Genomic DNA, 57,671 nt, shown 5'->3' on the forward strand with positions numbered 1-57,671 from the left:
CAAAGATAATGCGTTGCTCATGACGGAAGGTAATGATAAGCTTCTGGAGTTGGCGATAAACAATATCTTGGAAAATGCAGTCAAGTATTCCGATAACAAGCCTATTAAAGTGACTTTGAGCGAATGCGACGGACGGTTGATCGTGTCCGTTTTAGATCAAGGGATTGGTATTCCGCAGGATGATCTACACCATATAAAAGATAATTTTTTCAGGGCTCAAAATACGAAAGGGATTCAGGGTAAAGGCATCGGTTTATCCATGGCGAATATCATTTTTTCGCTGCATAACATACAATTACAGATCCACTCAGGGAAGGACGGTACACGCGTCGATTTGTTATTCTAATCAAATTTTAATCTATCTTAGAAATCCCCTTAATCTACTGCGCTTAGTTTTGTCGCAAAAGATGAATATAAGGTGAGAAGAATTTATTTAACAGCCATGTTGTTATTCTTTATTAGCTTTTTACAAGCGCAAGAATATACAATTTCAGATCTAGAAGCTAATTTTTTAGCGAACAATTATGCGCTTATTGCACAGAAATTCAATATCCAACGTGCGGATGCCGAGATGGTGCAGGAGCGCGTATGGCCCAATCCGACGTTCAGTATTAGCGAGGTAAATATTTGGAAAAATAATACCGCGGAGGTGCTCCCTCATCTGTTCGGAAATTATGGTAAACATCAACAGATTGCCTTCGAACTAGAACAAATGATCGAAACGGCCGGAAAGCGAAAGAAAAGGGTCGCGCTCCGGAAGTTGGAAAAGGAAAGTGAAATTTTAGATTATGAGGATCTCATCCGGGAGCTCAAGAAAGATCTACGGCAAACATTCAATACGCTGGGGCAACAGGAACGCGAATCGCAGCAGCTACAAGGGATATACGAAGGTTTTCAACGTTTGTATCAGCAATACAGTAACCAAGCCACAAGTAATAATGTTTCGAAGGCAGATGTGTACCGTATACAAGCTGAGTTGATAGCGCTTCAAAAGGAAGTTATTGCCCTCGATGCGGAAAAGAGAGAATCGTTACAGAAACTTATTGTATTGACTCAGATACCAGATTTAACAATTTCAAAATTGGTATTGCCGACTGTTACCGTGGGATTATCATTACGCGTTTCGACACAGACAAACCTGACTGATGTTGGTGAAAATACGACCTTAAAAAAACAATCTAATGAGTTGGCGAAAGCGAACCAAGAGTTTGCCATAGAAAAGAGTAATCGCGTGCCGGATCTAACTTTTCAGATGAATTATGATCGGGGCGGAAATATTATGCAGGACTTTATTGGTCTCGGTGTGAGCTTTGATATACCCGTATTTAACCGAAATAAAAGTAAGATAAAGGCCGTATCCTATCAAATAGAACACGAGACGAAAAAGCTCCAATCTATTCAGTTTGATGTAGAGCAATCGGCGTTACGTTTGCATCAACAACTCATCCAGTATGAAGAAGCCCTGGCACGATGGGATGAATACAAGTTCGAAGATTATAAAACCATTGTAGATAGCTACAGGCGTAATCTGCAAGACGGTAAGGTATCCTTGGTTACCTATGTCGACTTTATGCGGTCATTCCGAGAGTCACAACAGGTATACCTAGAACTGGTATCGGACTACATGAATTCGTATGAGGAGTTACAATATATATTAGGAAAAGACTTTCAATAAATGATGAAGAGACACTATACATTATTCGCCTTGGGCGTGGCCATTTTGGCTTCTTGCGGATCAAAAGGAGAAAAGACAGAAGAAAAAGAAATAGCGACACCTACCTTTTGTCTCAGTGCTGAGCTAAAGAAATCTACGACAATATCCGAGATGAACGAAGTTCCTATTACGGAGCAATTAACCTTATCAGGTAAAATTGAATATAATGAGAATGATTTGGTTGCGTACCGGAGTTTGCTAGAGGGCGTGGTAGAGCAAGTACGCTTTGAGCTCGGTGATTTTGTAAACAAAGGACAGGTCTTGGCAACGATTAAGTCACTTGAGATTCAAGATTTGTATCGTCAACAGCAATATCAACAGAATCAAATAAGCTTGCTTCAACAGCAAAAGCTATCAAAAGAATCGCTATTACGTGATGGTTTAATTTCAGCGCCTGAATTATTAGAGACGACACACGAGTTAGAAGGAGCAAAGATTGAACTTAAACGAATTGAAGAATCTTTAACATTGTTTAAGGCGGCAGGTAACGGACTTTTTCACATTGTAGCCCCAAAGAAAGGGTATATTATTCAGAAGTCTATAAGTTCAGGGCAAGCTATTACAAAGGAAGATGATCCATTATTCTCCATTTCTAATTTGAAAGAGGTTTGGGCCATGGTAAATATTTATGCCAGCAACTTACGGTTTGTGCATACAGGGGATCAGGTAAAGATACGAACTATAGCTTATCCAGATCAGCTATACAGCGGGCGGATCGACAAGATATATAATGTGTTTGATGATAATGAGCATGTATTGAAGGCGCGTGTTGTACTTGAAAATCAAAAATTAAATCTCGTACCGGGCCTTAGTGCGGATATTATTATCGATAAAAAGAATAATTTGGGCATGGGCATTCCTATCCCGAGGAAAGCGATAGTTTTTAGTAACAACAAGGAGTATGTCTTAGTTTATACCGACGATTGTCACATTGAAACGAGGCAAATTGCTCCCGTAGCAAGCAATGAGGAATATGTGTTTGTGCGAGAAACGGTGTTGCCGAAAGACAAGATCGTGACGTCAAACGCGCTGTTGATCTATGAACATCTAAATCAATAGGTTATTATGAAGAAATTTGTACAGAATATCGTGACATTCTCGTTGCGTAATACCACTTTCGTTTTATTTGGTGTATTTATATTACTCTTTTCGGGAATATATGCGCTGTTTCATACGCCAATTGAGGCTTTTCCCGATGTTACAAATACCAGAGCGCGTATTATTACCCAATGGTCGGGGCGAAGTGCCGAGGAGATGGAAAAACTGGTTACGCTTCCTATTTCTAAGGAGATGAACAGTATCCCGCGTAAATCAAATATTCGTTCGATTTCGTTGTTCGGTCTTTCTGTCGTGACCGTGCAGTTTGAAGATGGAGTGAATGATTTTTATGCACAGCAATATGTTTCCAATAAACTTGGTGGTGTCGACTTGCCAGAGGGGGCTAATGCAGATATTGAACCACCATCGGGTGCGACGGGCGAGATTTTTCGTTACATCATTAAGAGTGATCTTCCCCTAAAGGAAATCACGGCCATGCAAGATTGGGTGATTGAGCGGGAGTTGTTAGGCGTTCCGGGGGTTGCTGATGTGGTAAGTTTTGGTGGAGAACAAAAGATTTACGAAATACGAATTAACCCAACAGAATTAAAGAATTTTGACCTATCACCGTTGGATGTTTTCGAAGCCGTTTCTAAGTCTAATATTAATGTAGGAGGGGATGTTATTGAGCAAGGTGATCAAGCGTACGTCGTACGGGGGGTCGGACTGCTGGATAAGTTGGAAGATATCGAAAATATAACGGTGGCCCTTAACGGATCGACACCGATCTTAATAAAAAATGTGGCCGAAGTCAAGGTCTCGCACAAGCCGAGACTAGGGCAGGTGAGTTACAACGATATGGATGATGTGTTGGAAGGTATTGTAATTATGTTACGTGGGCAGAATCCGTCCGAAGTGATTGCAAATTTAAAAGCAAAGGTGGAGGAGTTAAACACACGGGTTCTTCCGGACAATGTCAAGATTGAAGCGATTGTGGATCGTACCGAGCTTGTCAACACTACGGTACGAACTGTTTCAAAGAATCTTGTGGAAGGAATTCTTCTGGTTTCCCTGATTGTTTTTATCTTCTTATACAACTGGAAATCAACCTTGATTGTGGCTTCGGTTATTCCACTATCCTTCCTCTTTGCAATTATTATGTTGCGCATTCAGGGATTGCCCGCCAATTTAATTTCTATGGGATCTCTGGATTTTGGCTTATTGCTCGAAGGAACCCTCGTGATTGTCGAGACGGTCTTTGTGGCCATGGCGACATTGTCGCACCGAGTCGGACCTGAACGGTTTGCAAAGATGTCGAAACTGGGAACGATTAAAAAGAGCGCAGGAAGCGTCGCTTCCTATATCTTCTTTGCGCTTCTCATTCTCATTGTTGCTTTATTGCCGATTTTCTCTTTCCAAAAGGTGGAAGGGAAGATGTTTACGCCCTTGGCATTTACATTGGGCTATGCTCTTTTGGGGTCCCTGTTATTAAGTTTGACTTACGTGCCCGCTATGTGTAAATTGCTGTTTACCAAAAATATGGAAGAGCGAGAAAACTTTGTAACACGCTTCTTTAACCGTTCTATTTACGGTTTATATCGTATTTCTTTTCGATTTAAGAGAGCATCGATCACCGTTTTTATCTTGTTGTTTGGGCTCTGTGTATTTAAATTTATGCATTATGGTTCTGAGTTTCTTCCAAAGCTGAATGAAGGTGCTATTTATATACGAGCAACATTGCCCAACAGTATTAGCTTAAAAGAGTCTACGCGATTAGCCAAGGAGATGAAAGGCATCATGGAGAAAGATATGCCTGAAATAGATTTTATCTTCACACAAACAGGAAGACCGAACGATGGAACAGATCCTACAGGTTTCTTTAATATTGAGTTTAATGTTCAACTTAAGGATGAAAAGACTTGGGACCGTAAGATCAGTAAGGATGAGATCATTCAGGAAATGCGGAGCCGATTGAATCATTACCCCGGGATCAATTTTGGATTTAGTCAGCCGATACAAGATAATGTGGAAGAGTATGTCGCTGGGGTAAAGAGCTCTTTAGTTATTAAGATTTTTGGGGATGATTTATTTGACCTTGAAAAGTACGCTAATAAAGTTGCTGCATCGATCAATAAAGTGGAGGGGGTTACAGATATTAACGTGTATAAGAATATTGGTCTTCCAGAACTGCGTATCCAGTTGCATGATAGCAAAATGGCTAAATATGGGGTGAGTACAGCGGATGTTCAAGCCGTAATTGCCATGACTATTGGGGGACAAGCGGCCACTAAGTTTTACGAAGGTGATCGACAGTTTGATGTGGTGCTCCGATTTGAGGAACAATATCGAGATACGCCAGAAAAGATCGGTAATATTTTGATCACAACGAGCAACGGACAAAATATCCCGCTCCAGGAGATCGCAACAATCGGCTATCAGACTGGTCCCGCATTTATCTATAGAGAGGGTAATAGTCGGTATATTGGTATTGGTTTTAGTATTGAGGGGCGAGATTTGGGAAGTACAATCCAAGAAGCTAAGTCAGTCGTTGCGCGTGAAGTAAAACTCCCGCGAGAGAATCATATGGAATGGGCAGGTGAGTTTGAGAGTAAGGAGCGCGCCACAAAACAGCTTGCAATGGTCGTTCCGATATCATTGGTGCTGATTTTACTGTTGTTGTATTTTAATTTTGGAAATCTGAAGGATACTGCAATTTCTTCGTTGACACTTGCTTTTGCCTTTATTGGTGGGTTTATCTCCCTTTGGACCACGGGGACTATTTTTGGCATATCTGCCGGTATTGGTTTTATCATTTTGTTTGGTGTTGCCACGATCGATGGAATTGTGTTGATCGGGGTTATTCGGGATAATCTTAAGGAGCGAATGCGGCTGTTAGATGCTATTGATCTTGGTGTGAAGAGTAGGATACGTCCTGTTGTGATGATTGCATTAATGGGATCCATGGGATTACTGCCTGCGGCTATGTCGACGAGTATGGGGTCTGAAATCCAAAAACCTTTGGCGATTATGATTGTAGGTGGATTAATTATTTGTTTGATTCTTTCTTTTACGGTCGTGCCGATTGTGTTCTACCTGGCAAACCGCAAAAGTCACGATTGATGACATTAGGACGACGGATGAATAATTTGAAAATGAAATTTTTCCTACAATAATGCTTACCTTTGCGCCATGAAGAAAAAGGATAGCAAGATAATGAAAGAGCCTACGTTTGAACGTCCTGTAGAACGTCATTTTTATTATTTGGATCAGAATTTTGCTGTAGGTAGTAAAATTGGTTATGCGATTTCTCTTGTTCTTTTGTTTTTTGGTGTGATGGGGTTGGTCTGGATGATCCCATTTCCACAATTTAATTTCTTAGTTCGTATGAATATGCATACTTTTTTGAACTGGGGTTCGTTCTATATTGCAGTAGTCATCTATCTCTATCTGCGGTTGGCACCCACGTTATCGTATGCGATGTTATTTACGATCGGTATTATGAGTTTTTTTGTGGTGCAATTGGAATATCTGGAACGCGATGGCGGGCCTGCAGTGTGGTTAGTATGTGCTTTGTTGGCATTGATTGGCCTCGGTGGTTTGTTTGCCATCACGCGAAAAGAAAAAAAAACAGTCTACGGACGGGATCTATGGCATTTGATATGTATTGGTCCGATTTGGTTATGGTCAAAAGTGTTTGACAAACTGAAAATTAAGTACTAGAAACCCATTAAAATAAGTATAATTTATCTATCCCTCGGCTTTCCATAGTCGAGGGATTTTTTTTAGTTCAATACCTCAAATAACCACTTAATAGTTCCTGCTTGCTTAGAAATGAATAATATCTGTCTTAAACGGATAATTTCGGTTAAGGGGTGGGGAATATGTGTTAAAACGAATCGTATTTAACTTGCTACTTTTGGTATAGCTAAGTTGTGATAGGTATTATATCCAGAACCCTTACTTACATTTTGACTTATATTTTTAACCTATCTTTGCAACAAGGGTGCGGAGATAGGTTTCTTTATTCATACACGATGTTTAAAATAATTTATAGAGCGATTTCAACGGTTGTGGTGCTAATCGGTGCAACCTGTGCTGTATACGCACAAAAATACCCAATCGATACGTTGCAGTATCAGGGGACCGATAAGAAGGTGGTAAACTTGGTTATTTTGGCGGATGGCTACACGCAACAGGAGATGGGGGCTTTTCATGAAGATGCCAAACGGTTTACAGACTATTTTTTTAAGACGGAGCCTTTTCGTCAGTACACCAATTTCTTTAATGTGTTTGCTATAAATACGCCCTCGAAGGAATCGGGAGCGGCCCACGCTGGAACGGCAGATGATTGTCCAAAGGTTGAACATGGGCACAAAGACTTGCCGGCGCGGTTTAATGATTTTCCGAAACGTATCGCTGTTCCAGAAGCACAGCCGAATACTATTTTTGGTAGCAGCTTTGACAACTATGGCTTGCACCGACTTGTAATTCCGCAGAAAAATGATGTCATAGAAAAGGTCTTAGCGGATAATATACCCAATCATACGCAGGTTGTTATATTGGTTAATTCTCCATTTTATGGAGGCTCTGGTGGGAAGTACGCAACGGCCACAGTGAATGCCTCCAGTAACGACATCGCGGTACACGAGATCGGCCATTCTTTTGCGATTTTAGCTGATGAGTACTGGGCAGGGAATCAATATGCGATAGAAGGACCTAATAGAACACAATCGGCGGACCCGAAGGATGTCCCTTGGAAACATTGGCTGGGAATTAATGGGGTTGGAATCTATGCTTATGGTGGAAATAATTCGCCTGCCAAGTGGTTTCGTCCACATGAGTTTTGTAAAATGCAGTATCTGGTTGCCCCCTTCTGCAGTGTCTGTCAAGAAGTATTTGTAGAAACAATTCATCAAAAAGCCGATCCGATAGCTGGAACGAAGCCTGCTTTAGATACGCAAGTTGATGCTGCTTCAGTGGGGTTGTTTGCCTTAAAATTGTTGAAGCCCTCTCCAAATACGTTACGCGTGAAATGGTTTTTGAACGACATACAGATCGCAAGCGATTTAGATTCTATTTATCTGAACCCCGGTCAGTTTGATGTTGGAAATAATGTGCTACGTGCAGAGGTTCGCGATACGACAACTTTAGTGCGTACACCAAGTAAGCAAATTTATAGCTATGAGGTGAAGTGGAATATTAATGCCAATATGGAATATGCTATGCGTTTACCTGTATCTACCTGGGGGAATACATTGGAGACATGTTATGCTGGTTATCAGGCGCTGAGCATGAAACAGCCAGAAGCCGGAGTGCAGTATAATTGGTACGATAGTGTTGAGGGTAAAACGCCCTTTGCAGTAGGTACGAATCTGGTGAGCCCGAAATTAACGAAATCTACAGTTTATTATGTGGAGAGCGTCTGGGAGGATAAAAAGTCTGGCCGAGTGCCGATTCACCTTGTCGTGCTACCAGAAATCCAAGCGCCTAAGAACTATAAGGTTGAGAAACAAAAGGATGGAAAAACTGTTACTATAACATTGTTGGAAAAGGCGGACACACGGTATAGCTTCTTATGGAAGAAGATGGATGGAACAGTTTTGTATGAATGGGATGAGTTCAGCGGTGAATACGTACGCAGTGGGAAATTTAACAACGTGATGCGGTTAAAGATCGGGGATGGAGAAAAGCACATATCGGTGCAGAAAGTCGATAATGAGATGACCTGTGTGAGTGCACCTTTGATTATTGAAATTAAGTAATATTATAACGTATTTTTCGTTATTTAAGAAGGATTTAATATTTGCTTGGGCAAAATACGTATATTGTTAACTAGTATGTGTTAACATATTTTGCCCGACAAAGTCGAACTTTATATCAAAAAAATATAAGCTATGTTGAAAGGATTTTTTAATGTTCCTGTGCCGACAAACGAACCTGTTTATTCGTATGCACCTGGAACTAAAGAAAGAGAATTGCTACAAGCAGCTATTGCTGAAGCACGAGCGCAAGAGGTGGATGTACCGATGTATATCGGTGGTAAAGAAATCCGCACGGATAAGTTAGGTAAGTTAACGCCTCCACATGACCACAAGCATGTATTGGGCCAATATCACCAAGGCTCGAAAAGCCATGTAACAGACGCAATTAATGCGGCGTTAGCAGCTAAGGCTGATTGGGAAAACCTACCATGGGAGCAACGTGCTGCTATTTTCTTAAAAGCAGCTGAATTAGCTTCCTCGAAATATCGCTATAAATTAAACGCGGCGACTATGTTGGGTCAGTCTAAAAACCCATATCAAGCAGAAATTGACTCGGCATGTGAATTTACTGATTTCTTGCGCTTTAATGTCGCATATATGACAGAGATCTATGCACAACAGCCACCAGCAAATAGTAAAGGTGTGTGGAATAGGGTAGAACAACGTCCGCTAGAAGGATTTGTTTTTGCACTTACGCCATTCAACTTTACGGCCATAGCAGGTAACTTACCTTCTTGTGTTGCTATGATGGGGAATGTTGTTGTTTGGAAACCTTCTAATACGCAGATTTATTCCGCAAATGTATTGATGCAAATCTTTAAAGAAGCAGGTCTTCCGGATGGCGTTATCAACTTGATCTACGTCTCGGGCCCTGATGCAGGTGATGTAATTTTCAAACACCCTGATTTCGCAGGTATTCACTTTACAGGATCTACAGGTGTATTTCAGGATATCTGGAAAACAATCGGACAAAATATTCATCAGTATAAAACATATCCACGTATCGTTGGAGAAACAGGTGGTAAGGACTTTATCCTAGCACACCCTTCAGCAGATATCAATGTGTTGAATACAGCGCTAGTGAGAGGTGCTTTTGAATACCAAGGACAAAAGTGTTCGGCAGCTTCTAGAGCTTATGTACCGGCTTCATTGTGGAATGAGTTGAAAGGATTGATGGAGAAAGATATTAAATCCTTTAAGATCGGTGGTACAGAAGACTTCAGTAATTTTATTAATGCTGTTATCGATGAGAAAGCATTTGATAAAATCACGAGCTACATTGATAAAGCGAAGTCTTCAAAGGATGCTGAAGTGGTTATTGGCGGTGAATATGACAAGTCAACTGGATACTTTATCCATCCCACTGTAATCTTAGCTAAAACCCCTGATTACGAAACATTGTCGGAGGAATTGTTTGGCCCTGTTTTGACAATTTATGTATATGATGACAACAAGTGGGAGGAAACCTTGAAGCTCGTTGATCAAACATCGATCTATGCTTTAACAGGTTCTATTATCTCGCAAGATCGTTATGCAATTGACCAGGCAACACATGCGTTACGCAATGCGGCGGGTAACTTCTACATCAATGATAAGTGTACAGGTGCCGTTGTAGGTCAACAGCCTTTCGGTGGCGCTCGTGGTTCAGGAACTAATGATAAAGCGGGGTCGATGATCAATTTATTACGTTGGGTTTCTCCACGTACGATCAAAGAAACGTTTAATCCTGATACAGATTATAGATATCCTTTCTTAGGTTAATAACCTGTTTAAAGGTTGCTTAGGCACTTTGTATAAAGGGACTAAGCAACCTTTTTTGATAAACCTTTCCTTGCTGTTCTGCACATATTTGGCTAGTATCATTTGTACATGAAAAATCAAGAAACGCGGAAACCGATAGAATTTACGGTCCCTGCACATGGTGATGGCGCTTTTTACACGATGGAAGATATCGGGACTGATTTTTATGGTTATTACCATAGACATCGGGAGTTTCAAGTAAGCTATATTGTAAAAGGTAAAGGGTCGTTGATGCTTGGAAATTTGATTAGACCCTGTGATGAAGACGAACTTTTCCTGATCAAGCCGAATGAGCCTCATCTTTTTTTTAAAGATGAAAGTCTGGCCGATAACAGTACGGTTCATATCGTTCATTTGTTTTTCTCCCTCGAGAAGCTCCGTTCTTTCTTTGATATGACGGAATTACATGCGGTAAAGAATTTATTCTATAATTTGGATACAAGTAAGTCGTTACCTGCCTCTTATGCGCATGCAATCAAAGAGCTTTTTGTGAGTTTAAATGCAGAAGAAGGAGTTTCTAAGCTGTTGAAGGTTATTCAAGTTTTTCGTTTTTTACTGGCTCAAGAGAAGCATTATGTTTCCATTTATTCTGGCCTTAATAAGGTTGATTTTCAAGACTCAGATGGACTTCGCATAAATGCTGTTATTAAGCATGCTTTAGATAATTATAAACGAAATGTAACCGTGGAGGAGGTGTCTTCTTTGATCCATATGACACCCACTGCTTTCTGTAAGTTCTTTAAGAAACATACAAAGAAAACATTCGTTGGATTCTTAAATGAAATTCGGATAGAAAAGGCGTGTCAGGTGTTGGTGAACAAACGGACGGAAAATATCTCAGAGGCTGCTTATCAATGTGGTTTTAATACAGCAGTTCATTTTAATCGCGTTTTTCGAAGCATAATGGGAATATCGCCGAGCCAGTTTATTTTAGCACATACCGTGCACGAATAAAAGTGAAGAAGTTAAGGGGGTAGGAAGTGTAAGCAGGTTTTTTCAACTTGTGCTTTTATTGTAATATGGGACACAAGCTACAAGCTCGCGCCAGCGGAGGCTTGTAGGAAGTGGGGGACTGTAAGGGTAGCCCCTAAGATTACTTAAAACTAGGAACTACCCATTAATATCTATCGCACTACCAACCGTCAGATACAAAATATAGCTGCGCTGAGTCCTCCGAGGTTTGTGTCTCTACAGCAAACTACAAACTACCAGTTACCAACTACTTCTTGTCACTTCCCGAACGTTTCAGGATCATGATTGCTTCGTATTGTTTACCGTCAAAATGTGGCGTATCAATAGTCAGTGCAGTTGGGTAGGGTTTTTGTTTATCGAAGAAATACACCTTTGTCATACTGCCATAATCATTTGTGGGAAACAAATCTGCGCAGGCTTCAAAATCTGCCTGTCCAATATCGCCGACTGCAACAGCATAAATTCGGATAATACCACCCTTGTTTTGTTCATTACGTACAAAAGCGACTTCCTCAAACTTGCCAGGTAGATCTTTGATGGAAGGCTGGTTAAAAGCTTCCCAGATACCATATCCGAGGATGGCTACCAAACCAATAACAATCCACCAATACCGTTTTTTCTTTGTCATCTACGCTGTTATACTAATTCCTAATAGTTTGTAAAACTCTTTTAATATAGCTTGGTGTCCAGGCCATGCCGGCGAGGTTACCAAGTTTCCATCAACGATAGCTTGATCTGCTGGGATATTCTTCCATGTTCCGCCTGCCAGTTCGATATCCGGACCAACGGCTACGTAAGCGGTTAAGGTACGCCCTTCCAATACACGTGCTGTTGTGAGGACTTGTATTCCGTGGCAAATTGCAGCAACGGGTTTATTCGTCTCGAAAAAGTGTTGTGTAAATTCGATTACCTTTTTGTTTAAACGGATATACTCCGCTGAACGGCCGCCTGCAATATATAAACCATCGTAATCCGCGGGATTTACACTATCGAAATCTTTATTGATTCCGAAATTATGTCCACGCAGTTCTTTATACGTTTGGTCTCCTGTAAAATCGTGTACCGCAGTGGGTACGACATCTCCTTTTTTACGATCCGGCGCAATAGCATCGACCTCGATACCTATTGATCCCATTGCTTGGAATGGTACCATCGCTTCGTAATCTTCAACATAGTCACCAACTATTAATAAAACTCTCTTAGCCATAATATATATGTTTTAGTTTATGTTTCTTTTATCTAGAGTATCTATACACAGGCATATACAACCAGCACACAATTGAAATAAATATTGCGCGTGATTGCTGCTCTAACACCGTTACTCAGCAGACTCTGCAGCTAACATCCGTTTTGTTTTTCGAACTTTTGCTTCTAGCTGACTACGGAGGAGCACATCTGTAACACCTTTGCCATCTTCGAAGTTTTTGTTGAATTCAGGTAAGCTAAAGGTTTCCAATACTGTCGCGCCATCATAGGGCATGCGCGCTGTTGCGATATCCAAAACCGATTGTCCGCCGCGCCGACCTTGACTGGTCGCCATGATAAATACTTTTTTGTCTTTATATGGTAATCGATTGGGGATGCGTGAAACCCAGTCGATCAAGTTTTTGTACGCCGCATTATAATTACCGTTATTCTCAGCAAAAGAGATTAAAAGAAAGTCTGCCTCATCAATTTTTGCAGCAAAATCGTAGGCCAGTTGAGGAATACCACTCTCTTTTTCCCGATCTTTCGAGAAAATTGCCATCTCGTAATCGTTAAGATCTAAAATTTCAATCACATCGTCTGGTTCCTTGTAGTATTTACTGACACTTGTTACCAGCCTTTTATTGATAGAGTTCGAGCTGTTGCTCCCTGCAAACGCTAATATTTTCATACGTTAAATTTAGACATTTTTTTTATCTTGTGTGGTCAAAATAAACACACATTATGCCTAATAAAAATCTAAACCTAACCTTTTTTTGTTTGCTAGTCTGCTTATCTGTTTTCTCACAAAAGAAAAACGAACTTGTGTGGCGGACTCCCGAATTTGTGCAAGGACAAACCACCACAGAAGCTACTGCGAAGTATGGCCGTTTACCGGATAATTTACAAGCGGAGGTGCGTCCTCCAGTGTGGTATTTAGGTACGAATAGTGCTGGTTTGCATGTTGACTTTACAACCGATGCTGATTCTATTGTTGTGCGCTACAAGGTAAAGGGAGCACTCAATATGCCACATATGCCGTCCACCGGAGTAAGTGGAGTTGATCTCTATATGTTGGATCGCAAGAAAGGAGGGTGGCTGTGGTCTGCTGGAAACTATTCGTTTAAGGATACAATCAGCTATACTTTTCGAAGCATAGGATCTGATTTAGATCGTCTTTATCAGCTTTATCTACCCCTATACAATACGGTGGAGTGGATGGAGATCGGTGTACCCGAAGGGCGTGTTTTTAAAGAAGTGCAAAGTAATAAAAAGCCCATTATTATATATGGTACATCCATTGCACAAGGCGCTTGTGCTTCTCGCCCGGGTTTAGGGTGGACAAATATTTTAGCACGTAATTTACAGTCTCCCGTGGTTAACCTCGCTTTTTCGGGGAATGGTCGCTTGGAAGATCCTATTTTGGAACTTATAGCAAAGGCAGATCCGAGTATAATTGTATTGGATTGTCTTCCAAATTTAGGTGTTATTCCGGAGCGATCTGAAGCACAGTTAGATAGTTTGGTGTATCATGCCTTCAGCTACCTACGAAAGCATCATCCGCATACACCGATCGTGCTTACGGAGCATAGCTCCGGCTTTAATAGTTCTATATTGAACCATGAGCTTAATGCGAGATTTGAACAAACCAGTCGTGTTGGACAACAGGTTTTTCGTCGCCTGAAGCGAGATGGTTTTAAGAATATTTACTTGCTTAGCAACAGAGAAATTGGTTTGGATATTAATTCTACAGTCGATTATGTGCATCCGAATGATATTGGGATGATGAAGATCGCCGATGCTTACACCAAGCTTCTTCGTAAATTATTGTAGAAAGATCCTATAAAAAAGACCCCTCCAAGAAATAGGAGGGGTCTAGATATAATAGGTGGTTAGTAGTCTATCTTAAAATTAGCGTAAGAACAATAGTTCACGTAATTTCGGTAATGGCCATTTTGCGTCGTCGATAATCTTCTCTAATTTATTAACGTGGTAGCGAATCTCATCAAAATAAGGTTTCACCACTTCATCGTAGCTGATAGAGCGTTCACGAATATCATCAATATTGTTCGCCGTTTTACGCGCTTGTCTCATTGCTTCCGCTTGTTCCAAGATAATGTTCGTATGTTTCGAGATACGTTCGACTAAGTTTAGCTGTGAGCTGTAAGCTTCTTTTGCCAATCCTAAATCTTTCAGACCTTTAACGTTCGAAATTAACTCATTTTGATATACAAAACATGCTGGGGCAATTTGGCTCGTCACAACTTCACCGATAATACGCGCCTCAATTTGTAGTTTTTTATAAAAATTCTCTAATAAAATTTCATGGCGTGCTTCTGATTCACGCTTGTTATAGATACCTAAACGTTCGAAAAGCGCAATTGTTTCATCCTTAACATAAATATCTAATGCTTTTGGCGTTGATTTGATGTTTGAAAGACCACGAGTTTCCGCTTCTTTCGCCCATTCATCGCTGTAACCATTTCCTTCAAAACGAATTGCTTTAGATTCTTTGATGTATTTACGGATAACATTCAATAAAGCAAGATCTTTCTTCGTGCCTTTTTTGATCTGTTTATCTACTTCATTTTTAAACTCAATCAGCTGAGCCGCTACGATTGCATTTAAGATCGTCATTGGTTGTGCTGAGTTTGCAGAAGAACCTACGGCACGGAACTCAAACTTATTGCCTGTGAAAGCAAAAGGAGAAGTGCGGTTACGATCTGTGTTATCTAGTTTTAATTCCGGTATTTTAGGAATACCATGCCAAAGGTTGGCATCATTTTTTACTTTTTTAGCTACGCGAGCAGACTCTACCTCGTCTAAGATTTCATCCAGTTGAGAACCTAAGAAAATAGAGATAATTGCCGGAGGTGCTTCGTTGGCACCAAGACGGTGATCGTTACTATGGCTCGCTATTGACGCGCGTAAAAGATCTGCATATTCAAAAACAGCTTTGATTGTGTTCACAAAGAAGGTTAAGAACATCAAATTGTTTTTAGGCGTTTTTCCTGGAGATAGTAAGTTAACGCCTGTGTTGGTAATTAATGACCAGTTGTTGTGCTTGCCTGATCCATTAACGCCACTATAAGGCTTCTCGTGTAACAATACTTTGAAGTGATGACGGATTGCAATCTGCTCCATTAAGTTCATCAACAATTGATTGTGATCGATGGCTAAGTTCATTTCCTCATACATCGGTGCACATTCAAATTGTGAAGGAGCAACTTCATTGTGACGTGTCTTTAATGGAATACCTAGTTTTAGGGCCTCATTTTCCAAATCAACCATATAAGCAAGAACACGCTCCGGAATAGCGCCGAAGTAATGATCTTCTAATTGTTGCCCTTTTGCAGACATGTGGCCGAATAGAGTACGACCTGTAAACTGTAAATCTGGACGTGCATTGTATAAAGAAAGGTCAACCAAGAAATACTCTTGTTCGATACCAAGCGATGCATTTACCTTCGTGATTGACTTATCAAAATATTGTGCAACCTCTGTTGCAGCCTTATCGATTGCAGCAGTAGCTTTTAATAAAGGAGCTTTATAGTCTAACGATTCACCCGTGTAAGAAACGAATACCGTTGGGATGCAAAGCGTTTTACCTGCAACTGTTTCGAAGATAAAAGCAGGAGAGGACGGATCCCAAGCTGTATAACCTCTAGCTTCGAATGTATTACGAATACCACCATTAGGGAAAGAAGAAGCATCAGGTTCTTGTTGTACCAAAGAATCACCAGAAAACTTTTCGATAGCCTCACCATTGTCATCCGGTTCGAAGAAAGCATCGTGCTTTTCAGCTGTTGTTCCTGTTAGTGGTTGAAACCAGTGCGTATAGTGCGTTGCACCATTTGCAATAGACCATATTTTCATTGCTTGTGCGATATGCTCTGCAATCTCTCTGGAGATTTGGCTTCCTGTTTCTATGCGCTGAACGAGTTCTTTATAGGTGCTTTTCGAAAGATAATCTTTCATCTTAGCAATTGTAAATACATTCTTAGCGTAAATAGCGGTTGCTTTTAAGGTCTCTACTTTTTCTGCTTCATCCAACAGTCTTGATCCTGCTGATTCGGTTGCTTTAAATCTTAAACTTGACATTTTTCTTGGTAAACTAAGTTTTGTTATACAGTTTATGGGTGTTTTGTTTTGTAAAATTACATTAATTTTTAAAAAATCAATAACAAAATGTAAAAATAAAGGGATTGTGATGTTTAAAATGTAAAAAGGCTTATTGTTTTGTAACAATAAGCCTTTTTTGATAATATTTTTTTAATTTTTCTATTGAAAACCCCAGTCTATTCCTTTTTCTATTGCAGGAACTCCAGTTGTTATCCATTTTGGAGCTGCTTTTCCTTTTAGATAATGGTCGAAAAACTGAGCTTGTCTAATCTGGATATCTTTTCTGTTCTGTCTTTTCATTAAATTATGCTCATCATTGTTATAATTTAACATCCAAACAGGTTTTTCCAGTCGACGTAAGGCCGTAAACATTTCAATTCCTTGGTACCATGGCACAGCACCATCATTGTCGTTATGCATAATAACGACCGGTGTCGTTACACGGTCCATATAAAATAGAGGTGAATTCTCCAGGTACAGGTCTTTTGCCTCCCAAAGCGTTTTCCCGATACGTGATTGTGTGCGTTCGTATTGGAATTGACGGGAAAGCCCCGTCTGCCAACGTATGCCACCGTAGGCTGATGTCATGTTTACTACAGGAGCACCAGTCCATGCTGCAGCATACATATTGGTTCGGGTAATCAGGTGAGCAACCTGATAGCCACCCCAACTTTGACCTTGAATTGCCATTTTTGTCGAGTCAACCCATGAGTTTTGTGCTAAAAAGCGCATGCCTGAATTAATGTACTCTTCGGCAGATTTACCTGGGTGCCCAATTTCATAACTGATGTTTGGTGCAAAAACAAGATACTCGTTACTTACGAAGTAAGGGATATTCAATCGTGAAGGTGTTGGTGCCGGTGCTTGGTACGTATATAATCCATCCGTTAACTTTTCGTAAAAATAAGCGATAATCGGATACTTTTTATTCGGATCAAAATTCTCTGGTTTATACAAAATCCCTTCGGCAGCATAGCCATGAGGGGTGGTCCATTGCACTAATTCCGCTGTTCCCCAATTGTAATCATCCTGTTGCGGATTTATTGTGGTAAAACGTTCTTGTTTCTTGAAATTATCGGTTACATATAAATCTGGTGAAGAGTTATAGTTTTCTTTTGTAAAAGCGATAGTTTTTCCGTCCTCTGAGGCATTAAAAGCTTTAAAAGTATAAGATTCACTTGTTAATTCTGTCGGTTTTCGAGTTTTTGCCGCATTTATCACAGAAATACCATTGTATTTGTTGTTTTCATTAAAACTTGTGACATATATATCCTTCTTGCTTGGGATAAATGTGGTACGATAACGAGGATTATCGTTCTTGGTTAGATCAATATAACGATATACTGTTTTAGAAGCACGTCCTTCGCCATTAGTAAGTAATTGTTTATCCTTACCATTTAGCGCGAAACGCCAAATATCATAGCGGTCATATATGTAAATATGGTTGCCGTCTTCAGACCATCCCATGGTACCATATGGACTTGCGTAGGTTGGTGAGTCATTTTCTTCATCAACAAAACTAACGGGAATACCGTCGTTAAGTACAATACTTTTTTCGGTACTTATAGCATAGCTGTGCCAATTTCCTTTTTCGCGGTCAAAGTAAACGACATGTGTGCCATTTGGGTTAAGGAAAGCTTGGCCAGCAAAATTTTTAAGGATAATTTTTTTGCTTCCATTAACTGTTGAGACAAGGTATAAATCACTTAGGGTGCTGGCTTCCCATTGGGATGCAATGCGATTACCAAAATCACTGCTTGCCAACATCCACTCATTCGTACCTGTTTCAGAGATACTAGAGCGGTTAAATTTATCGTCGACTAACGCGAGTAAGCGGTTCCCACTTTGTAGCGAAATAACGGCCGGATAGTTTTTCGTCTGATCGTTTTTGAGGTTTACGAGCTGCTGCGGCTGTAAGTAGTCATCTTTCCAGTGCCAGATATCTACCTGCGCATGTTCGAAGTCGACCAAAGTGGTGTCTTTTACAGCAGGAATAGGGGCGAGGCCGAAGTATAAGCGTTGACCATCAGCGCTAAAATTAAGCTTTCCATCACCACTCACATACCAATTTTGAGGAACACCAGATGTACTTTGTTGGGCCAGTACACGAGCGCTATCTTGTGTCGGCGTGTAATAGTATAGCTTAAAATCTTTTAACAAAGCTTTTTCCGGAGATTTATCCGCCAAGAAAGTTAGTTGCGTGCTTTGATCATCAAAAGTTAACTCTTTATATGTACCCTTGCCGTTACTTATTTTCTTAAGCTCTTTACTTGTTAGGTTGTATAGATAGAGACCATGGTCATTTGAAACGGTATCTTTTGCTTCATTTTTTTTGGTAAAAGCGATGAAGTTTTCATTAGGACTCCACGTATATTGATCCGCTTTTAGGAAATTTAAGGTATCTCCGGTAGCCAAGTTCCGTACCACAAGAGCGGGTAATGTTTTTGGCTTTGCAGCTTTTTCCTTTTTGGTGGTATCAACGGGTGCTTCTATCTTAATATCCGTTAGGTAGGCGACAAAATCATTCTTTTGCCAAGCCATCTTAAAGGACTTTACGTCTGGAGTTTTCCAGGTCTCTTTTGTACTTGTATTATATATAAAGAGCGAATCTTTTGGCATATCATCCGCTTTTTTCTTTTTTATTTTTGCCTGTCTTGTTTCTTGGAATAAAGGCTTAATACTACCGACATAATAGCTTTCATTCTTTGCTAGTTTTACATTGGTAGCACGAGGTACACGGACCAGAATATTATTGTCTTTTGTTTTTACTTCAAAAATACCATCTCCCTCCTGTGGGTTGATAAGGAAGCTGATGAATCGTCCCGATTTGCTCACTTCAACATTACTGATACTTTTCCAGCTATCATACACACTGTGATCCAGCGGTTTCTTCTGTGCATAGCTTACACTGACGGTAAGCAAGGATATGCCCAGAACGGCTTTTTGTAGATTCATAGATTAAAAAATTTCGAATTTGAACGTAAAATATATAAAAATGCGTAGATTCAACCTAGTGTTTTAACATTTTTACACGTTGTACTCTATGTAATTGTCGTTATGAAATCAAACAGTATTATTATTGCCGTTATTGCAGGTCTATCTGTAATTATATTTGGATGGGTATTGGGTAATGCCTATAAGTTCAAATACAAAGTTAATAACACCGTTAATGTGACGGGGAATGCGAAGAAGGATTTTGAAGCCGATATCGTAAAATGGTCTGCTTCCTATAGTCGTAAATCAATGGATCTAACGCAAGCTTCAGAACAGCTGAAGCAAGATCGAGATTTAGTTAGACAGTTTTTGGAAAAGCAAGGAATCAATCCGAAAGAGATCTTATTTAATGCCGTCAATATTAATAAAGAATTTTCTTACCACTCCGATGGAAGTGGCAATAGCTACAATACATTTACAGGCTATAGTCTGCTACAGAATGTCAGTGTAGAGTCTAAGGATTTAGATAAAGTTGATAACGCTTCGCGCGAAATATCGACGCTTATCTCGCAAGGACTAGAACTGAGTTCAAATTCACCGAGCTATTATTATTCCAAGCTCGAAGATTTGAAGCTGGAACTAATTTCACAAGCTTCTGCAAATGCAAAACAACGTGCTGTCAATATTGCAAAAGAAGCGGGTTCCTCCTTAGGGGATTTGATCAAAGCCGATTTAGGTATTTTTCAGATCACCGGACAGAATGATAATGAGGAATATTCGTATGGTGGAGCGTTTAATACCTCTTCGCGAAGTAAGACCGCTAATATTACAGTGAAGTCCAGCTATGGTGCGAACTAAGATTTAAAACTATGTAAGAGCATTCCTGCGATTATTATCGCTAGTCCAATGAGCGATACTGGTGTCGGGAATGCTGCATGTAAAATAACCACTTCACCAACAAGAGCGAAGATTACTTCAGTCGACTGCGTTGCTTCTACAGCCGCGAGACTTTTATGTTCTTGACGGACGAGTTCGGTTGCTTTAAAGAACAACCAGGTTGCAATGACACCAGAAAAAAGAGCAACAATAAAAGTTTGACTTAACAAGGAAACGGTGGGGGCTGGTTGTGTAAAGTAGCCATAGACGCTCCATAATAGCCAAAAAGGCAAGCTGGCCAATGTCATCCCAAATAGGCGTTGCATCGTTGTTAATCGACCCTGCGTTAGCTGCATCATTTTTCGGTTGCCTAGAGGGTATGCAAAAGCAGCCAGTAAAACCGGGACTACGCTACCCAGAAATAGATCAAAAGAAAGTGCTTTTGCTTCCGGTAATTGCAAGAGAACAACGCCAGAAATAATGAGTAAAGAAAAGAGCCAAGTCTTTAGTGAAATGCGCTCTCCACGCTGTAGGAACGGTGTTAAACAGATGCCTGCAATGATTGTTAGCTGCCAGGTTCCAGCAACTAACCAGGCGGGAGCATAAGAGGCTGCATAGGTAATCCCAGCGTAGAAAATGCCAAAGCCAATACTGCTCCATAGCAACCATTGCCCCATATTTTCGCGCATGACAACCCAAAGGCTGTGGAGTTCTTTCCGGCCTAGAATAATAGGAAAAAGAAGGAGTGCCATCCAGTAGTATCGGAATGCTGCCGCCCATATCCAAGAGCCTCTGGCGTCGGACATTGATTTGTTTAAGACGAAGGTCACCGCAAAAAATAAGGCTGATAAGAGGCCAATTAGAATAGCTTTTTTCTTCATTTTCCCAAAGCTGGCGGACTAAAGTAGTCCTTTTGATTCTTCCATTTCAAAGACCGAATCTATTTTCCAGTTTGCTTTGTCTTTGGATGCTTTAACCGCAAGCTGATCACAGCGTTCATTGAGTGGATGCCCTGCATGCCCTTTTACCCAAACTAGCTTGACGTGGTGATGTTTATATAGATTCATGAGGCGTAACCATAGATCTTTGTTTTTTTTGCCTTGAAATCCTTTTTGCATCCATCCGTACACCCATTTTTTGTCGATCGCATCAATCACATACTTGGAGTCCGAAAAAATGGTCACCTGTTGGTGTATATTTTTTAAGGCTTCAAGTCCAATGATAACCGCAAGAAGCTCCATTCGGTTATTGGTAGTCTTCCGAAAACCACCCGAAAATTCCTTCTCTATCAACTTGCCTTGAAATGCAGGGTTAGATCCTTGATAAATGGTTCTTAGTATTGTTCCATAGCCACCAGGACCAGGATTGCCGCTGGACGCTCCATCCGTATATAATTCTATCATTGTGTTCCAAACTTAGATAAATTTGCTTTTACTCGCAACAGAATTAACTTGTTTGTCCGTTTAGATGTTGTTCTTCACGTAGTTCTAGTTCGTTATATTGCCGGCGAAGTTATCCTGTAGTGAGTTTGGCAATGATTAAGGAGATTGTCATGATTTTAATACGTTCTAACTATTGTTGCTTCCTAAATATATGTATATCTTAATGGCAGATTAATCGATTTAGTTATTTATGAAAATATTGAAAAAAGTAAGTTTGGCAATGCTTCTTCTAACGGTTGGGGGATCCGGTTTTGCGCAGGATAAAGTACAGGCGCCGAAAAAGGAGGAACCGAAGATGGAATGGTTTGATGATGCTAAGCTTGGGATTTTTATTCACTGGGGAATTTACGCTGTAGAAGGGATTTCGGAATCATGGGCGTTTTTTAATAATTATATTAGTCATGATAATTATATGAAGCAGCTGGAAGGATTTACAGCCTCTCGGTACAAACCATTAGAATGGGTCAACCTTATCAAAGAGTCCGGTGCAAAGTATGCCGTTATTACGTCAAAGCACCATGACGGTGTTTCGCTGTGGGATTCAAAGGCGGATCAAGCAACGACAACGGTAAAGCATAGCGCTGCGCGGAAAGATGTACTCACCCCTTTTGTAGGAGCTTTGAAAGGAGCAGGCTTGAAAACGGGCATTTATTTTTCACTCCCAGATTGGAGTCATCCATATTATGATGTAAACACAAGAACCAGAAAACGATATCTGCTTAAAGATGAACCACAGCGCTGGAACAATTTTGTAAACTATTACCAGAAGCAGTTAACGGAGATATCTGAAAATTACAACCCAGACCTTATCTGGTTTGATGGCGATTGGGAGCATAGTTCCGCGGAGTGGCAAGCACCGCAAACACTAGCTTTATTACGGAAGTACAATCCAAATATTATTATCAATTCACGTTTGAATCACCATGGCGATTATGATACGCCAGAACAAGGTGTACCGGTGGTAAAGCCGGAAAGCCGTTATTGGGAGTTGTGTTATACGATGAATGATTCCTGGGGTTACCAACCTTTTGATACACATTATAAAACACCGAATATGATTGTCCGCACGTTAGCGGATTGTATAGCTATGGGAGGGAACCTGTTGTTAGATATCGGCCCGAAAGCAGATGGAACTATTCCGGAAGAGCAAGTTGCCATTTTAAAGGAATTAAAACGATGGACAGGTAAACATGGGGAGGCAATTTATGGGACAAGAACGGGATTAGATCAACGATTTGGTCGGCATAAGACCGCCTTTTCGAAATCAGGAAAGACCCTTTATGTTTACTTAGATGCGAAATCATCCGATATTTCTTTCCTAGGGTTACAATCGAAACCTAAAGAAATCCGTGTGGTAGGGCAACCTAAATCTTCTAGACCTTTGGCTTTTACATACAATGGATATGACCTTACAGTAGATCTTTTGACGGCAGCTTTTGATGAGGCGGTGACCGTAGTTGCCATCGATTTTGCGGAAAAGCCAGTTTTTGATTTGAATAGAACGGTAGGAAAACCATCGTTGCCCGGAATTTTAAGCCAGTCTGATGCACGTCAAGCTATTCAGGATGTAGTACGGTGGAGTGATTTCGGTGCTAATTTATTAGAGGGAGCAATCACGGAGGATGGTCAACTATTGCGTAAAGATTTAGTCTTTAACTCGCCCGAGGTTAAGGACTGGGTAATGAAGCATGCAGAAATTTTGCATGATGCATCAGCGGGGATACCTGGTGGACATTATACGGGATATTCTGCCTTATCTAAAGATAAGCAGACGCTTTATCTTTTTGTAGACGGTGTACCAACCGGCCCCATTGCTTTAAAAGGAGTTAAAAATACCATTGCACGGATTCGTATTGTTGGAGAGGGCTCCATGTTATCACATCAGATCTTTAATAAGCTGTATTGGAGTGCGATACCAGGTATTATCTATATCGATGTGCCAAAAGAACGGTTGGATAAGAAAATGACGGTAATTGCTGTTCTCTTGGATAAACCTATTGAATTATATCGTGAGAAAGTAGGGGCAATCGAAAGTAATCTGTAATTTATTCTAATTTAAGCGCCCAATAAAAATATCCCTAGAAGTGGGGATATTTTTATTGGGCGCTTTGCGTTATCTTTAATCCATGGATCGATTCCCTCTAATTTTATAAAAGGATACAATATGTTTAAATATAGTATAATATTTTTTTTACTCAGTTGCAGTTCGGTCATGCTTTTCGCACAAGAGGATGGAGTAACGAGTTCACAAAATTGGAACGAAATGATACAAGTAAATTCAAATTTAAAAGAAACAAATACAATAAGGATCTTTGATAATCCAAAAAAAGTATATCAATTAGAACTGAAAGATAATAAGCCATATAATGGCTATGAAATTAGCGACGAAAAACTCTTAGGTGAATTGAATTATGTCAATTTTTACCAAAATGGAGCATTGGTTGCAAAATATGCTATTGACTATCTTCGAGCCGATGGAACATCTATTCCTGTTGAATATACATTAAAAACAACCTATCAAGACAACAACGTAATAAGTGGGCCGGTATATCGCGAACTGCCTCAAAATTTAGTTTTGATAGAGCAATATCAAGAAGGAAAGCAAGTAGGTTTTTTTCTGGATTTATTTGCTATGCATTATTTTAATAGATTGAGCTTTCAGCTGAAAGGGGATATGTTGTCCATTACTAATTTACAGACAGAAAATGAGGTTAGGGTTTATAAAAAGAATGAGAGCTTAGAGGCTGAATACTACGTTCGTAAAAAATTAATAGCAAAATCAAAAAGAAGCGTAGAGAAAAAAGATCAGATTGTACCCTATGCGTCCAAAGTTTACTATGTAGAGGGGCAGGCATTAAAAGAGTTTATTTGCGTGATACATACATCTGCTGATTTAGAGGAAGTAGAGGACGATTTCTTACCATTATTGTTTACACAGTTTTCATTCGAATTTAATGGGGATCTTGTGGATGTTTTGAAAATCTGCAATTTATTTTTTAGCGATGCAGAGAATTTAAAGAAAACGGATTTGGGTCGAATATTTGATTCTTATATCGTTCCATATAAAAGAGAAAACTATCTTGCCATGGTGAATTATGACGCGAAAGGTCAGCCCTACGAAGGTCAAGTGATTAGTTCTTTAACATCAGGCGGGTACGAGGTTCTAACCTATGAGAATGGAGCATTAAAAGATAAAAGTGTAATCAGCAACTTGACTTTACTTAAAACGGAAGAATAGATAAAATTAGGACGCTTTAATAAATTTTTAAGACAACTTAAATAGTGGATAATAAAGAAATTTGGATAACGGATAACACGCTTTTTTACAGAGAAAGGGGAGGTATGGAAACGGCAAATGTTGGTGCCCTCCGATATGCTTATGCACAGATCTTAGGGGGTGTTCCTTACTTATTTCTTTTTGCTGATCATCAACATTACATCTCGACAGAGCTGCTAGGCTTTGAGGACGTATATCGTGAACTTTCCAAACTTTTTCCTTTGGATAACCAAGCTTTTCTGCGGGTATGCAAAGAAAAAAAAGAGGATGAAAAAGTGAAAATATGGGCAAAAAAGGAATCTCAAAACTATCAGATATTACGTGAATACGATAATAACACTGATCTAGGTTATGAAGTCTATACAGAACCTAAGAGAACAATAACTTGGGACACAACGTATGAAGAGCTAGAGGCATCTGGTTTGGTAGAAGGTTATTTTAGTGATTATGGCACTAAATATTTACGATTCAAACATCCCGTGCGAATCGAAGGGGTATTGATCAATCAATTAGAATTGTATGTTGATAATGTGCTTCCCAATCGTCCAATCATGGAATATTTCGTTGATCTTTATGATGACACCAATACGGATAAGAGTTACAAAGAACTTCGTGAACTCTGGATAGATGAGGGAGTCGATATCGATCAATATGGTTATGAAAGGAGTGACCAATGTTATCTACGGTTCGAGTTTACGGATGGTATAGATGCTTCAATTTGCTATACCTACGACGAAGAGTCGGGATATGATGATGGAAGTACCTCACTTCATTTCTACAATGTTCGGGAATATCCCTCCTTTTTAGAAAACAAAGCGTATGAAGATGTGATGGAAATTTCTGATTTTATGTCGTTTTGCAAGCCACTGGATATTAGCATTAGTCATATGGATAATGATGGCATTAAACATATTCCACCAAAAGCAAAGGCACTTTTAAATGCTAAAAGTGGCATTTGGGTGGATCAACTGAATCAAAAGGTGGGATTTGTAGGTGTGGATACGGCCTTAGTTTTAGATAGTAGACAAATTGCGCACTTTGAATTTCAAAATGTACTTCCAGCGAAGGGAGGCGGATATGCTGACTTTACGGTCCACCTCACGACGGGAAACTATCTATACATCTTTATGGAAGACACCTATTACTTCGATCAATTTGCTGCCCGGCTACGTCAACTGACAAGAAAAAAAGTTATAATTCCTGAAGCGTATTATAACTGTTAACGGGGCATCTATATTTATTGTGTATCATTAAAAAAGATCAGCTCTTACTTGGATTTTTATGTATGCCGTTTTTTGCTTTTTACCAGTTGTAGCTGCGGAGTTTAACGGGTAAACTTGTGCGTAAAACGTGTCATGGTTTATCCAAAAACCTTTTTTCTCATCGACGAATTTGAAATTAGTAAAGTTAACATATAATTGGTTGATCTGTTTTTTAGATTCAGGTAAATACTGAGCTACCAAAAAATCCGAACCCGTATCATGGTTATTGCTGATAAAGGAAATCCTGTTGATGGAGGCAACAATGTGTGGATATCCTTCTGTAAATAAATCCATAGCGAACGCTTCTTCAGGATTGTAAAAGTTGTAATAAGAGCTATTGGAATGTTGATTGTCTTCCTTGAATATTTCTAACCCCAAGAAATTAGAATGTCCAATATATTGGTAAGATAATACGCCATCTTCAGTTACCAGGTTCTCGTATTGTTGAATCTTTTGCTCTTGTCCATTTTTGTCAGATATCCAATTATTCCCTTTCAGTTTCACATTTGGATTTTTGGTAAAAACCTCATCTATCTTTGATTTTAAGGCACTATTATATTCATCTGCCGTTACTTCTTCCACAGTCCCATACTGAGCGTAAGACTTGTTGTTAAAATCAGTTTTATCCATATATGTACTGCTCCTGATCTCCAACAGGTTCACCCCCTTCAGGGTCAAATCGAACGAAGCTGTAAACTCCGACTTCAATACAAAGGCCTCAATACTGTTTGATATGTTGTTTTCGATACTAAAATGGATCGAATAGAAATCTTCAAATTCTTCAAAACCATAGTAATTATCAAGTTTACCATACGCGATTTTCATAGAAGCACTATCCTTGTTTGGTGCTGTAAAGAAACGAACAGAATCTAGTTTGGTGAATAATTGAAAAGGGACCTCTTGCACATTATCGACACCTTTTATTTTTTTGAAATCCCCGAATGTTATCGTTTTTTTATTGGATTCGGTTTCTATTCTATTCGTTTGATCGGTCTTGATTTGTGAGTTGCATGACACAGAAAGAACTAGAAAACAGGACATAAAAAAGAAGTATACGTTTTTCATTTCTTCACGACTAAATTTACTGCGTATTATTTGGAGCGAAGATATAAGTATTCGAAGTAGCCACCAACTAAATACCTCATATAATAGATAAATGGCTGAAAACAGGGATATATGGGAATACCTCTTTTAAAAATATTATTTGATATTTTGGTGTTTTGTAAAAGCTTAGTAACCAGGTGAAACTCTTTTTTAATTAAAATTTAAAAATAAAAAATCCCTATTCTTTGAATTTTCTAAAAAAAATAAACATCTTCGCTATCATTCAATAACCAATTGACTTTATTGTCTATACAACTTTATGAAAGGTAAATTAGGGTATCGCTTATTATGGGAGAGAATTAGAAACGGCGACGAAAGCGCTTTTTTTGATCTCTATAGTGCCTTATATAAAGAATTGGTGAATTTTGGTATTCGTACGTGCGGGGACGTAGATGTTGCGGGTGAAGCGACCGATCAGGTTTTTGTGACCATTTGGGAAAAGCGCGAAAATTTGGATCGTGTCGAGAATGTACAGTCATACCTGATGACATTCCTAAAACGTAAAATGTTGCGACTGCTCGAGAAGCAACATAAAATAAATACGGCTTTGCAAAGTGTGAAAGCGGAGGATGATTGGATTGAGATGCCCTATGAAGAGTTTATTATTCGGGTACAGACGAATGAAATTATACAGCTTCGACTCAAAGAAGCGTTAGAAAAACTTTCGTTCCGCCAAAAACAACTCGTTCACCTTAAATTTTTTGAAGGAATGGGGTACGAACAAATTGCGGAAGCAACAAACATGACCGTAAAAACCGCGTACAACACCTTATATGATGCGCTAAAAGTTTTACGCGAAGAATTAAAAGAATTTTAATTGATTGATTTTTAGTTGATTATAAATTTTTTATCTTTTTCTTTAGGCAATCGGTGCTATTCTGGGCACTATAGATTAAAAGCCTAAGAAATGAACCACAACGAATACAGGGATGTAGAAGATTTCTTGATAGATAATACGTTTCAAGCGTATTGTGCAGAAGAGAATGAGCAATGCATAAGCTATTGGGAAAAATACATTGCTACGCATCCTGAACAAGCAGAAACTATAGCGCGTGCAAAACGCCTTTTCCATATACTTGCCGGTCATAAAAAACCTGTGAATAAGCAGCTCGAAGCGATGAAGCAAACTATTGCAGAGCAAGAGTCTGCTCCACGTACTTTTCGTCCTAATTTCATGAATATCCTTAAAGTTGCGGCTGTTTTAGTCGCCTTAGGCTTTGGATATTTATGGTTTAGTCGCGCACCTCTTACAGAGCAACCGATACGTGAGATGTCAGCTAATGTTACGCGTTACGAAACGAAACTGGGAGAAAAGAAAATGTTCGAACTAAAGGATGGTACGAAGGTTACGTTGAACTCAGGAAGTAGACTGGAAGTTGAAGGTGCTTTTAATCAGGAGGACCGTCATGTAAATTTAATCGGAGAAGCATTTTTTGAAGTAGCCAAGAATAAAGATAAACCTTTCGTTCTCCATACCAATGATTTTGATATTCGTGTGTTGGGAACAACTTTTAATGTGAAATCATATCCAGAAGAGATGCGTTCCGAAGCGCTTTTGGTAGAAGGTTTGATTGAGATGAAAAGTAAAGGCGAGAATGAAAATTCTATCATTGTAAAACCGAATCAAAAAGTAACGATATATAGACAAGTTACAGCCGTTAAACCGAAGGCCGATGTGATTAAAAAAACGGTGCCGAAGGCTGCTGTAAAGGAAATCGCGATTCAGGATGTTGCAGAGAAAGTAGGGGAAGATTTAGTTGCGGACATTGCTTGGAAAGAGAACAGATTGGTCTTGGTGGATCAAGACTTTAGCTCCCTAAAACCAACATTGGAGCGTTGGTATGATGTCGATATTACGATTGAAGGTGCTGCGCTTCAGGATTATAGGTTTACCGCCACCTTTAGCAGAGAAAATATTGAGCAGGTGCTCATCGCATTACAAAAAGTTCAACCCTTTAAATATGAAATACATGGAAGAAAAATAACTATTAAAGAGAAATAAAGAAGGATGATGCGCTAACACCATCCTTACTATCGGATAAATAAAACCGGCAGTTGACGTCTTGCAAGTAGTAAGCTGCCAAGTTATAAACTTTAACCAACCACTAAAATATGATTAAAAATGGCTTAATGCAAGTGCATTCGTATTATCGTGTGCACTATAGATTCATTATCCGGATGAAACTAACCTTAATTATTACTGTCTTTGCTGTTGTCAATACGATGGCAAATGCGTACTCTCAGCAAAAAGTGTCTTTGGATGTCCAAAAGACGAAGTTGAGTAGGATTCTTAAATTAATTGAAGAGAAAAGTGATTATTACTTTGTCTATAGCGCAACCAACGCTAATTTGAACAAGGAGTTGTCTTTAAATGTCGAAAATGCGAAAGTCGTAGACCTTTTGCCTCGTCTGTTTAATAAAACTGGACTTCAATATTCGGTATCAGAGGAAGGACTTGTTGTTGTTACTGAAAAACAGCAGGCTCAGGTGCGTGGTGTTGTCGTCGACGAGAAGGGTAACGGTTTAGCGGGGGCTACAGTGCGTGTAAAGGGATCGCAAATTGCGCGCGCGACCGATTTAAACGGACGGTTTAGTATTGACGCCACTTCGGCAAACACCTTGGTAATCTCTTTTGCTGGCTATGGCACACAAGAGGTTGCAGCAGGCTCTGCTGAAATGAAAATTGTGTTGCATCAAGATCTTCGTATGTTGAATGAGGTTGTTGTGACAGCGTTGGGGGTTGCCAAAGAAAAGCGTTCATTAGGGTATTCGGTGACTCAGGTTCAAGGAGAATCTTTGACGCAAGCGCGAGAGAATAACGTGATTAATTCCTTGGTGGGTAAGGTTGCAGGACTCGATATTTCTAGTACTGCTGGTGGAGCTGGGTCTGCATCTAATGTTACGATTCGTGGCGTTTCCAGTTTGAATCAAACAAATCAACCTTTGTATGTTATTAATGGTGTACCTATGGAAAGTAGACCTGTCGGTATTGGAAATCTTAATTCGAGAGGGAATAAAGGAAGCCAGTGGGATAACGCTCCTGATTTGGGGGATGCTATCGGCAACCTAAATCCCGATGATATCGAGAGTATTTCGGTACTAAAAGGTGCTGCAGCTTCCGCTTTATATGGCTATCGTGCGAAGGCGGGGGTAATCCTTATTACTACAAAAACTGGAAAAGGAAGTTCGATTGATTTCAGTAGTAATTTTGTGGGTGAGCGTATTATCGACCAAACCGACTGGCAAACGACATATGGACAAGGAACTCAAGGACAAAAACCAACTAGTGCGGCGGCGGCGGCTTTAGTGGGAGCGTCAAGCTGGGGGGCCAAGTTGGATGGTTCCGACGTTGTTCAGTTTGATGGTACTATGCGTCCTTACTCTTATCAGAAAGGAAACCTAGGTCGTTTTTATCGTACTGGTAGTACTTGGACAAATACTATTGCTTTGAATAAATCTTTCGAGGGGGGAACTATTCGTTTATCAGCTAGTGATGTAAGTAATAGGTCTGTCGTGCCGAATTCAGGTCTAGATCGTCAGTCTTTTTCTTTGGTGGGAACTTTTGAACCATTTAAACGCTTCACTATTGATGCACGTATTAATCAGATTTTAGAAGGTGTGAAAAATCGTCCTATGGTATCGGATGGGGCAGGAAATGCAAACTATAATGTTATGTTTCTTCCAACCAGTATTAATGTAAATGATTTGAAACCTTGGAAGGATGAAAAAGGTTTCGAAAATAAGTATAATACAGGAAATACCTATAATACAAACCCGTGGTTTGCGGCGTATGAGTTCCAAAATAATACAAAACGTGATCGTAACATTTCGTCAATCACTGCGCGTTATACATTAGAAAATGGACTTTTCTTCCAGGGACGCGCTGGTCGTGATGGTTATTCGGATCAATACAAACATGTCGTGCCTTCAGGAACTGGCTATTATGAAAAAGGAAAAATTTCCGAGCAACAAACAACCTTTGAAGATATCAATGTGGATGTTCTTCTAGGTAAAACCTTCAATGCAGGGGACTACTCCATCACGCCAAATCTAGGTGCTAGCTATCGTCACACCACGAGTTCGGTAACAACGAATAATGGTGTTGATTTTGCTGTTTTTGGTGTTTATAATCTCTTAAATGCAGAGAATAAGTCTGTGGATATTGGCCACAGAGAAGAGGAAACTCAATCTACTTATGGAACATTAGAGTTTGCTTATAAGGATATATTCTATTTGACCGGAAGTGTACGTTCGGATTGGTTTTCGACGTTAGCAACACCTGGAGTTGACAATAAACTCAATGTTGTATATCCATCGGTAAGCGGCTCCTTTGTGTTTTCTGAATATGTGAAACCATCTTGGTTAAATTTTGGTAAACTCCGTGCAGGATATGCAAAAGTAGGACAAGCAACAGATCCCTATCAAACAGTTTTAATGTATAATTTCAGAAGTGAAAATCTAGATGGTAAACAGTTGGGAATTATTGATAATAAGCGTATTCCGAATACCTCTTTGAAGGCATCGTCTGCTTCAGAGTTGGAATTTGGTACGGAATTGAGATTGCTTAATGACCGATTAAGTTTAGATGTTACGTGGTACAACAAAAAGTCAAAAGATGAAATTAGTTTTATAACCACGCCATCATCTAGTGGGTATGAAGCAGCAGTACTTAATGCTGGCGAAATTCAAAACAAAGGGGTAGAGATGCTCTTGTCGGCGACGATTATAAAGAAAGATAATTTTCGTTGGATTTCGTCAGTGAACGGTAGTTACAATGATAATAAAGTTTTGTCTTTGGCCGAAGGCATGGACAGACAGCTTATTGCAACCTCTAGAGCTGAGTTTGGGTCATTGATGATGGTGAAAGGAATGCCTGTTAACCAAGTGATGGCTTTTGACTATAAGTATGATGCTAATGGGGAAATTGTTTATAAGTCAGACGGCACCCCGGAACGTGGAGAATTAATGCCATATGGCTCTTCAATAAATAAATGGTTTGCCGGTTGGAATAATGAGTTTATGTATAAAAACTTCAATTTATCATTTTTAATTGATGGCAAATGGGGTGGGAAAATGTTTTCTGCAACTGATTATTATGGTTTCATTAATGGTTTACATAAGGAAACCCTTGAAAAAAGAGAAGAGTTAGGGACATTAGCTCCAACTTATTATCGTGCAGTAGCAGACAATGTATCTAAACGCTTTGTAAATAGTACAGACTTTATCAAACTTAGACAAGTTATTTTAGGATATAAATTCCCTGCAAACATGTTTAACAATAGAGTGAAGTCGCTAGGCGTAAGTTTGGTTGCAAGAAATCTCCTTGTGTTAAAAAGAAAAACCAACAATGTCGATCCAGAATCAAGCTACAACGCCACATTTCCTGGATTGGAGTTAGGTGGTGTTCCTGCTGTGCGGACTTTTGGTGCTAACCTAAGTGTTAAATTCTAATGATTGTAACCATGAAAAATATTAAAAGATTCTTTATTCCATCTTTATGTGCAGTAGCATTACTTAGTATAACAGGCTGTACGAAAGATTTTGTTGATATCAATACAAACCCAGCGACCTATGGCTCTACAAATTTTGATGCCAACTATACGTTAAGTAGTGCTCAATTAAACTATACTGGTAGTATAGATTTTGCTTATGATACATGGCGCGCTAATCTTATTTATTCCTCAGGGATGATTCAAGGAATGTCAACGGTTGTTAGTTATTGGGCCGGTGATAAATATATGTTGAATGAGGGGTATACAGCAGCATATTGGGGAACTTCAGCGGTGGGAGCGTATATTGAACAAGTACGTTTTATCGTTGATGTGATTGAATTTACAAAAGACAAACCAGAAGCTTCCAATCTATATAATGTGGCACGAATATGGAAAGCAGTTATTTTCTCTCGCCTATCTGATATTTATGGTGATGTCCCTTATTCGGAGGCAGGATTGGGGTACTATAAAAAAATCTATACTCCGAAATATGACAAGCAGCAAGATATCTATAACGATATGCTGAAGGAGTTGGATGAAGCATCTCAATCTTTTAAAGATGGTGGTGATTTTGTAAAAGGGGATATCATTTATGGAGGAGATTTGAACAAATGGAAACGTTTTGCAAATTCCTTTATGTTACGTTTAGCTATGCGCTTAGTTAAAGTTGATGAGGCAAAAGCTAAAGAATATGCGGCGAAAGCGGTGGGAAAAACTTTTACTTCGAACAGTGATAATGCACTAGTGAAGCATTCACGCGCAGGAGCTCGGGTTACACAAAATCGAAATAGTCAGGTCCTGTTAGGTGATGGAGGGTCAGAGGCATATTACACAAAATGGTCTAAAACATTTATTGATTTTCTAAAGGCACATAAGGATCCACGACTAGGGAAAATTACGGTAACTAACCTATATTTAAAAGAAAGTGATAAAGATGAAGCCGGTCAAAATCCAAACTTTAGTATGGATCCTGCTGTTCAGAAGGGAATGCCGAATGGGAAGGACTTAGGTTCAAATCCGATATTTAACGTTAAAAGCGATCCAAATTGGACGACTTTTAGCGATTATTCATCTCCTCATCCTGTTATGATTGCTAGGGAGGCCCCAACATTTATTTTGACATATGGTGCTACGGAGCTTTTATTGGCAGAGGCAGCAGTCCGTTGGGGAATAGGAGGTAGTGCGGAGGATCATTATAAGAACGGTGTAAAGGCTGCCATAACAAATGTGGGTCAGTACTCGGAAAAAATCGCAATATCTGACGCGGCGGCAGATGCTTGTCTTGCAGCAAATCCGTTTAAGCCTGCTGAGGCTTTAAAACAAATAAATACACAGTATTGGGGGCATACCGTATGTCAATTAGATTTTATTGAAACATGGTCTAATTGGAAACGGACAGGTTATCCGGAGTTAGTAATGATTAATTATCCTGGAAATGCTACAGGGGGAACAATTCCGCGTCGTTTCCCGTATCCAGTTTCTGAGGTGTCGGAAAATGGCGTCCATTACAAAGAGGCAGCGGCAGCTGTTCCTGGCGGCGATAAGCTGACAGGACGTGTATGGTGGGATAAATAAATATTACCCATATAATAATTTATTGGCTCAGCGGGTTTTATTTCTGCTGGGCCAGTTTTTATATCTTTGCTATTATTAACCTAAAATAAATCGCATGCGAATTCTATTTACTCTTGCCGTAGTTTCATGTGTTGCTTGTCAACCAAGCGAACCCGCTGTTAACCAGAACACGCTAACGGGTAGCTATCGTCTTTTAGAAAGTACGACCATCAAAGGAAAGGATACTCTCTTTAATAAGGTTGATACCACAAAGACGGAGATGATCAAGATGTTCAATGAAAGCCATTTCTCGTTTACGAATCACGATCGGTCGAAAGGTGTGGACAGTACCGCTTTATTTGTTAGTGGAGCTGGTCGTTATTTTCGAGATGGAGATAAGTATACGGAGTTATTGGATTTCTGTAGCTACCGACCATGGGAGGGTAAGCAGTTCGAGTTTACTTTGGAGATTAAAGGTGATACACTGGTACAGCACGGTGTAGAGGAAATACCAGAGTTGGGTGTTAAACAACATATAACTGAAAAGTACATTAAATTAAGGTAATGTACTTTTCAATGTGTGATTACACGTTTTTTTGCGCGTAGATGAGAATCCGTTTAAAGGCATAGAACGCAGGAAGCTGCGGATATGCCTCTTTTATTTTTTGCATAAAAGCTGCTGTAAAGAGCGGCTTTTGTTGTTCTGTTAGTCGTTCCAGATAGGGGATAAGAGCCGACCCGCTGATGAAATTAAATAGCTCCTGATGACTATTGGCAATAATAGGATACACCTTTTGCGACAACTGTATATCAACCATGTTACCATCAAATAACATTTGTGCATATGCATCGAGTGTTAGGACGGAGGATTGCCTATTCCAGCCAGAAAGCCACGATTTGTAAGGAGCCTCATCCGCTAATTCTCGCAGCAGGATGTTTAACATATTTTCATTCTGTAAAGGCATCTGCACGGCAAATTGACCGCCCGGTTTTATGCGGTCAAGGAGAGCCGGGAACAATTCTTCATGCTTATCAGCCCATTGCAATGCCGCATTGCTAAATATTAAATCCCATTGTTGCTGACTGTGTGCTGTCTCTTCTATGGTTGCCTCTTTAAAAAGAACCCGATCACCGACGTATCCGGAAGACTTCTGGAGCATTTCGGGAGAGGAGTCAACCCCTATAAAAGAGAGGTTGGGAAAACGGTTTGCTAAGATAGCCGTTTGCTCACCTGTACCGCAACCGATATCGATGGCCGTACCTTTTGTATCTTCTTTTAGAAGTGAAGCGAGGTCATAGAACGGTTTATAGCGTATATCTTTAAATTGATTGTAAATTTCAGGATTCCAAGCCATAAGTTGTATTTTATATAGAAATACAAAATACAACTTATCCTTGTTTTGCACAAGCCTGGTAAAATTTTCCTTGAAAGCTATTGGTCAGATTAATCTTATTAATCTGCTAACCATGGTATATTACTGTAGGTTAAATATATCTGCGTTAGGCTTTTGCTTTCTTTCTTCTATTAACGATAAGATACGTGATGTAAAGAATAACAAGCCAGATAGGGATCAATTCAACCGATATTTGAAGACCGGTAAACCACATCATAACCAATACACCCACCAAAAAAAGTAAACTCAGATAGTTACTTATCGGGTAGAATAGGGTAGGGAACTTCGGCTTTTCTCCACGCGCAATGATACTTCTTTTGAAAAATATATGTGTTAAACATATCATGATCCAATTGATGACCAAGGAAGATACAACAAGGCTCATTAGTACGCCCAGTGCCTTTTCAGGCATTATTTTATTGATTAGGATACAAACGGCAACCAACGCTGCTGATACCAGTATCGCATTAACGGGGGAATAATTTTTGTTTAAACGCTTTAAAAACTTCGGTGCATTACCTTGTTCAGCCAAACCGAACAACATACGGGAATTACTATACACCGAACTATTGTATACGGATAAAGCTGCTGTAAGAACGATTAAATTGAGGACATTAGCAATAATATTTGTGAAATAATAAGTATTGCCGAACAACTCAAATTGCATTCCCTTTAAGCTGGCGAAAACTTCGACAAAAGGACTTGTATCTGGAGTTATCTGACGCCAAGGCATCAAGGAAAACAAAATGACCAAAGAGCCAATATAGAAAATCAGGATTCTCCATAATACCTGATTCGTTGCTTTTGGAATATTCTTTTCTGGGTTTTCAGCCTCAGCCGCCGTAATGCCCACAAGCTCCAAGCCACCGAAAGAAAACATAATCATAACTAATGCCGCCAGTAGTCCTTGATAACTTCCGCCATCACCCATAGAAAGCCACCCTTTCGGGAAGAAACCTCCATCATTTACTAAATTAGAGATAGTTGCTTGTTCGCCTCCTTTTCCTGTTATCAAAAGGTAAGTCCCGAAGATAATCATGGCAATAATGGCAACTACTTTGATGATGGAAAACCAAAACTCCGTTTCTCCATAAACTTTAACGGAAGCAAGATTTACCACATTGATAACAATAAAGAAGAAAAGACTGGAAACCCACAATGGTATTTCAGGCCACCAGAATTGAACATAATAACCAATAGCAGTAAGCTCCGCCATACTCACAAGGAGATAAAGTACCCAGTAATTCCAACCTGAAGCGTACCCTGCAAAGGATCCCCAGTATTTATTAGCAAAGAAGCTGAAACTTCCCGAGACAGGTTCTTGCACTACCATCTCACCCAATTGTCGCATAATAAAGAAAGCAACGATTCCTGCGATGGCATAGCCTAATATTACAGAAGGGCCTGCTAAAACAGCTGCCTGTCCGACTCCCAAAAATAAACCGGTTCCTATCGCGCCACCAAGGGCAATTAATTGAATATGTCTATTGCTTAAGCCACGCTTAAGTTTTGTGTTTTCTGAAGAATTTTCCAATTTTTAATTTAGATTATTGTCTGTTATTTATACTGTTTTCGGCAAAGCCAACGAGCTCATCCCAATAGGTTCCAAGACGGCGGGTATAGATCATAAGCTGATAATCATTGCCGGTTTGAAAGTGTGTGCCCGAAAAGAAATCGGTCTGTATTTTGCCGGATTCATCTTCTAACACATACTCGTAATCATAGAGCCCTTGCTTGAGCTTCAATGTAATCTGCCATAGCTTATCCTCCACATTATATGTTAATTGGTTTTCTACGGAACGTTGGTAATCATTGAATCCACCTACAATATAGACCTTTCCTTTGAAGTCTCTTTTGTTTTTTAACGAAAAGGTCACGTGTGCATAATCACCTTCTGTATTCTGATCCTCTAAATCCCGGTTACGGATGAAGAAACGACCATTTTCATCAAATGTCGCGGCATAGGTTTGGTCATATTTATCTTCATCGATTAAGACTTTTACTTCAGCCAGAGAGTCTATTTTTATTTTTTGAACGCCTTCAGCAGCTAAACGGAAACTCCGTAGGTCCACGAAACGAAATTCGTTGTTTCCCTTGAAATCTAATGTTTCTGCGTTGCTATATTTGATTTCATTTCCAGAGAAGAAACTAGGCGTCTGAAGCACCATTTGATAGTCATCCCGCTGGTTTTGTTTGACCAATAGTGTTAAGTCTCGCTGCGGGTTATTTATAGTCAAACCTGTTTTAAGTGTAACATTAAGTTTCTGGTTTTTTAATCTATTGGCGACCTGTAGGGACGATTGTATATTGCTGCTTATATTAACCAGATTATTTAACACATAGAAGCGACGTGTTAAAATCAATCGCTCCTTATCTGCATCTTCATACACCTTAAGAAGGTAGTTTCCTGCTAATTTCGGCTTAAGATACTGCGACGGGAAGGAGAGTGAATAATTTGTATAGGGTTGCAAAGTTCCTTTCGATGCGGTGAATTGTTCTAGTCGGTCCTCGTTAAATCCATCTACGTAATCAAGCACGGAGGCACGACTTGGTGTCCAGTCCTGATTGCAATGTTCAATGCTGAAATAAAAGTTTCGTATGTCGGCACGTAAATCGTCGAAGGATAACAATAGTAAATCGTTGCTGCCCAAAACATAGATGGGAAGTTTATTCTCCTTGCCTGTTGGGTAGAACTGTACCGTCTTAATAGAAGGTAGGTACGCCTTGTTGCTATACACGAGCTCCTGTCGGGGAGACCGTTCGAATTCCTTCTTTTCCTTTTTCTTTTTTTGAGCTAGGACGGCTGTCGTGCTGCATACAAGAAAGAAAAGAAAGGCCTGTTTTAGCACCTGATGTATCTTCATATTGTAAAAATAAAAAAACCGCTGATAAAGCAGCGGTTTTTATGATATTTCTATTTTGCTATTAGCTTTCCGATACTTTTTGCTAGGTTTTTATCCACGGTAATGTATCCTGGGTAATAAATGTTTTTGCCAGCCAACTTAAAGGAAGGCTTGATCTTTAAAACGAGAAAACCTTCACCCTTTCTCGTGAAAATCTCATTCAGCACATTGTCGATGCCATTTTCTTTGGCGGTATCAAAAATGTTGGCTTTGAATGTTAACGGAACGATAGTACTCTGTCCTTGTGCTAAATTGATGTTTTCATCTACGGTACCTTCAAAAAGAGGCTTTCCTTGGATCTCTATTAGATACTTAAAGGAGTTGATTACTGTTTTTGCACTATTGGGGTTTGACACTTTCATGTTAACACGTGCCTCCAATGGTAGATCTTTTGTTAGCATAGCCATTGCTACAGCTGGTAACGAGGATAGGTTAACACTTCCTCCGTTCATGAAGGACTCCATGCCTTTCCCTGCTAAACGGACATTCTGAACGGATTCTACGTCGTAGTCGCACTTCGCTAAGTTTGCTACTTGATCTTTGTTGATTGAACAGCTGCTGATTATCAAAGCAGTAACTGATAACACGATTAATTTTAATTTCATTGTTATGTGATTATTTCTTTTTTCCGCCAAAACCATATAGGACGCCAAGTGTAAAAACAGCATTACCTGCTTTCAGGTATTCATTGCTCATTACATTGATATTAAATCCGTTGGTGTACTGTAGTTGAAAGCTTTTGTTAAGCTCCATTCGTGTAAAAAACAATGGTTCAATAAACAAAGCTTCCTCTTTTGTTGCCGTTATATCATTAATTGTAAAATCGGTCATAGCTATCCGACTTACACGGATGGCTGTGCCATAGCTCAATGCTCTTTTCTTTCCAAAAAGATTTAACTTATCTTTCTTTGTCGAGGAATAGTTTACCTGCAAGAAGATTTTGTCGAAATCCATTTTGCGTACGTCGACGGGTTCCATCCCCGTCATGCTTGCCCTTCGATCTTCATCGTGCGATTTACCAATCCCATATCCTGCATAAACTTCCAATACCTGTCTTTTGTTTTTACCGACCTTGGTAAAATAGCCAATTCCGCCTTCTACTAGCTGTTGTTTAAACAAATCATTGCTGTGTATACTGTTGCCATTTTCGATAAAAGAACCATTAGCAATGAAAGCGAGGTTTTTTGCAAATGCAACACCTGCATTTCCACTTATATTACCTTTTATATTACTATGTGCCGCGACGTAAACCTCTCCACGCTCTTTAAACATAGGCGTGGCGGGAACGTTGGGCATATAGATCGAACTACAGCTACTAAAGCAAGCAAGTACGGCTAAACAGGCTAAGGGGTAGAAGTATTTTAAATGCATATCGAATCAATAGTTACAGTCCAATGTTAATTATTGTGCCAACATTTCGTTTTAAAAGCTATAGAGCCACTTTTAGCATAGTTTAACAACTTGTTTTAACCTGTTGTTGTTTTGCTTTAATGTATTGTTAAATGATTCCGGCTTTAATCAACTCCTGCTCCATCTCCTGTTGAAGCTTTTGGGCTTCCTCTCGTGCTTTTTCTGCAAAGTCTTTTCCCTTGGAGGCATAAATAATTCCACGTGTACTATTCACTAATAGACCACAGTCTTTATTCATTCCATATTGACAGACGTCTTGTAGAGAGCCACCTTGTGCGCCAACTCCAGGTACCAAAAGGAAGTGCTCTGGGGCATGTTCACGTATCTTTAAGAATGCTTCTCCGCGGGTAGCGCCTACAACATACATGATATTTTCTGGACTCCCCCACGTATTTACCTTATCGATAACATACTCGAAGAGTTGCGTATTCTCCTTATTTTCAAAGTTCTGGAAGTCTTTGCTTCCTTGATTTGAAGTTAGGGCCAAGACAATCGCCCACTTGTTCTCAAATTCAAGAAAAGGCGTTACGGAGTCGTTCCCCATATATGGAGCAATGGTGATCGAATCAAAACCTAAACCAGATACTTTTTCATCAAAAAAAGCTGTCGCATACATCTTAGATGTATTTCCAATATCGCCACGCTTAGCATCAGCAATGCTAAAGCAGTCTTTTGGTAATGCTTCCCATGTCTTTTGAAGTGATTGCCACCCTTTAATGCCGTAGCTCTCATAGAAAGCTATATTAGGCTTGTACGCAACACATAAATCTTCGGTTGCATCGATGATGGCTTTGTTGAACGTATAGATCGGATCTTCTTCCCCTAAAAGGTGTTCCGGAATTTTGGTAATATCCGTATCTAAGCCGACACATAAAAAGCTCTTCTTCGCTTTTATTTGCGCAACTAATTCACTTCTGGTCATTCTTCTACTTATTAATCAGTTCGGTAATAAAATTATATACTTCTTTGCGCGAATAGTCGGCCATCCCTTCGTGGTGTGCCGCGATATTGCCTGCTTTATCCAGGATAACGGTGGTTGGAATAGATTGACCAAGCCAATTTGCCGGTATTTCGGTTGCCGGATAGTAAATCGGTAGGTCAAGTTTTCCTTCCTTTAGAAAAGCATGTGCACCTTCTTTATTCTGCTCAATTTCGACCAGCATAAATACAACCTGATCGTTACCCGCAAATTTTTCTTTTAACTGCTGGATAGAAGGCATCTCTGCTTTACACGGCGGACACCAGGTTGCCCAAAAGTTCAAAAACACAACTTTTCCTTTTAAATCGGAGATATGGGTGATTTTATCGTTATCGTCCGTAAAAGAAACCTCCGGTTGGTTACTGGCGGGCTTGTTCTCCGTTGATGTAGCTTCTGCTTTAGGTGTTTCTAAATTCGGTTTAAACAAACCTATTTTCATTAAACCTTGTTGGATCCACATCCGACTGGTGGGAACAACGAGAGCAATAATTAAAACGCCAAACAATACATTGCTGGCTATTTTCCATACTTTCTTTTTATCGGCCATACTGCTTTTTTTAGGTGTCGTACTTCTCTAATTGTTTGAGCAAGGTAGCAAAATCTTTAGGATATGGGGCTTCAAAATCGTAACTCTTACCTTCGATTTTAAAGCTTACAGCCTTAGCATGCAGCGCAAAACGTTTCATGATAGGAAGTTCTTCTTCATCTTTGGATAGCGTAAAGCCACGCTTCTTGATTTGCGATAGATAGACCGGCTTACCACGATACATCTCGTCGCCTACGATCGCAGCATGCTGCGTTGCCAGGTGGATACGTATCTGGTGCATGCGTCCTGTGATCGGTTTACACTCCACTAGCGTGTAATGTTTGAAGTACTGTAAGGAATTAAAGATGGTCTCAGCCTGTTTTCCATTAGCACGGTCGATCGAAACATTCTTGTTCCCTTGGTTTAGGATAGGTAGATCAACGAGCAGGTTATCAAAGGTATGTGTGCCACCAATAATCGCATGGTACACCTTGTTTACACGGCGACGTTCGAACTCGATGGATACCAAACGGTAGGTTTCCGGATTTTTAGCAATCAGCAATAAACCCGATGTATCTTTATCCAATCGGTGACAAACTTGTGCGTCTGGGTGATATTTCTTGGCTAAACGAAGAATATTGACCTCTCCACCATTGCGGTCATCCAAGGATGCGACGAAGGGTGGTTTATTGATAACTATTAGATTATCATCTTCAAAAATGATGAGATCCTGAAATTTTGGAAATTTAAATAAGCGAGTTTCTTTCTCTTGCATCCGACAAAAATACAAAAAAGTGAGGAAGTAATCGTTTACGAAGCTCTTAAAACTTGTAAGTATAGCCAATCCGTGCAACTTGTGTTTCAGAAATCCTTTGCATTGAGAAAAACATGTACTTTTCCTTGTTAACTCTATTCTGGTATTTAGCCTTAAATTATTTGGGGAAAGAAGGTAATGGTAAATTGGTGACGTTTTTGGCTATAGGTATAGCTTAGCTGCCAGTGGTTATATTGACATATTTCGTAAGCAATAGCAAGGCCTAATCCGGCTCCTTGCCGATTGTCATGTTGCTTTGCAAAGCGCTTGAACAGTTGTTTGTCATCGAGCGCTTGTGTGCCGCCATTTGAAACCGATAAGGTTGTTTCATTGAGAATGATAACAATCGTACTGGACGGTTGGGCATGTCGGATGGCATTTATTAACAGATTCTGTATAAGGATTTCGAACAGGTAGCTATCACCTTTGATCGCAGGAATACCCTGGATGTCAAATTGAATCTGTAGCACTTTTCCTTCGATGAAATCCTGGAACATATCGATTGTCTCTTCTACGATAGGTCCTGGGTCAATTGGTTTCTTCGTTTGAAATTGCTCGTTCTCAATCTTTGTTAACAGGAGTAAGTTCTTATTAAGTCGGGCAGCACGTGATAAGGAGTATTGCATATCTTCGACTAAGGTATACTGTTCTTCGGTAAGCTGCTTGTCTTGCAAAAAGAGATCGAGCTTTTGTTTAAGAATAGCTAAAGGAGTTTGTAACTCATGGGATGCATTTTCGGTAAACTCTTTCTGCGATTGATAGGTCTTTAGGCTTTGCGATATCAATTTTTCAAGTGCGACATGGAGTTCGTGAAACTCCTTGATATCTGTTTTTTCAAACGTGAGTTGTTTTTGGTTGTTGAGCTGAAAGTCTTTCAAGCGATCTAAGGTGCGGTGGAAGGGCTTCCAGATTTGCTTGGACAGCCGTTTGTTCAGTAACCAAAAACCGAGTACTAAGACAATGAAGAATAGAAGGGTCACGACCGCGATGTAACCAACGGTCTCTTCGGTTTCTTCGACATTGGTTTCTACGGTTAGTGCAAAATGTTGATCATTGATTTGTATGGTCGTGATGTATCCACGGAAGCGATTGACTTTATCGCCTCCAAATTTTTCGTAATACGGATTTTGGCGATATATGGAGTACGTACTGTCTTTGGCCAATGGCTTTTCAATATAGTCGATATGTGTGCCGGGCTGTATCTCATTCCAAAAATCGATGCTTTCTTTGAGCTTTTCGGTGTTTATTTTCTGTTCATTGAATTCGATCTCTACGCGTTGCGCTATTAATTGGTTGTTTTCATCCAACTCATTGATCCAGATCCAGTCTACCAGGAAGAAGTAAACAGGAATACTGGCTGCCAAGACGATGAAAGCATAGATGGTGAAGGGGGTAAGGGTTTTTGTTAATAGATTTTTCATGCTTCCCACTTGTAGCCGCTTCCGTAGATTGTTTTTAAGAAAGATGGCGTTCCCGCCTCCGCTAGTTTTTTCTTTAGGTTTTTTACATGGGCATACACAAAATCATAATTATCTAGCATATCGGCAAAATCTCCTGATAAGTGTTCGGCTAGTGTGTTCTTGGAAATCACTTTATGTTTATTGCCGAAGAAAAATAATAGCAGATCAAATTCTTTTTTCGTCAATGTGATGGGCGTATCGTTATAGCGCACCGTTTTGGCAAGCAAATCTATGTGTAGACCATCCTGATGTACAATATTGGTGTTCTGGAATTGCTTTCGACGGATTATGGAGAATATACGTGCCGCTAGCTCTGGCAGGTGAAAAGGTTTGGTGAGGTAATCGTCCGCTCCAATATGAAGGCCTTCGATACGATCATCGAGTGCATCTTTAGCCGAGATGATAATGATGCCTTCGTCGCGGGGCTCTTTCTTTAACTCCTGCAAGAGTTGCATCCCTGAACCATCAGGTAGCATGATGTCAAGCAAGATACAATCGTATGTATGATAACTGATTTTATCTATTGCTTCTGCATAATTGTAGGCGACTTCACAACGATAACTTTCGTTTGATAAGTAACGTACCATGCTGTCCGCTAGGTGAATCTCGTCTTCTACGATTAAGATCTTCATCATCCGAATGTACGAAATCAATTTTGAAGTAATTTATTGTTTGGCCCCATTTATTAAAGCTTTTTCACAAAGCCTAAACCATATTGATGACCGCTGATTACAGGGTAGAATAATAACTTATTTGATTTTTCTGTTTGATGGAGTAAACGCGAAACTTTCGGATATAACCAGTAGGTGAGTTCGGTCGAAGCGATTCCAAAACCAGCACCAGCGACGACATCACTGACCCAGTGTCGGTTGTTTACCACGCGATAAGCGCCCGTGAAAATGGCAAAAGGATAGCCGGATAAGCTCAACCAAATATTGGTTTCTTTGTATTCTTCGAATAGAAATTGGGCGGAAGCAAAAGCCGTTGTTGTATGTCCGGATGGCCATGATAGGTTATTGCTGCCGTCAGGACGAGGTTCTTGAACAATTAGCTTTAAAGGAATGGAGATGGCGGCTGCCATAGCTTGGCTGCCTAAGAAAAGAAGGCTGCGATCTCGAAAGTTGTGCTTCCCCGGGATTCCGGCCAGGTTGTATGCATAAACCATGGCGGCTGGCATATATTGAGTGTAGTTATCCCACTTTGTGCCAGAAACTTGATGTTCAAATAGCTCATCCTGTGTGGATGTATTTAGCTTCTTTAGCCCGGGGATCTTTAGTCCCGCAATTCCATAGCCAACCAAAACAGCCGGTGCAACAATGCGTGGCCACGTAAAATGAAAGTCAGACAAGGTGTCTTGTTTAGGCATGATCGTGATACTGGGCTGTAAGGAATCGATCTGGATGGGAGATGCAGAAGTGGGGATGGTGTGGGCACTGACGGCGTGAAGATGTAGAAGGATGGTGCTAATCATCCAAAATGAAACAGACCTCATGGTGTTAATCCTATTTTAATGGTACGTTGACTTGTGTAATTTGAGGCAAACGTAAAACGCAATTCTGAATAAATTCTGAAGAATGAAAATCCTTCAACTCCTGGCATGGAATCGCCATTATTGTTTTGCAGAGCCAACCAAATTTATCTATGTTTGTTAATTCTAAAAATAAGAAGCGATGTCAGTAAATAAAGTTATAAAGCGCATTACAACGAGTACAATTCAGGCGATGAAAGCCCAAGGTGAGAAAGTTACTATGTTAACAGCTTACGATTATTCGATGGCTAGAGCATTGGATGAAGCGGGGATTGATGTGTTGTTGATTGGAGATTCTGCAGCGAATGTTTTTGCAGGTTATGAGACAACATTACCTATCACGTTGGATAATATGATTTATCACGCGAGCGCGGTTGCACGCGGAGCGAAGCGCGCTTTAGTATTGGCGGATTTACCTTTTGGCGAATATCAAGGGACAGCGGAGGATGCTTTTAAGGCAGCGGTACGTATGATGAAGGAATCAGGCGTACATGCGTTGAAATTAGAAGGGGGAATAGAAATAAAAGAGAATATTAAGAAGATTGTGGATGCTGGTATTCCAGTTTGTGGACATTTAGGCCTTACACCACAATCAATCAATAAATTTGGAACTTTTGGTGTGCGTGCGCAAGATCAAGCGGAAGCGGACAAATTGAAATCGGACGCCTTGATGTTACAGGAAATTGGTTGTTTTGCCATTGTATTGGAAAAAATTCCGGCCGCATTGGCGAAAGAAGTAAGTGATATGTTGGATATTCCTACGGTAGGTATAGGTGCTGGAAATGGTTGTGATGGACAGGTTCTTGTCGTCAACGACATGTTGGGCTTTACCAAGGATTTTAAACCGAAGTTCTTACGCCAGTATATGCAGATGTATGACGGTGTGGTGGAAGCTGCAACGCAGTACGCCGCTGATGTAAAAGCAGGAAGCTACCCGAACGAATCTGAACAGTACTAAATCTTTGTATGAAGTTTCTTTGGATTATTATCCTAGTCGGGATTTTGGTGTATTTTATTGCGCGTCGTTTTTTTATGGGCGGACCAACGACGGCTGTCGTGAGGGCAACTGCAAAGAATGGATACCGTCTCGTCGACACAAATGCACAGGTTATCAGTCAGGTTACTAAAAATACAATGACGACAGTGGGCATAGGTCTAATTCTTTTTCTTGTTGTTCTTTTACTGGGACTTAAGATTAAGATTATTTGGATTGCTTTGCCTTTGACCTTGTATCTGATGGGGCAGTTCTTTGTCTATACGAATCACATTAAAGCAACGAAAGATCAACGTGTTTTCTTTGACCCAACAACTAATGACGTATTAGTAGATCGCCTAAAAGAAGACGCACTCCGGTTTAATTTACTGCGTGATGTGATCGAAGTCACTGAAGTGAAGTCAGTACAAAAGAATAAAGGTGTCTTGTTTGGTTATTATAGGCTAAGGTTGCAGCGGGATGTGGTGGTGGTTCCTTACTTGATTGAACTAAATCCGAATCCGAATAATAAAGCTTTTTTTGAAGTGCTGAATGCTACGTATAAGATTCAGGTCGAAACGAAGTTGTTTCCAATTGTGTAGTTCTTTGTAAAGAAGTGATGAGTGGGACACGAACTATTTATAGGGTAGGGCACGAGCCACAGGCTCGCGCCAGCGAAGAGAGAAAGTCGTCATTGCTGGTGCGAGTCTGCCTGTGGTAGGCAGGCTTTCAGCTCGTGTTCTACCAAGCTTTTCCAAAAACGCCTTAAAAGCGAATCTTCCGTATTGCCCAAGTCAAGGTATCTACAATTAACCAAGCATTACGCAACGTGGGAAGACCCACGATCACCTTCAGCGTTTCTTGCGCCATCATCAACCCTAAAATACCAGGTGTTGTCCCCATAACTCCATTCAGATCGCAACTTGGAACGTCATCAGGGTGAGGTGGCTCTGGAAAGATAGCGCGTAAATCTTTACTGCCCTGGTAATTGAACACCGCCATTTGTAGTTCGAAGTTTAATATACTACCATAAACCAAAGGTTTTTGTTGCGATAAGCAGGCATCATTAATGAGATACCGTGTTTCGAAATTATCACAACCATCTACTACTATATCGTATTCCGATATATAATCGTTTACGGTTGCTGCCGTAGCACGTTCCGGAATCGGGATGTAGTGCACCGCACTACTTAAGGAACGTAGTCGTAAAGATGCGCTTTCTACTTTATAGCTGCCTATACTTTGCTCACTGTGTACCACCTGCCGGTGCAGATTGTGTATTTCTACACAATCAAAATCCATGCATGCAATCGTTCCTACCCCCGCTGCCGTGAGGTAAAGTAAAATAGGAGATCCCAATCCACCAGCACCGATAACTAAAACCTTGGCCGAACAGATCTTCTTTTGCCCTTCAAGACCAATAGCTGGTAAGGATATTTGTTTTTTATAACGTAATATTTCTTCTCTAGTCATGTTGATGTATACTGCATTAACCAATATATTCTGCTTGCCAATCTTTCCATACCGGCTGGTAACCCATTGCCTTAATTTTGTGAACGACCTCGCTTACCGGACGTTCATCGGATATTTCAAATTGCTCTAGTGATTCTGGCTCGACGACGTAACCTCCAGGGTTCGTTTTTGAACCCGCACTCATACTGGTGATTCCCAATGGAATTACATGATCTCGGAAATAGGCATGCTCCCGGGTGGATAGTGATATCTCCAGGTCGGGATTCCAAAGACGATACGCACATATTAATTGAAGTAAGTCTCGATCCTGCATGATGAAGTTTGGTGTTATTACTCCTTCAGCTGGTCTAAGACGTGGAAAAGAGACCGAATATTTGGTCTTCCAATAGCGCTGTTGTAAGTACGAGATATGTAGTGCGGTAAAAAAGCTGTCTACACGCCAATCTTCGAGACCTAATAATACGCCGAGTCCAATTTTGTGTATTCCTGCTTGTCCGATGCGATCGGGGGTATCCAACCGATATTTGAAATTCGATTTCTTTCCTTTTGGATGATATGCGCGATATACCTCTTGATGATAAGTTTCTTGGTATACAAGTACAGTGTTAACCTTTGATTCATGTAAACGCTTGTAATCTGCTGTTTCTAAAGGTTGAAATTCAATTGATATATGAGCGCATAGATCTTCTATTTGTTTTATGGCATCTATAAAATAGTCAGTATGCACCGTGTTATTTGCCTCGCCTGAGACCAGCAAAATATGCTGGTAGCCCATTGCCTTAAGTGCTTGCGCCTCTAAGCGAATTTCTCCCTGGCTCAAGGTACGACGACGAATTTTATTATCCATACTGAAACCACAATACGTACATATGTTGTGGCATTCATTACTCAAGTAAAGCGGTGCATATAATTGGATATTCTTGCCGAATCGTTGTTGCGTTATACGTTGGGACTGCACCGCCATTTCCTCGAGATAAGGCTGAGCCGCAGGGGAAATAAGGACTAAGAAATCATGGACTGTTTTCTTTTTACGTAGCAGGCTGGTACGTACATCTATATCTGTTGTCCCGTAGATCTTCTCTTTAATATCCTCCCAATTATACTGTTCAAATAGATCAACAAATTTGTTAGTCATTGCCGGGGTATGCTGTCGTTAAAAAATCGGTGAGCGGACTACTTTTTGACGCATGCATCGCAATCGGAGCAAGTTGCGCCTCGTATGCGAGACGTCCAGCTTTAACAGCCATCGCGAAAGCCGATGCCATCGCGACAGGATCGTTTGCTGCGGCTATAGCGGTATTGACCAGTACCGCATCGGCACCTATCTCCATCGCTTTGGCGGCATCTGACGGTGCGCCGATGCCAGCATCAACGATAACAGGCACTTGACTTTGTTCAATAATAATCTCTAAAAACTCAAGTGTTCTCAATCCCTGGTTGCTTCCTATTGGTGAGCCTAACGGCATCACAGCTGCGGTGCCGGCATCTTCTAAACGTTTGCATAGAATCGGATCGGCGTGAATATAGGGGAGGACGACAAACCCTAGCTTTGCCAGCGACTCACAAGCGGCAAGTGTTTCAATGGGGTCAGGCATTAAATATTTTGGATCAGGGTGTATTTCAAGCTTGATCCAGTTGGTTTCCATAGAATCTTGTGCCAGCTGCGCAGCAAGGACAGCTTCTTTTGCAGTGCGGGCTCCCGATGTATTGGGAAGTAAGTTTATATGTGTGTGCCGTAAATGTTGAAGCAGGTCATCAGTTTCGGTTTCTAGGTCGATGCGTTTGAGAGCAACGGTAACCAATTCACTTTGTGAAGCTAGGATAGCAGATTCCATCTGTTGTGGGGAACCGAACTTACCTGTTCCGACAAATAGTCGACTCGCAAATGATTTATGATGTATATGTAAGTTGTTCATGGAGTAGCGATTGTAGATGTTGAATAAAGTTTTTGTTGGATAGGTTGTTATGCACAAGACCCGATACTGCAATGCCGTGCAAACCTATGTTTCGCAAGGTTATAATATCTGCTGCATCGACACTGCCTATGGCGTAGATAGGGGGAATGGGGCTCGTTTGCAATTGATCAAAAATGGCTCTGTATCCTTCAAAGCCTAATAGTGGACTGAGGTTCTCCTTCGTATTTGTAAAGCGTAAAGGTCCTAAGCCAATGTAATCACAGCCCTCATGGATACGTTGATGGATATCTTCCAGTGTATTCGCGGTTCCGCCGATTATTTTTTTAGGGCCTAGTGCGGCACGTGCAACTTGTATACTGGTGTCTTGGAGTCCGAGATGAACACCATCTGCATCAATACTTTTACAAATCGTGATGTTGTCATTGATAATCAACTTGAAGTCGTAGGTGCTTTGGAGTTTTTTAACGCGTTCTGCCAGTTGCAAGAAATCGACCTCTCCCAGAGTTTTACAACGAAGTTGAACCCAATCAATGCCGAGATCCACCACGGCCTTTATCTGTTCAAATTGTGCCGCTTGGGTATTCCCAGCGGAGATATATTGTAGTTTACTGTACATAATGGTTTCCTAGTAATGTGTGATTCGATGCTAAAAAATCTGCCGTATATCCTTTTGCCCTTCCGCAAGCTTCGCCGACATCGTACCCCTGCGCTATGTATGCAGCTATTGCTGCTGATAGTACACAGCCGGAACCATGTTTTGGATAGGTTAGAAGTGTTGTATGTGGTGGATATTTCCAGACCTTCGACCTGTAAAAGAGTTGATCTAATCCAGGGGCGGTAGGATGGTGCCCGCCTTTAAGCAATAATGCACATGATTTGGCGATGCGTTTACAACCCGATTCGATATCTTCACCACGAGCTAGAAAAGCCGTAATTTCATGATAGTTGGGGGTAATAAGATCTAGATCTACTAGAGCCTTTTCACAAAGACTATCCTTTTGGAAGAAGTTTGCTCCGGTAGTAGCACGCAATATGGGGTCCCATATTATAAATGTATTTGGAAGATGCGTACGTACATTCTGGATTATGGCCTCCAATTGGAACATATCTTTTACTACACCTATTTTTACGGCTTCGATCGGATATTGCCTGCACATGGTGTCAATTGCGGTAGCAATTTGCTGCATAGGCATCCAGTCGAGTTTGTGAAACTGATGTTCAGTCTGTAGCGTATTGCAGGTCAGTATTCCTAAACCATAAACGCCGATCTGTTCACAGGTTTTAATATCCGCGAGTATTCCAGCACCCGCGGAAGGGTCAAAACCCGCAATATTTAGTACGAATGGATAATCTTGTAACATGTTTGGGCTTCTTTAATAGTATCACTCGCGTACCATAAGGCGCCGCAGAGTGCAAAGTCATCAAATGTCGAGTTTTTAAGTGCTGTCAATCGCTCTGCATTAATCCCACCGAGGCCAATCAACTTTGTCGTATGATTGCTCCTTTTATCTTCCCAGATAATCGGTCGATCCATTCCGTACCCAGGTTTTGAAAAACTAGGGTACAATGGGCTGATAAAGGCCGCATCAAAAGACGATGAAAGTGCAAGGTATTCCTCCCAACTATGGGTTGATGTGCTCCACCTTACCGTCGATATAGTTCCACTATGTCGTTTGTTCGTAAACATCGAAATCCCATTATCTCGCATGGCCGCGGGGAAGTGAAGATGACGGACTCCCAGGTCAATGCTTATTTCGTGGTGTTGATGCATGACAAGTCGAAGTCGTTCATCCGGCGTAAACTGCATGATGTATGTCGCCATTTCTTTCTCAGAATGGAATGGTTTTCGAATATGAACGAGCAACTCGGGGAGCTCTAAGAGTATCCGCAACATCTGGATTTCATCATTCGTATTTTCGGGTAAGGTGAGAATACGCATGATTAACTATATATTTCTTTTCCTTGATTGATGAACTCCATTGATTTCTCATCCATACCAGCCTGTACTGTATCGCGGATTTCCTGCGTTATTTTCATAGAACAGAATTTAGGACCGCACATAGAACAAAAATGAGCCACCTTAGCCGCATCGGCTGGTAAGGTTTCGTCATGGAAGGAGCGTGCTGTATCGGGATCTAGAGATAAGTTAAACTGATCCTCCCACCGAAACTCAAAACGCGCCTTGCTCAATGCGTTATCGCGATATTGTGCCCCAGGGTGCCCTTTAGCGAGATCTGCGGCGTGTGCGGCGAGTTTGTAAGTAATAACGCCATCTTTTACATCTTTTTTGTTCGGAAGGCCGAGATGTTCCTTTGGTGTAACGTAGCAGAGCATAGCGCAGCCATACCAACCGATCATGGCTGCTCCTATAGCAGAAGTGATATGATCATACCCTGGTGCAATATCGGTTGTTAAGGGACCTAAAGTATAGAAAGGAGCTTCTGCACAAGTTTCCAGTTGTTTCTCCATGTTTTCTTTGATCAACTGCATAGGTACGTGTCCCGGGCCCTCAATCATAACCTGTACATCATGCTTCCAAGCTATTTTGGTAAGTTCGCCCAAGGTTTCTAACTCAGCAAATTGTGCTGCGTCATTGGCATCGGCGATAGCCCCCGGACGCAGGCCGTCACCTAAAGAGAAGGCAACATCATACTGCTTCATAATCGCACATATATCTTCAAAATGTGTATAGAGAAAGTTCTCTTTATGGTGGAATAGACACCATTTAGCCATGATAGAACCACCGCGGGAAACGATTCCGGTCACACGTTTAGCGGTCAAATGGATGTAACGCAATAATACGCCAGCATGGATTGTAAAATAGGAAACCCCTTGCTCGGCTTGTTCAATTAACGTATCACGGAATATTTCCCAAGTAAGATCTTCAGCCACACCTTTTACTTTCTCAAGGGCTTGGTAAATTGGTACGGTTCCAATAGGTACTGGCGAATTTCGGATTATCCATTCACGTGTTTCATGGATGTGTTTTCCTGTGGATAGATCCATAATGGTGTCTGCACCCCAACGGCATGCCCAAACAGCTTTTTCGACTTCTTCCTCAATACTAGAGGTGACGGCGCTGTTGCCAATGTTTGCATTTATTTTTACCAAGAAATTTCGACCAATAATCATGGGTTCACTTTCTGGGTGGTTGATATTGTTTGGTATAATTGCGCGTCCTGCAGCAATCTCATCGCGCACAAACTCTGGGGTTATTTTATCTGTGACGGGACGTGCTCCAAAGCGTTCGCCAGGATGTTGTTGCTCCATACCTGTGGTTGCTTTATTTAGTTGTTCAATGCGTTGGTTCTCGCGAATAGCAACGTATTCCATTTCAGCAGTAATAATACCGCGCTTTGCGTAATGTAGCTGCGTAATATTTTGTCCGGGCTTGGCTCTTTTAGGCTGATGCTGGTAGTCGAAACGTAGGTCAGCTAAAGCGGTATCATGCAGACGTTGCAACCCGTATTCCGACGTAATGGAGGGGAGTACTTCGACATCTTTTCGATCGTGGATCCATTGCTCGCGGATGCGATCGATTCCTTTGCGTACATCAACCGTTTTATCTGCATCGGTAAAGGGGCCTGAAGTATCGTAGATTGTAATAGACGGGTTTTCCTCGATCTGACCGTTGGTTAGTTTTGTTGGGCTTAGCGTTATCTCACGCATAGCGACCGAAATTGGATAAAGTGTTCCGGGGATGTATACTTTGCGTGAATTTGGGAAAGGCTGTGTAGAAATGGTTTGTTCGTTCATGGTTGTTAGGGTTTAACCGCCTTGCGTGGCTGTGATGATTAAAATATCTGCTTGATCGGTGATGATGGTTTCGCTCCATTGGGGACGTGGTATGACTTGATCGTTCAGAGCCACGGCAATGCCCTTGACTTTTAAGTCAGGAACATATGTCTCCAATAACGCCAATAGATGAGGCGGATAGGGGAGCGTTAAGGAATGTTTTTGATTGTTGATCGTTACTTGCATAAGCTAAAGTTTACATGTTCATGAATACTTTAGGAATGCATCTAACAAGAGCTTGGTATATAGCTCTCTAAACAGAAATTGTCATCCTACTTTTCCCTACGCTAGTATGAACTAGATCAGGTTCCAAGGGTAAAATCTCAGCCTGCTTATCGCAGACACCCCTAAAGTATCTGCAGCAAGTATAAAGGATATATTTTAAAAATAAAAATTATTTGGTATTTATCCCCGTTCAGACCTCCATAAATTCATGGGGATAGTGCACCATTCCCGCTACATTTTTCAATGCATCCGTGCTAAGCTCTAATGCCATGAATACATCGTCAGGGACCTCAAAAGGCGCTTTTATACCGAAGGTTGATGCCGGTTTAAAACCGAATTTTGGGTAGTATTTTTCGTGGCCCAATACGATGATAGAATGATAACCTAATTGCTTGGACTTTTCAATTGCATGCTGGACGAGCTGCGATCCGATTCCTTGTTTTTGGAGAAACGGTGCTACTGCCATTGGTGCCAAAGAGAGACTTTCAACCTCATTTCCGGTGGCATCCACGATTTTGTTCGTGGTCAGGAGAATATGTCCTACAATCTCATTGTTCATGAGGGCGACCAATGAAAGTTCTGGAATAAAATGTGTTGCATTTTCACGCAGTTTGTTTACCAATTGCGCTTCATTGGGTTGTCCGAACGCAGCGGTGTTTACTGTTTGTATAGCAAGTACATCATTTGGAGATTCTGGACGGATTTTTACTTCACGCATAACTTTCGTTTTGAGAACGTCATAAAGGTAATAAAAAAAACACCTTAAGCGGGGAGCTCAAGGTGTTTTACTACTAACCAATTATTAACCTAAATTATGAAATTATACCCTTATAACGGAGGTACCTTCACTTATAGTACAATAGCTGTTTCGCTTTAACTTTTTTTAACATTTTGTTGTTATTCGAATTAAATGATCACTTTTCAGGTGATTTCAAATAAATCCAAAACATTCTGGCTTATTGTATTGTTATAGTTAGTAAAATTAATTATTTGTTTATTCTCAATCCTTTTTTTCATATAGGCTGTACCAATCGATTTTGGTACAGCTTTTTTTAACCCTTAACTTTCCGACGTCTTTCTTTTTCGCGCATAATTAATCCGAGTTCACGCCCTGTTTGACCACCTACAGAGGTGTTTTCTTGAGCTCTGCGGAATAGATAAGGCATAACCGCTTTTACAGGACCATATGGCATATATTTCGCGACATTAAAACCTGCTGCTGCAAGGTTGAACGAAAGGTTATCTGACATCCCCAGCAGTTGTGCAAAGAAAATATGATCATTTTTTGGAGATAAACCACGTGATACTAACTCTTCTGCTAATAAACGAGAGCTTTCTTCGTTGTGGGTTCCGGCCATAAAGCCAATTCTATTGACGTGATCCAAGCAAAAAGTTACCGCTTCGTTATAGTCTGCATCAGCTGATTGTTTGGTCGGCTGTATAGGAGATGGATAGTTGTTTTCACCCGCACGTTGACGTTCTATTTCCATGTAAGCGCCGCGAACAAGTTTAGCACCTAAGTAGAAATTTTGAGTCTGCGCATAGGCGAAATCAGCTTTTAGGGAGGCTAATTTATCGCTACGGTATAGCTGGTATGTATTGTAAACGATGGCAGCTTCTTTATTGTATTTTTCCATCATTTCCCGTGCTAAGTCATCGATTGTATCTTGAATCCAAGAATGTTCAGCATCGACTAATACTTTAATTTTGGCTTCGTAACAGGCCTTGCATATTTGATCTATGCGTTGGTGTACTTTTTCGAACTCCGCCTGTTCTGCTGCTGTTAGTGTTTCTTTGGCATCGATTTTTGCAAAAAGGTCAAATCGGCCCAGACCTGTTGGTTTGAAAACACAAAAGGAAATTAAGCTGTTTTTTTTAGCATATGCTACGGTTCGTAATATTTCTGCACAGGTTTCATCAAAACTTGCTTCTGACTCTTCCCCTTCAACAGAATAGTCTAAGATTGTGGTTACGTTGCCAGCACCAAGCTCAGTAATTGCACGGGCACATCCCTCAATTGACTCACCGCCACAAAACTGTTTGTAAATCGTATTTCTAATGATCCCTTGGATTGGAAGACCTATTTTCAAGGCAAAATTGGTTAAAGGTGTGCCAATTTTGATTAAGGAATTACTAGCAACCATCTTGAATAACCAGTACGCCTTCTCTAAATCGTTGTCACTTTTGTTACGGAATGCAACCTCCGTATTGTTAAAATCCAGTTTCATTTGGCTATTTTCAATCATATACTGCGGTAAAAAAAAATTAATACTCAAAAGTAAGTAATTATTTTGATTAGCCTTATATTTACGAACCCTCGGCGGAGAGGTCTAAATATGCAAACATTTACATTAAAAGGAGATTTTATCCAGTTAATACAGCTGTTAAAGGTGATGAACTGGGTAGAGCATGGTGCCATGGCGCAATGGGTCGTGGAAGAAGGCTTGGTTCGTTACAACGGTGAGATCGATTATCGTAAACGCTTAAAAGTACGGGTAGGAGATATCGTTTCGTTTGACGGACAAGAAGTAAAAATAATATAGCAAATAAAGATGAATAACAATATAGCGAGTTTAGGTTACACGGTTTTTTTTGAGAAAGAACTGGAATCTTTACAGGAATTTATAAATAAAGGAAACTATTCCCAGATTTTAATCTTAGTCGATCGTAATACTAATGATCACTGTTTACCAGTTTTACAGGCGGCATTGCCTGAATTAGTCGATTACGATATTATTGAGGTAGACCCAGGGGAAGAAAATAAAAATATAGATTTCTGTATTGGTGTATGGAATACTATGCTCGATTTTGGTGCGGATCGTAAGGCATTGATGCTTAATCTTGGAGGGGGTGTTGTGACCGATATGGGCGGATTTGCGGCCTCGACATTTAAGCGTGGAATTGACTTTGTACAGATTCCTACGACGTTATTATCGCAGGTAGATGCTTCAGTTGGTGGAAAAACAGGGATAGATCTAGGTAACCTTAAGAACATAATAGGAACATTCACACAGCCCAAAGCTGTTTTTATTAGTTCGGCTTTTCTTCAGACGTTGGATGCGAGGCAGATGCGTTCAGGATTTGCAGAGGTGATTAAGCATGGCTTAATTTTCGATAAAGATCTTTTTGAACAGTGTAAAACATTGGATTACGAAGAGGATGAACTAGATGCGATTGTACACCGATCGGTTGCCATTAAAAACGAAGTAATAACGCAGGATCCAACAGAAAAGGGGCTGCGTAAGATTTTGAATTTTGGGCATACTATTGGCCATGCGATTGAAGGTCATTCTTTAGTTACTGATAGTAACCCATTATTACATGGTGAAGCTATTGCTATTGGGATGATTTGTGAGGCCTACATTTCGCATAAAGTAAACGGACTGTCGATTGAAGCTTTAGGAGAGATTGTTTCTCTATTTACAAGCCGATATGAGCGATATGATTTCGATGCTTCTATTTATGCTACATTGATTGATTTAATGCGAAATGATAAGAAGAACGAACAACAAAAGCTCGGATTTGCTCTTTTGAGTGCTATAGGTACTTGTGATTACGATCGTTTTGTAGAGGAGGATCTTATTAAAGAAAGTCTAGATTTTTACTTGGCAAGTGCTGTATTGTAGTTGGTAGATAGTAGATAGTAGTGGGGAGTACTTAGTCGTTGATAGAGAATACTGGGGAGCTAGTAGAGCCACAAGATTTTGTGGCTGATTGCTAGTAAAGTTGCAAACCCCGAAT

The 57,671-nt window shown here is 40.3% G+C and carries 51 protein-coding genes and 1 riboswitch (1 of these 52 only partly in view); of the genes, 22 read left to right on the forward strand and 29 right to left on the reverse strand.

Annotated elements, in window-relative coordinates; all coding sequences use genetic code 11:
* The 8 genes from E2P86_RS08130 to E2P86_RS08165 all read left to right on the forward strand — a co-directional run.
* A protein-coding gene (locus E2P86_RS08130; RefSeq protein WP_200811781.1) for a sensor histidine kinase crosses the window boundary here: on the forward strand, positions 1–346 show its 3' portion. The gene continues 989 nt to the left of window position 1, outside the view; the window shows 346 of its 1,335 coding nt (coding positions 990–1,335); its start codon lies off the left edge, out of view; the stop codon is at positions 344–346.
* A 72-nt stretch (positions 347–418) separates the two neighbouring features.
* Positions 419–1,675 carry a TolC family protein gene (locus tag E2P86_RS08135; protein WP_134432271.1) on the forward strand — a complete coding sequence of 419 codons (1,257 nt, stop codon included), beginning with the start codon at positions 419–421 and terminating at the stop codon, positions 1,673–1,675.
* On the forward strand, positions 1,676–2,773 hold the full coding sequence (locus E2P86_RS08140) for an efflux RND transporter periplasmic adaptor subunit (protein ID WP_134432273.1): 1,098 nt from the start codon (positions 1,676–1,678) through the stop codon (positions 2,771–2,773).
* Between the two features lie 6 nt (positions 2,774–2,779).
* Positions 2,780–5,872, forward strand: a complete 3,093-nt coding sequence (locus tag E2P86_RS08145) for an efflux RND transporter permease subunit (protein ID WP_085472876.1) — start codon at positions 2,780–2,782, stop codon at positions 5,870–5,872.
* 69 nt (positions 5,873–5,941) lie between these two features.
* Complete coding sequence (locus tag E2P86_RS08150) at positions 5,942–6,472, forward strand: DUF962 domain-containing protein (protein WP_134432275.1); 531 nt, start codon at positions 5,942–5,944, stop codon at positions 6,470–6,472.
* Positions 6,473–6,786: 314 nt separating this feature from the next.
* Positions 6,787–8,514, forward strand: a complete 1,728-nt coding sequence (locus tag E2P86_RS08155; RefSeq protein ID WP_134432277.1) for a M64 family metallopeptidase — start codon at positions 6,787–6,789, stop codon at positions 8,512–8,514.
* Between the two features lie 132 nt (positions 8,515–8,646).
* Complete coding sequence (gene pruA, locus E2P86_RS08160) at positions 8,647–10,275, forward strand: L-glutamate gamma-semialdehyde dehydrogenase (RefSeq protein ID WP_134432279.1); 1,629 nt, start codon at positions 8,647–8,649, stop codon at positions 10,273–10,275.
* Between the two features lie 108 nt (positions 10,276–10,383).
* Positions 10,384–11,268, forward strand: coding sequence for an AraC family transcriptional regulator (locus tag E2P86_RS08165; RefSeq protein WP_085472880.1), 885 nt, complete (start codon positions 10,384–10,386; stop codon positions 11,266–11,268).
* A gap of 265 nt (positions 11,269–11,533) precedes the next feature.
* Here E2P86_RS08165 and E2P86_RS08170 read toward each other — a convergent pair whose 3' ends face one another.
* The 3 genes from E2P86_RS08170 to E2P86_RS08180 form a co-directional block, all read right to left on the reverse strand.
* A complete protein-coding gene (locus tag E2P86_RS08170) occupies positions 11,534–11,914 on the reverse strand; it encodes a hypothetical protein (RefSeq protein WP_085472881.1) in 381 nt (126 codons plus the stop codon).
* Positions 11,915–12,493, reverse strand: coding sequence for a DJ-1/PfpI family protein (locus E2P86_RS08175; RefSeq protein WP_134432281.1), 579 nt, complete (start codon positions 12,491–12,493; stop codon positions 11,915–11,917). It lies immediately after the preceding gene.
* A 111-nt stretch (positions 12,494–12,604) separates the two neighbouring features.
* On the reverse strand, positions 12,605–13,162 hold the full coding sequence (locus tag E2P86_RS08180; RefSeq protein WP_085472883.1) for an NADPH-dependent FMN reductase: 558 nt from the start codon (positions 13,160–13,162) through the stop codon (positions 12,605–12,607).
* A 53-nt stretch (positions 13,163–13,215) separates the two neighbouring features.
* Between E2P86_RS08180 and E2P86_RS08185 the strand changes: the two genes are divergently transcribed.
* Entirely contained in the window at positions 13,216–14,304 is a 1,089-nt protein-coding gene (locus E2P86_RS08185; protein WP_134432283.1) for an SGNH/GDSL hydrolase family protein, read from the forward strand.
* Between the two features lie 78 nt (positions 14,305–14,382).
* Here E2P86_RS08185 and E2P86_RS08190 read toward each other — a convergent pair whose 3' ends face one another.
* Both E2P86_RS08190 and E2P86_RS08195 read right to left on the reverse strand, forming a co-directional pair.
* The gene (locus tag E2P86_RS08190) at positions 14,383–16,572 is read right to left on the reverse strand and encodes a glutamine synthetase III family protein (RefSeq protein WP_085472885.1); all 2,190 of its coding nucleotides are present in this window, start codon (positions 16,570–16,572) and stop codon (positions 14,383–14,385) included.
* A 180-nt stretch (positions 16,573–16,752) separates the two neighbouring features.
* Positions 16,753–19,548, reverse strand: coding sequence for a S9 family peptidase (locus tag E2P86_RS08195; RefSeq protein ID WP_134432285.1), 2,796 nt, complete (start codon positions 19,546–19,548; stop codon positions 16,753–16,755).
* Between the two features lie 102 nt (positions 19,549–19,650).
* Here E2P86_RS08195 and E2P86_RS08200 point away from each other — a divergent pair, with 102 nt between their 5' ends.
* Positions 19,651–20,385 carry an SIMPL domain-containing protein gene (locus tag E2P86_RS08200; protein ID WP_085472887.1) on the forward strand — a complete coding sequence of 245 codons (735 nt, stop codon included), beginning with the start codon at positions 19,651–19,653 and terminating at the stop codon, positions 20,383–20,385.
* Here the strand turns inward: E2P86_RS08200 and E2P86_RS08205 are convergent.
* Both E2P86_RS08205 and rnhA read right to left on the reverse strand, forming a co-directional pair.
* Positions 20,382–21,284 (reverse strand): DMT family transporter, encoded by a 903-nt coding sequence (locus tag E2P86_RS08205; protein WP_134432287.1) that lies wholly within the window; start codon positions 21,282–21,284, stop codon positions 20,382–20,384. The two genes, E2P86_RS08200 and E2P86_RS08205, sit on opposite strands and share 4 nt — an antisense overlap.
* 18 nt (positions 21,285–21,302) lie before the next feature.
* Complete coding sequence (gene rnhA, locus E2P86_RS08210; RefSeq protein ID WP_085472889.1) at positions 21,303–21,806, reverse strand: ribonuclease HI; 504 nt, start codon at positions 21,804–21,806, stop codon at positions 21,303–21,305.
* A gap of 229 nt (positions 21,807–22,035) precedes the next feature.
* Here rnhA and E2P86_RS08215 point away from each other — a divergent pair, with 229 nt between their 5' ends.
* The 3 genes from E2P86_RS08215 to E2P86_RS08225 all read left to right on the forward strand — a co-directional run bounded on the left by E2P86_RS08215 (position 22,036) and on the right by E2P86_RS08225 (position 26,345).
* Positions 22,036–23,889, forward strand: a complete 1,854-nt coding sequence (locus E2P86_RS08215) for an alpha-L-fucosidase (RefSeq protein ID WP_166785171.1) — start codon at positions 22,036–22,038, stop codon at positions 23,887–23,889.
* Between the two features lie 219 nt (positions 23,890–24,108).
* A complete protein-coding gene (locus E2P86_RS08220) occupies positions 24,109–25,083 on the forward strand; it encodes a hypothetical protein (RefSeq protein WP_166785172.1) in 975 nt (324 codons plus the stop codon).
* Between the two features lie 104 nt (positions 25,084–25,187).
* Positions 25,188–26,345, forward strand: coding sequence for a hypothetical protein (locus E2P86_RS08225; RefSeq protein ID WP_206368004.1), 1,158 nt, complete (start codon positions 25,188–25,190; stop codon positions 26,343–26,345).
* A 27-nt stretch (positions 26,346–26,372) separates the two neighbouring features.
* Here the strand turns inward: E2P86_RS08225 and E2P86_RS08230 are convergent, their stop codons facing one another.
* A complete protein-coding gene (locus E2P86_RS08230; RefSeq protein ID WP_206368005.1) occupies positions 26,373–27,425 on the reverse strand; it encodes a hypothetical protein in 1,053 nt (350 codons plus the stop codon).
* Positions 27,426–27,747: 322 nt separating this feature from the next.
* Here E2P86_RS08230 and E2P86_RS08235 point away from each other — a divergent pair, with 322 nt between their 5' ends.
* The 5 genes from E2P86_RS08235 to E2P86_RS08255 all read left to right on the forward strand — a co-directional run bounded on the left by E2P86_RS08235 (position 27,748) and on the right by E2P86_RS08255 (position 35,099).
* On the forward strand, positions 27,748–28,305 hold the full coding sequence (locus E2P86_RS08235; RefSeq protein ID WP_085472893.1) for an RNA polymerase sigma factor: 558 nt from the start codon (positions 27,748–27,750) through the stop codon (positions 28,303–28,305).
* 90 nt (positions 28,306–28,395) lie between these two features.
* A complete protein-coding gene (locus E2P86_RS08240) occupies positions 28,396–29,490 on the forward strand; it encodes a FecR family protein (RefSeq protein ID WP_085472894.1) in 1,095 nt (364 codons plus the stop codon).
* Positions 29,491–29,600: 110 nt separating this feature from the next.
* Positions 29,601–32,939, forward strand: a complete 3,339-nt coding sequence (locus E2P86_RS08245) for a SusC/RagA family TonB-linked outer membrane protein (protein ID WP_240775589.1) — start codon at positions 29,601–29,603, stop codon at positions 32,937–32,939.
* 11 nt (positions 32,940–32,950) lie between these two features.
* Positions 32,951–34,555, forward strand: a complete 1,605-nt coding sequence (locus tag E2P86_RS08250) for a SusD/RagB family nutrient-binding outer membrane lipoprotein (RefSeq protein ID WP_134432295.1) — start codon at positions 32,951–32,953, stop codon at positions 34,553–34,555.
* A 94-nt stretch (positions 34,556–34,649) separates the two neighbouring features.
* A complete protein-coding gene (locus tag E2P86_RS08255) occupies positions 34,650–35,099 on the forward strand; it encodes a hypothetical protein (RefSeq protein WP_085472895.1) in 450 nt (149 codons plus the stop codon).
* 19 nt (positions 35,100–35,118) lie between these two features.
* Here E2P86_RS08255 and E2P86_RS08260 read toward each other — a convergent pair whose 3' ends face one another.
* The 11 genes from E2P86_RS08260 to E2P86_RS08310 form a co-directional block, all read right to left on the reverse strand.
* Positions 35,119–35,889, reverse strand: a complete 771-nt coding sequence (locus tag E2P86_RS08260) for a methyltransferase domain-containing protein (RefSeq protein ID WP_085472896.1) — start codon at positions 35,887–35,889, stop codon at positions 35,119–35,121.
* 145 nt (positions 35,890–36,034) lie between these two features.
* Entirely contained in the window at positions 36,035–37,462 is a 1,428-nt protein-coding gene (locus E2P86_RS08265) for an amino acid permease (RefSeq protein WP_134432297.1), read from the reverse strand.
* A 13-nt stretch (positions 37,463–37,475) separates the two neighbouring features.
* Complete coding sequence (locus E2P86_RS08270; RefSeq protein WP_134432299.1) at positions 37,476–38,792, reverse strand: type IX secretion system plug protein; 1,317 nt, start codon at positions 38,790–38,792, stop codon at positions 37,476–37,478.
* A gap of 50 nt (positions 38,793–38,842) precedes the next feature.
* Entirely contained in the window at positions 38,843–39,436 is a 594-nt protein-coding gene (locus E2P86_RS08275) for a hypothetical protein (protein WP_134432302.1), read from the reverse strand.
* 10 nt (positions 39,437–39,446) lie between these two features.
* Entirely contained in the window at positions 39,447–40,127 is a 681-nt protein-coding gene (locus E2P86_RS08280; RefSeq protein ID WP_234991200.1) for a hypothetical protein, read from the reverse strand.
* Positions 40,128–40,329: 202 nt separating this feature from the next.
* The gene (gene pyrF / locus E2P86_RS08285) at positions 40,330–41,163 is read right to left on the reverse strand and encodes an orotidine-5'-phosphate decarboxylase (RefSeq protein ID WP_134432304.1); all 834 of its coding nucleotides are present in this window, start codon (positions 41,161–41,163) and stop codon (positions 40,330–40,332) included.
* Positions 41,164–41,167: 4 nt separating this feature from the next.
* The gene (locus E2P86_RS08290; RefSeq protein ID WP_085472901.1) at positions 41,168–41,767 is read right to left on the reverse strand and encodes a TlpA family protein disulfide reductase; all 600 of its coding nucleotides are present in this window, start codon (positions 41,765–41,767) and stop codon (positions 41,168–41,170) included.
* Positions 41,768–41,777: 10 nt separating this feature from the next.
* Positions 41,778–42,521 carry an RluA family pseudouridine synthase gene (locus E2P86_RS08295; protein ID WP_085472902.1) on the reverse strand — a complete coding sequence of 248 codons (744 nt, stop codon included), beginning with the start codon at positions 42,519–42,521 and terminating at the stop codon, positions 41,778–41,780.
* Positions 42,522–42,673: 152 nt separating this feature from the next.
* A complete protein-coding gene (locus E2P86_RS08300; RefSeq protein WP_134432306.1) occupies positions 42,674–43,981 on the reverse strand; it encodes a sensor histidine kinase in 1,308 nt (435 codons plus the stop codon).
* Positions 43,978–44,652: a response regulator transcription factor gene (locus tag E2P86_RS08305; RefSeq protein WP_085473054.1), complete on the reverse strand. Its 675-nt coding sequence runs from the start codon at positions 44,650–44,652 to the stop codon at positions 43,978–43,980. Before E2P86_RS08305 ends, E2P86_RS08300 begins: the two co-directional genes overlap by 4 nt.
* A 53-nt stretch (positions 44,653–44,705) precedes the next feature.
* Complete coding sequence (locus E2P86_RS08310) at positions 44,706–45,512, reverse strand: phosphatase PAP2 family protein (RefSeq protein ID WP_085472904.1); 807 nt, start codon at positions 45,510–45,512, stop codon at positions 44,706–44,708.
* 178 nt (positions 45,513–45,690) lie between these two features.
* On the opposite strand from E2P86_RS08310, the gene panB reads away from it, so the two are divergent.
* A complete protein-coding gene (panB, locus tag E2P86_RS08315) occupies positions 45,691–46,506 on the forward strand; it encodes a 3-methyl-2-oxobutanoate hydroxymethyltransferase (RefSeq protein ID WP_085472905.1) in 816 nt (271 codons plus the stop codon).
* Positions 46,507–46,514: 8 nt separating this feature from the next.
* On the forward strand, positions 46,515–47,123 hold the full coding sequence (locus tag E2P86_RS08320; RefSeq protein WP_085472906.1) for a hypothetical protein: 609 nt from the start codon (positions 46,515–46,517) through the stop codon (positions 47,121–47,123).
* 163 nt (positions 47,124–47,286) lie between these two features.
* On the opposite strand, the gene E2P86_RS08325 is transcribed toward E2P86_RS08320, so the two are convergent.
* The 10 genes from E2P86_RS08325 to E2P86_RS08370 all read right to left on the reverse strand — a co-directional run bounded on the left by E2P86_RS08325 (position 47,287) and on the right by E2P86_RS08370 (position 56,176).
* Complete coding sequence (locus E2P86_RS08325; protein WP_134432308.1) at positions 47,287–47,994, reverse strand: HesA/MoeB/ThiF family protein; 708 nt, start codon at positions 47,992–47,994, stop codon at positions 47,287–47,289.
* A 16-nt stretch (positions 47,995–48,010) separates the two neighbouring features.
* Positions 48,011–49,129 carry a 2-iminoacetate synthase ThiH gene (gene thiH / locus E2P86_RS08330; protein ID WP_134432310.1) on the reverse strand — a complete coding sequence of 373 codons (1,119 nt, stop codon included), beginning with the start codon at positions 49,127–49,129 and terminating at the stop codon, positions 48,011–48,013.
* Entirely contained in the window at positions 49,122–49,910 is a 789-nt protein-coding gene (locus tag E2P86_RS08335; protein ID WP_134432312.1) for a thiazole synthase, read from the reverse strand. Before E2P86_RS08335 ends, thiH begins: the two co-directional genes overlap by 8 nt.
* Complete coding sequence (locus tag E2P86_RS08340) at positions 49,885–50,526, reverse strand: thiamine phosphate synthase (protein ID WP_085472910.1); 642 nt, start codon at positions 50,524–50,526, stop codon at positions 49,885–49,887. The genes E2P86_RS08335 and E2P86_RS08340 overlap by 26 nt, the downstream gene beginning before the upstream one ends.
* Complete coding sequence (locus E2P86_RS08345; RefSeq protein WP_134432314.1) at positions 50,516–51,271, reverse strand: hydroxymethylpyrimidine/phosphomethylpyrimidine kinase; 756 nt, start codon at positions 51,269–51,271, stop codon at positions 50,516–50,518. Before E2P86_RS08345 ends, E2P86_RS08340 begins: the two co-directional genes overlap by 11 nt.
* Positions 51,244–51,849: a thiamine phosphate synthase gene (locus E2P86_RS08350; RefSeq protein WP_134432316.1), complete on the reverse strand. Its 606-nt coding sequence runs from the start codon at positions 51,847–51,849 to the stop codon at positions 51,244–51,246. Before E2P86_RS08350 ends, E2P86_RS08345 begins: the two co-directional genes overlap by 28 nt.
* Before the next feature lie 2 nt (positions 51,850–51,851).
* Positions 51,852–53,666, reverse strand: a complete 1,815-nt coding sequence (gene thiC, locus E2P86_RS08355; protein ID WP_134432318.1) for a phosphomethylpyrimidine synthase ThiC — start codon at positions 53,664–53,666, stop codon at positions 51,852–51,854.
* Positions 53,667–53,678: 12 nt separating this feature from the next.
* Positions 53,679–53,891: a sulfur carrier protein ThiS gene (thiS, locus tag E2P86_RS08360; RefSeq protein ID WP_134432320.1), complete on the reverse strand. Its 213-nt coding sequence runs from the start codon at positions 53,889–53,891 to the stop codon at positions 53,679–53,681.
* 76 nt (positions 53,892–53,967) lie between these two features.
* Positions 53,968–54,064, reverse strand: a riboswitch (TPP riboswitch).
* Between the two features lie 56 nt (positions 54,065–54,120).
* Entirely contained in the window at positions 54,121–54,648 is a 528-nt protein-coding gene (locus tag E2P86_RS08365; RefSeq protein WP_134432322.1) for a GNAT family N-acetyltransferase, read from the reverse strand.
* Between the two features lie 334 nt (positions 54,649–54,982).
* The gene (locus E2P86_RS08370) at positions 54,983–56,176 is read right to left on the reverse strand and encodes a proline dehydrogenase family protein (RefSeq protein ID WP_134432324.1); all 1,194 of its coding nucleotides are present in this window, start codon (positions 56,174–56,176) and stop codon (positions 54,983–54,985) included.
* A gap of 90 nt (positions 56,177–56,266) precedes the next feature.
* Here E2P86_RS08370 and E2P86_RS08375 point away from each other — a divergent pair, with 90 nt between their 5' ends.
* On the forward strand, positions 56,267–56,473 hold the full coding sequence (locus E2P86_RS08375) for an RNA-binding S4 domain-containing protein (RefSeq protein WP_085472917.1): 207 nt from the start codon (positions 56,267–56,269) through the stop codon (positions 56,471–56,473).
* Positions 56,474–56,482: 9 nt separating this feature from the next.
* Positions 56,483–57,556: a 3-dehydroquinate synthase gene (gene aroB, locus E2P86_RS08380; protein ID WP_134432326.1), complete on the forward strand. Its 1,074-nt coding sequence runs from the start codon at positions 56,483–56,485 to the stop codon at positions 57,554–57,556.
* Positions 57,557–57,671 lie beyond the last annotated feature (115 nt).

Origin of the sequence: Sphingobacterium psychroaquaticum (assembly GCF_004421025.1) — a bacterium.
Classification (GTDB): Bacteria; Bacteroidota; Bacteroidia; order Sphingobacteriales; family Sphingobacteriaceae; genus Sphingobacterium; species Sphingobacterium psychroaquaticum.

Coding starts and splice junctions, on each gene's coding strand:
- E2P86_RS08140 (WP_134432273.1), top strand. CDS start 1,676: ATGATGAAGAGACACTATACATTATTCGCCTTGGGCGTGGCCATTTTG.
- E2P86_RS08145 (WP_085472876.1), top strand. CDS start 2,780: ATGAAGAAATTTGTACAGAATATCGTGACATTCTCGTTGCGTAATACC.
- E2P86_RS08150 (WP_134432275.1), top strand. CDS start 5,942: ATGAAGAAAAAGGATAGCAAGATAATGAAAGAGCCTACGTTTGAACGT.
- E2P86_RS08155 (WP_134432277.1), top strand. CDS start 6,787: ATGTTTAAAATAATTTATAGAGCGATTTCAACGGTTGTGGTGCTAATC.
- pruA (WP_134432279.1), top strand. CDS start 8,647: ATGTTGAAAGGATTTTTTAATGTTCCTGTGCCGACAAACGAACCTGTT.
- E2P86_RS08165 (WP_085472880.1), top strand. CDS start 10,384: ATGAAAAATCAAGAAACGCGGAAACCGATAGAATTTACGGTCCCTGCA.
- E2P86_RS08170 (WP_085472881.1), bottom strand. CDS start 11,914: ATGACAAAGAAAAAACGGTATTGGTGGATTGTTATTGGTTTGGTAGCC.
- E2P86_RS08175 (WP_134432281.1), bottom strand. CDS start 12,493: ATGGCTAAGAGAGTTTTATTAATAGTTGGTGACTATGTTGAAGATTAC.
- E2P86_RS08180 (WP_085472883.1), bottom strand. CDS start 13,162: ATGAAAATATTAGCGTTTGCAGGGAGCAACAGCTCGAACTCTATCAAT.
- E2P86_RS08185 (WP_134432283.1), top strand. CDS start 13,216: ATGCCTAATAAAAATCTAAACCTAACCTTTTTTTGTTTGCTAGTCTGC.
- E2P86_RS08190 (WP_085472885.1), bottom strand. CDS start 16,572: ATGTCAAGTTTAAGATTTAAAGCAACCGAATCAGCAGGATCAAGACTG.
- E2P86_RS08195 (WP_134432285.1), bottom strand. CDS start 19,548: ATGAATCTACAAAAAGCCGTTCTGGGCATATCCTTGCTTACCGTCAGT.
- E2P86_RS08200 (WP_085472887.1), top strand. CDS start 19,651: ATGAAATCAAACAGTATTATTATTGCCGTTATTGCAGGTCTATCTGTA.
- E2P86_RS08205 (WP_134432287.1), bottom strand. CDS start 21,284: ATGAAGAAAAAAGCTATTCTAATTGGCCTCTTATCAGCCTTATTTTTT.
- rnhA (WP_085472889.1), bottom strand. CDS start 21,806: ATGATAGAATTATATACGGATGGAGCGTCCAGCGGCAATCCTGGTCCT.
- E2P86_RS08215 (WP_166785171.1), top strand. CDS start 22,036: ATGAAAATATTGAAAAAAGTAAGTTTGGCAATGCTTCTTCTAACGGTT.
- E2P86_RS08220 (WP_166785172.1), top strand. CDS start 24,109: ATGATACAAGTAAATTCAAATTTAAAAGAAACAAATACAATAAGGATC.
- E2P86_RS08225 (WP_206368004.1), top strand. CDS start 25,188: ATGGAAACGGCAAATGTTGGTGCCCTCCGATATGCTTATGCACAGATC.
- E2P86_RS08230 (WP_206368005.1), bottom strand. CDS start 27,425: ATGTCCTGTTTTCTAGTTCTTTCTGTGTCATGCAACTCACAAATCAAG.
- E2P86_RS08235 (WP_085472893.1), top strand. CDS start 27,748: ATGAAAGGTAAATTAGGGTATCGCTTATTATGGGAGAGAATTAGAAAC.
- E2P86_RS08240 (WP_085472894.1), top strand. CDS start 28,396: ATGAACCACAACGAATACAGGGATGTAGAAGATTTCTTGATAGATAAT.
- E2P86_RS08245 (WP_240775589.1), top strand. CDS start 29,601: ATGATTAAAAATGGCTTAATGCAAGTGCATTCGTATTATCGTGTGCAC.
- E2P86_RS08250 (WP_134432295.1), top strand. CDS start 32,951: ATGAAAAATATTAAAAGATTCTTTATTCCATCTTTATGTGCAGTAGCA.
- E2P86_RS08255 (WP_085472895.1), top strand. CDS start 34,650: ATGCGAATTCTATTTACTCTTGCCGTAGTTTCATGTGTTGCTTGTCAA.
- E2P86_RS08260 (WP_085472896.1), bottom strand. CDS start 35,889: ATGGCTTGGAATCCTGAAATTTACAATCAATTTAAAGATATACGCTAT.
- E2P86_RS08270 (WP_134432299.1), bottom strand. CDS start 38,792: ATGAAGATACATCAGGTGCTAAAACAGGCCTTTCTTTTCTTTCTTGTA.
- E2P86_RS08275 (WP_134432302.1), bottom strand. CDS start 39,436: ATGAAATTAAAATTAATCGTGTTATCAGTTACTGCTTTGATAATCAGC.
- E2P86_RS08280 (WP_234991200.1), bottom strand. CDS start 40,127: ATGCCCAACGTTCCCGCCACGCCTATGTTTAAAGAGCGTGGAGAGGTT.
- pyrF (WP_134432304.1), bottom strand. CDS start 41,163: ATGACCAGAAGTGAATTAGTTGCGCAAATAAAAGCGAAGAAGAGCTTT.
- E2P86_RS08290 (WP_085472901.1), bottom strand. CDS start 41,767: ATGGCCGATAAAAAGAAAGTATGGAAAATAGCCAGCAATGTATTGTTT.
- E2P86_RS08295 (WP_085472902.1), bottom strand. CDS start 42,521: ATGCAAGAGAAAGAAACTCGCTTATTTAAATTTCCAAAATTTCAGGAT.
- E2P86_RS08300 (WP_134432306.1), bottom strand. CDS start 43,981: ATGAAAAATCTATTAACAAAAACCCTTACCCCCTTCACCATCTATGCT.
- E2P86_RS08305 (WP_085473054.1), bottom strand. CDS start 44,652: ATGAAGATCTTAATCGTAGAAGACGAGATTCACCTAGCGGACAGCATG.
- E2P86_RS08310 (WP_085472904.1), bottom strand. CDS start 45,512: ATGAGGTCTGTTTCATTTTGGATGATTAGCACCATCCTTCTACATCTT.
- panB (WP_085472905.1), top strand. CDS start 45,691: ATGTCAGTAAATAAAGTTATAAAGCGCATTACAACGAGTACAATTCAG.
- E2P86_RS08320 (WP_085472906.1), top strand. CDS start 46,515: ATGAAGTTTCTTTGGATTATTATCCTAGTCGGGATTTTGGTGTATTTT.
- E2P86_RS08325 (WP_134432308.1), bottom strand. CDS start 47,994: ATGACTAGAGAAGAAATATTACGTTATAAAAAACAAATATCCTTACCA.
- thiH (WP_134432310.1), bottom strand. CDS start 49,129: ATGACTAACAAATTTGTTGATCTATTTGAACAGTATAATTGGGAGGAT.
- E2P86_RS08335 (WP_134432312.1), bottom strand. CDS start 49,910: ATGAACAACTTACATATACATCATAAATCATTTGCGAGTCGACTATTT.
- E2P86_RS08340 (WP_085472910.1), bottom strand. CDS start 50,526: ATGTACAGTAAACTACAATATATCTCCGCTGGGAATACCCAAGCGGCA.
- E2P86_RS08345 (WP_134432314.1), bottom strand. CDS start 51,271: ATGTTACAAGATTATCCATTCGTACTAAATATTGCGGGTTTTGACCCT.
- E2P86_RS08350 (WP_134432316.1), bottom strand. CDS start 51,849: ATGCGTATTCTCACCTTACCCGAAAATACGAATGATGAAATCCAGATG.
- thiC (WP_134432318.1), bottom strand. CDS start 53,666: ATGAACGAACAAACCATTTCTACACAGCCTTTCCCAAATTCACGCAAA.
- thiS (WP_134432320.1), bottom strand. CDS start 53,891: ATGCAAGTAACGATCAACAATCAAAAACATTCCTTAACGCTCCCCTAT.
- E2P86_RS08365 (WP_134432322.1), bottom strand. CDS start 54,648: ATGCGTGAAGTAAAAATCCGTCCAGAATCTCCAAATGATGTACTTGCT.
- E2P86_RS08370 (WP_134432324.1), bottom strand. CDS start 56,176: ATGATTGAAAATAGCCAAATGAAACTGGATTTTAACAATACGGAGGTT.
- E2P86_RS08375 (WP_085472917.1), top strand. CDS start 56,267: ATGCAAACATTTACATTAAAAGGAGATTTTATCCAGTTAATACAGCTG.
- aroB (WP_134432326.1), top strand. CDS start 56,483: ATGAATAACAATATAGCGAGTTTAGGTTACACGGTTTTTTTTGAGAAA.